Origin of the sequence: Paenibacillus sp. FSL R5-0473 (assembly GCF_038004565.1) — a bacterium.
Classification (GTDB): Bacteria; Bacillota; Bacilli; order Paenibacillales; family Paenibacillaceae; genus Paenibacillus; species Paenibacillus amylolyticus.
In genome coordinates, this window is record NZ_JBBORL010000001.1 from 4,959,741 (window position 1) to 5,017,411 (window position 57,671).

Here is a 57,671-nt window from a genome sequence, read left to right on the forward strand (position 1 = left end):
ATACGCCGTTTTCATTAGCTTCCCTCCCTCTGATTCCAATTCAAGTTTGCCCTTAACGCAAAAAGCCGCCATCCAGTTTTAATGTCTGTCCGGTATGATAACGTGCCGCAGGTCCTGCGAGGTATATTACCGCCTCAGCTACCTCTTCCGCAGACCCTTGCCTTCCGGTGAGGGTGTGGCGCAGAAAATCATTCAGCTTCTCTTGCGACACCTCCCCCGTCATCTCGGTATCAATCATACCTGGTGCGACGGCACTGACCTGAATGTTGTGTGATGCATACAGGCGGGCATATAACTTCGTCAGCCCCATCAAAGCCCCTTTGGAAGCTGCATAATTACACTGCCCTTCCCGGCCGTATATACCGCTCACCGACACCAGGTTGATAATGCTTCCACTGTCCTGAAGAACCATGTAGCTGACCGCTTCCTGTGAGCAATAACAGGCACCAACATAATTGGTGTCCAGCACCTCATTCCACTGGTGCTCTTCCATCCGCAGTGCCATCTGGTCGCTCGATCTTCCGGCATTATTGATCAGGACATCCACACGACCAAATGTATCAAATACCTCTTTCATCACATCCGCTACAAAAGCATGGTCCGCAACAGAGCCCTTGAACAACTGCATCCGTCCGCCTGCTGCACTCACCTCTTCTGTTAGCCGGTCCGCTGCAGCGTCATCCCTGACATAAATGCCTGCCACAATGGCTCCCTCTGCAATGAATCTTAGCGCTATGGCCCGCCCTATGCCCCGTGTTACCCCTGTAACCACAACGACGTGATCACGAAAGGTCATTGGCCTCGCATTCCTTTGGTCTTTCTGGCCATAATCAGTTCGGCAATAGATTGCACATTTTTCAGATGAATCTGCAACTCTGTCGCGGGAAGGTCCTCGACCATCACGCCGTATACTTCTTCCATACCAACCATAACCTCAAACGCCTCCACAGAGTCCAGTCCCAGTTCTTCACCGAACAAAATCATGTCATCCGTAATTTCCTCTGCGGTGATGTCCTCCAGTTTGAGCCGATCAATTAACAACGTTTGTTTGATTGTCTGTTTGATCTCATCCATCTCTACCTCGTAATTCACTGTCATATGTGTAAGCCTCCTATAATTTTTTTCAATTAACACGGTTCACTCAGCGACGCTACTGACGATTGCCACAGAATAACTGCCATTCACTGTAGAGCTGATGGTCAAAATATGCTGATATGCAGATGTTCGCTCAGGCAGGCCCAGATGGGCGTAGGTACCTTTGGCAAGTTCGTGCATGACTCCCGGGCTTACAAGCTCTGCAGCCGCCGCGAGATGTAACATCGAACTGTACGATTCTCCATAGCCAGCCCATGCATTAAGGTTAATGATCGGCACAGATGGTACGGCCACAGCTTCCCCGATCGAAGATATGGCGCTCTGCTCTAACTCCAATTCACCGGGACGTCCCACTGAATTGAGCAAAATCAGATCCATTTGCCCCATGCTGGTTTCAGCTTCATGGAGTGCATCGGTAACTGCCCGGATCAACGCCTCGCTCTGTCTCGAAGCGTCATGTGCTGCGCCAGAAGCAACACCGAGTCCACTCAATTCCGCATAGATCCCGGATCGCGTCTGATCAGCTTCTTCCAGGTCACTGAGGACCATACAGACACTGCCTTCCGTCATCTCGTAACGGCTGTCCTGCAATCCCTTGGCCCGGTCGATATCCTCCGCAAGCTGGGATCGTTCATCTCCAGCACCAATCAGACAAGACGTCAGGGCTCCCTCTCGGATCTTGCCCGTTGCATACAATGCGGCAGTCAATCCCTCAGTGCCTCCTGTGCTGAAGGAGCTATTGAATCCCTTAAATTGCAATTTCTCAGCCGTCTGACCAGCAATGGAATTAATGACCGTATGCGGGAAATAGATCGTACTTGCATACTCCGGGCCTTTGACAAATACAGATTCCAGAAAGTTCGAAATACTGCTCGTGCTTCCTCGTGCTGTACCGTAGATAAAGCCCGTATGTTCCCGCTGAGACTCGCCCAGCGCTGCATCCTCCAGCGCTGCAAGGACTGCACCAATCGTATTCTGTGTGAGCTGGTTCATTCTGCGCTCATATTTGCTCTTATCGTAATCTTTTAAGGAGAAGAAGGACGTTTCCGTTACCTGTTTGGTATCCTTACCGAAAGCCCCGAGTACATTCCCCTTACGGATATCCCCTTTGCTGACGGCACCCACTCCAGTAATGACAACACGTCGTCGGGGGACTGCCTCGCCCGGATGCCCTGCAAGTGAATTCTCACGTTCAGGATTCTGCACGCTTGAATACCGCTCTTCTTCAATTCCATTTGTACGCAGCACAAGCGAAACATTGTGTCCTCCGAAGCCAGAATTGTTGCAGATCATATATGCCGGACGCATCGGACGCATCGAATGTTGAATGATATCAACATCCTCGCAGCCTTCGCGAGCTTCTTCAAAATGAAGCGTAGCGGGAACGTATCCTTGCCTGATAGCGTAGAGCGAGGTAACCAGCTCCAATGCAGCCGAAGTACCTAATGTATGACCAAAATAGGCTTTGCTTGAGCTGATAGGAATCGTCATATCGGGCCCGAAACTCCCCTGCAGACCGCTAATTTCAGCGCGATCATTCGCCTGAGTTCCAGTCCCATGTGCGTTGATATATCCCATATCCGTTTTGGATACTCCGGCAAGGTTGATCGCCATCTCCACTGCTCGTTGTATGCCTGCACCTTCCGGCTGAGAAGCCGTCATATGATGGGCATCGTTGCTTAATCCATAGGCACATAATTCAGCATAGATCGTAGCACCACGTTCAAGTGCGGCGTCCAGTCTCTCCAGAACCACAAAAGCAGCACCTTCTCCCAGATTCAATCCGTATTGGGTGCTGAAGGGTGAAGAGGGACGGGAATTAAGTGCACGGAGTACATTAAATCCGGCATATACACTATGCGACAATGGATCAGATCCACCAGCGAGCATCACATCGGCATACCCCCAGCGAATGAGATCACTTGCATAGCCTATGGCATTACCACTCGCAGCACATGCCGTATTTAACGTTGCGACCGGACCTGCCACACCCAGAACTCGCGCTGCATCATCGCCCTGCTGATAAAATGGGTACCGGGACGTATGATCAACGTCCAACTCAGACAGGTTCCACTGTTCTTCCAAAGATAGAACTCCACCGTTACACGTACCCAGCGTAAGTCCGATCCGCGCAGGAAGAACGGATGGCTTTCCACCTGTTCCTTTTGCCCTGTCGTGATGCTTCATGTTATCCCCATGTGCTATTGAAAGGCCACTATCGATTAACGCTTTCCTCGCAGCAGCGATGGCATACCGTGCACATAAGTCCATGGATAGCTCCGCTGTGCCTGCAAGTGCTCCTTCACGGATGGAATCCTCCAACTGACCTGCAAGTGAACTCTGTAACTTATCCGTGTCGAAGCGGGTTACTTCCCGAATTCCGGTCTCAGCAGCAAGCATACGCTCATATACCATCTGCGGGTGATCGCCAAGTGCGCATAATACGCCCATGCCTGTAATCACGATACGATCCTTCGTGTTGGTATTCTCTCTGTCGCTCATATTCGTCCTCCTCTCCTTATCCCAATCGGATATGACTGCTTCGCTTCTCACTCGTCTTCCAGGAATACGGTGCAAGCCACTGCCGGGAAAGCTTCATCATGATTGGTGTACTTTGGTTAACTGTGAACATCGCGTGGGGGATGCCTGCCTCCGTTTGAACCCGGATGGATCTGCCCAGCATCTGAAAAGCCAGACCGAACTTTTGATATTCCGGCGCAATATACAGTGCATCATACAGGATCGTGTCCTCGTCCAGTCGATACGTCATCGACCACCCCTGAACTCCCTGTGTAGATTGAATACCGAAGCTGTTGCTTGGTTCCAGGGGAGCAAAGGTTTTGAACGGAGACAAAAATGAAGGGAAATCAAGCTCTCCTGTTTCAATGGATTGTCTAAGTTGTCCCTCTTCCTGATCTGCCCATAGAAATAACTCCAGCCCATTGGGGATAGTTCGTTCCCTTAACCAGGTCGCCTCAGCAATTCCGCTTCCAAGATGGATATGGAAAACGACTGATTCACATTGCGGCTGTATCCAGCCTTCCTTATGCAATAAAGCTTCGATCGTATCCGACGAAGACTTGTCAGAGTAATAGCTCAGAGAGAGCGTAGCCATTTCTTTCTCCATACCTAAAATTCGTGCTTCCTGGAGCAACGATGTAGCGATTTTTTGCCTGCGCCATGGCTTCGATACGAAGATACACTGTAAGACTGCATGCCCGTATCCACCCCGCTGCTCAAGCACAAGCAGGCCCACGGGGACACCTTGCGATTCTGCTCCGATTAACATGAACCGTTCAGATTCCATTGGATCATTCAAGCTCTGTTCCACTTGTTTGTATAACCACTGAAACATGAACGATTTATACTTCAACCTGTCCTGGAGTGTTAGCCGTTTGATAGTGATCATAGTTATCCTTTCTGGCTGACAATAGTGAAGTGGTTAGACATTGTATGGATACATTCGCAGCCGTAATGATAGGATCAATAATTGGATTCATAGCCAAAAGCAGAATGATGGTGACCTCGGAAGGCAGACCCAGCATCTCCGCAATAACCGCTATCATGCCAATAGAGACAACACCCGGGGAGCCTGCACCAGCAATCGATATCACCACAGCCCCTGCAAGCACCACGATCCACTGCGACAACGTAAAGTCAAAATCATACAATTGAACGGTAAAGGTGATGCCAAGCGTATACACAAGCACCATACTGTAACGGCACATGATCATGCCCAGGGGTACGACCAATTGAACAATACGCGGATCTTGCTGAAGCTTCATACTCAGTGCCTCCATACAGGTTGGAACGGTGGCGATACTATTCCGTGTACCGAATGCCAGAATTAACGCATCCTTCAATGCAGACAGGACGACCCGGACAGGCTTCCGCAATGTTACAGCCATGATCACAATAGATAGCACAATCAGAATCACGCTGGAAATGTAAAACATCATGATCAACTTCATCATGGCAGGTAGAATATCCAAATTTAGTGTCGCGAACTGCCCTGCCATCATACAGAAGAGTGCAAAAGGCAATGCGTACATGGACCAGGAGATCACCTTTTGAAACGCTCCAAACAATACATCAGCAATCTTCAGCACATCATCTCCCTGCGGTGTCCGCATCATGCCGACTGCCACCCCAACGATCACGGAAAAAAACAAGATTTGCAGCGTATTGTTTTCCGTCAGCGCTGTGAATATATTGGATGGAATCATGTTAAGCAAAAACGAAAATACCCCCTGCGGCTTCTCTTCGATGGACAGGGTACTGTTATCGGAGCTCAGATCGTATACAATCGCCCCAAGTACATGTTTGGATTCTTCTGGCAGCCCTGCACCCGGACGACCTATTCCACCAAGACCGAGACCCAACAGACCACAGAATATCAACGCTATGGTATATACCATGCACATGCGAACGATCATCTTCATCGCTCCGCTCTGGATAAACAGACTGCCGATGCTAGAGATGATGGCGGTCATCATAATGGGAATGACACACATCTTCAAAAAGGACAGATACAGATCGCCAAAACGTGATACGGCATGAGCCAACTCAGGAACGTATAATCCTGCCGCAATTCCAGATACCATACAGAGCACAATCATCCAGAATGATTTGATCCATTTCAATGAGAAAGCTGTCTTCCTTGACACGCAGGCACCTCTTGTTCGTCATTGTAGCCATGGTGACTGCTGCACTGAATTCCTGTTCAGACAGCGGACTTTTCGGCTCGTGTTAAGCAATTTGGAGTGCGATCCTACCTGGGTAGGGGATCACACTCCAATTCATTCCATGCTTTTTAATATAAGTATGAAGTATATAAGGAAGACTACTTGGCTTGTGCGTTACCGTAATTCTCTCCAACACGGATGGCTGCTCTTGCTGCATCCTCGGCAATACTACCCACGCCATTGAAGAAATCAGTTGCTCCGTCTTTGCTACCACCAGCCACAGATTCCAGCTCGGTTTCTGTCAACTCATCCGCCTCGCCGCGTGCTTCTGGCAATACAATCGTTGCGTGGTAACCTGTTCCATCCACTACATTGATTTTGAACTCACGTGGTACTTCTTGACCCGTTTCTTGCTGAATTGCTGCGTAGATGTCGCTTACAGCCAATGCGCGGAATGCTGCATCCGAACTTGCCTTAGCCATAACTGCGTTAACCGTTTCTTGAATCTGCTCTTCTGTCCAACTCATGTAATGATTCCTCCAATAGATCGATTTGGTTTCTTACCTTATTCAGCATAACAGCCCAGTTTCAAGCAACGCTCAAGGTTACTTCAAGTTTAGTTCAAATCTACGCCAGCTGACGGCTGGCCAGTTCCGCGAAGAGCCCGTTCTGTTCCATCAGCTCCTGATAGGTGCCAGACTGAATGATTCTGCCTTTATCAAATACATAGATATGATCCGCCTGCGTAATCGTACTGAGCCGGTGTGCAATCACAATCCTTGTCACCTGAAGCTTGCTGAGGCTTTGGCTGACAATACGCTGTGTCCGGTTGTCCAATGCACTTGTTGCCTCGTCAAAAAAGAGAATCTTCGGCCGTTTGGCAATGGCTCTGGCAATCATTAAACGCTGCCGTTGTCCACCAGACAGTGTACCTCCACCTTCGGAAATTACGGTATGCATGCCCATCGGCATGCTGCGGATGTCATCATCGAATCCAGCCATGGCTGCGGCCTCCCAAGCATCCTGAATCGTCAGATCCGACGTTCCTGTGATATTTGTGAAGATATCACCGGACATCAGTTTGCTATTTTGTAACACCACCCCGAACTGACTCCGAAGCAAGCTGATATCAAGCGAACGCAGATCCTGACCATCGAAATAAATAGAACCGCTCTGAGGTTGTTCGAAACCAAGTAACAGTCGCATTAACGTAGACTTTCCACAGCCTGATGCCCCGACAAAGGCTACATATTGTCCTGATTTGATATCCATCGACAGGTCGTTCAACACAAGTGCCTGATCCTCTTCATACCGGAACTGGATATGGCGAATCTCGATCGCTCCACTCACCTCACCCGGATCTTCCAACTGATCATGGATTTCAGGTAACGTTTTGAGAATGGGTTTGGCCCGTTCATATAATGGAACAATATTCACCACGGATAACAGTGCTGTAGCCATACCGAGCATGGCCATAAGGAAGCTGGTAAATGCAGCGAAAAAGGCGATAAACTGTCCTGCCGACATTTCTGAACGGGTAGATACCACCAGGTAGAACAACACCATTGATGTCAGCAATGGGAAAAAGGCTTGAAATACACTGGAGAAGCTATCCAGCATCCGAACTTTATAGGACCACTTTTTCTGCTCCGCAAATGCCCTGGCCCACAAGAAGAAAGCCCGGTTCTCGGCTGCTGCCATCCGAAATTTGCTCATTCCGTTCAATAGCTGAAGTACTGTTCCGGCAATCTGTCCCTGAAGCTCCAACAATCGGCGCTGGTAACGTACCTGTAGCAGGCCAATCGCAAAGGTAAATGACATGGAGATGAGGACAAGACCACCCGCCACCAAGGCAAGAACAGGACTATACCGGAACAATAATGCAAATTGAAAAATGGAGAACACACCTGTTAGCAGCGAACTGATTACTGCACCGGATAACAGCTGCCGAATCGCATTGATGCTTCCCGCTCTGGAAGCCAAATCCCCGGCTGAATAGTTTCTGAAGAACGAGACCGGCAGATTCAGCAATCGATCCCAGATGGCAGCCTGAACCGCATTCTCCACGCGTCCTTCCATACGCAGCGCGGCAAGTGAACCTGCGAGTCGGAACAAGGCAATCGATAATACGACCGCGATGAGGATAAAGGCCATCTGTACCAACGGCCCTCGATAAGACTCCGGTATAATGGTATCCACCAGAATACCGCTGGCGAGCGGGACCATAATGCCCAGTAATCCAGCCAGTGCCCCCATCAGAATCACCATCACGAGATCCCGACGAACCGAGTGGTGCGCACCATACTGAAGCAGGTCTTTGATGCCAAGCTCACGCGCAGGAAAAGGCCGGTAAAACATGTACGCCATCGGTTGTATGGTAGCCGCCATTTCATCATTAACGAACCCATTTTCCCCGTGCAATGGATTCTCCCAGCGATAAGAATTGGCCCCTGCCGGGATCAATGCAATTGGCTCGCCTGATGTCTCCAGGTATCCAACAAGCGGTCCATTGTCGGCTTCCCACCATTCCCCTTTAAGTGCGACCTGGCGGGAACGCACACCGGAAGCTTCCGCCATCTCCTGGACAGGCGAACGCTTCGATTGACTTTTTAATTTTCGTGTAACAGGCTTCATCACGATACCAGCATAGTCCCCAACGATCTTGCCTACCGGGTAAAGCGGATCAGTAGAATAAAAGGAGACAACTTGCTGCTCATCCGGCCCGGTAACGGCAATCAGTTTTTTGAGCGCATGGTCCATTAAGGAATCATCATGCTCCGTACGCTGTTGCAAGCGTTCCTGTTCCTGCAAGCGTTCCTTGGCAACCACGACCGCAAGCCTATTGGCGACTAATCGATGGAAGGCATATAACCCGTGAAGTGACGGATCTGTGGGTAACCAGGACTGCGTTACTTTTACATCGACCACAGCCGCTTGTTGCGTTTCCAGCCAGCCCGAGGACGTTACGGGTATGTACCAAGCATCTTCTGTAGTAACGGGATGTTCTTTCCCCCAGAGTACCATGCCATCCTGTACTTTAATCCATACCGTACGCATCGGCCTCCAGGTCTGATCAGGTATCAGATTCTGATCTTCCCCAGGTTCCAACAGTGTAAATTCAAGTGGTGAATTCCGTACATTCAGGGCTGCCGACCAGCTACCAACCCACTGATCTACCCTGGATGCCAGCCACTCGTTATCCCACTGGTCGTTTACTCTTCGGTTCAGGAGCAACTCCTTATCTATCCGGAATACTTTGGTACCGACAGACGCTGTTAACAACAAGCCCATTCGCTCCACCATCTGACCATTGTCAAAGCCGAACAAGAGCGCTCCCTCATCCAGACTGAACATATAACGGCGTTTATGTCTTGTTCCGGCGTTCTCTCCTTCCATGACTACAGCGAATACATCCACGTAACCGGAAGCCACGTACCATACACTGTTCTCATCCGTAATCAGAATAGGGTTATTTCCTTCCACATCATGAACCGTTCCAACCTTTGTAAAAAATGACTCCATTTTCGGCCTGATCGGCTCTGCCACGCTTTCACCCCCTTCTGCACCCCTGTTACTGACTCTGAATAAGACGGGTGTAATATCCGTTTTGCTCCATCAAAAACGTATGCGTTCCCCGTTCAATTATCTTCCCGCGTTCCAGTACAATGATCTCATCTGCATCCCGGATGGTGCTCAAACGATGAGCCACCGTAATACAGGTCAGACCTCTGCGCCGAAGACTGTCATCGACCAATTTCTCTGTTGCCGGATCAAGTGCGCTCGTCGCCTCATCCAGGATCAGAATCGACGGGTTGCCTGAAAGGGCTCTGGCTATTTCCAGCCGCTGTCTCTGTCCTCCGCTGAAGTTACCGCCATTCTCCGAAATCATGTGGTCATACCCACCGCTACGTTCTGCGATATGGTCATGAATGACGGCGTCTTTGGCTGCACGAACGACATCCGTCTCTGGAATCGTTGCATCCCAGAATGTAATATTTTCCTTGATCGTGCCTTCAAGCAGCACAATCTCCTGATCCACAACGGCCAGGGAATTGCCCATCCGATGCCTGGAGATCTCATCCCGACGCAGATCATCAAATCGAATCTCACCTTCCCACGGTTCATATATTCCGGCAATCAGTTTTGCAATCGTGGATTTTCCGCTGCCCGAACCGCCCACCAGAGCCACCTTCATACCTGGCTGAATAGACAGATTAAACTGGTCAATTAACGGTGCCTCCAGCTTGCTGTATCCGTATGTCAGATTACTGATCTGTACCTGACCGGATAACTTGGCACTGTCCTTCTGTTCGTCTGTTTCATCCAGATCCGATTGAATCTGACGATCCACCGGATATTGCAACACGTCATCCAAACGTTTCATGCTTCCTCCTGCTTCCTGAATCGTTCCTGCCAGCATGACCATCTCATTCACAGGCTGACTGAAGCTTGCCGCAAGACTTTGAAAAGCAACCAACGAACCGATGGTCAACGCCCCGTCCATGACTTGAAAACCGCCAAAAAATAACACGGCAACAGCCCCCAGACTGGTCAACAGTGTGGGAACAGACATCAGAAACTGATTGGATACGCCAAATTGCTGATTGGATTGCAACAGTTTTGCCTGATAACCTGACCATTTGACGAAAAAATCAGACTCAGAGCTATTGGACTTCAACGTCTCAATAACCTGAAGTCCATTCATGGAGACACCCTGCATCTTGCCGCTTTCCTGCAACAGGCGCAGATTCTGATCGTTGCGCTTACGCGTGATGAATTGCATGAATATAACATTAAGCAGGGATACCCCTACCGTAACTACAGCTAGCAATACACTGTACTGCAACATCAGGAGCAGATAAAACAGGATCATGACACAATTCAGTGCAGCGACTGCCAGCTGTCCAGACAACAGCTGCGCGACCCGATCATTGATGGCCACCCTTGATGCGATGTCTCCGCTATGCCGTTGGGAAAAAAATTCAATCGGCAACCGGAGTACATGCCAGAAAAAACGACTAGATGAGCTTAAAGCCAATTTCATCTCCAGTCTGAGCAAGTAGTAGCGCTGCAGCCAAATCAGCAATGCACGCAGCAGCGCCGTTATTCCCATACCAACCAGAAGCGGGAATAACCAATTGTTCAGATGTCCAAGTAAGACCTGATCAATAAAAATTTTGCTGAACACCGGAATGACCAGACCGGGCAGAACCAGAAACAATCCTGCTATAATCGCATAGACCAGTGCCTTCTCCGAACCTTTGATTCGACTGGAGAGAGAGCTAAGCAGACTTGACGTTTTGCCTTGTGGGACATAACCCTCCGCAGGCTTCATCGTCAGTACAACGCCTGTGAACGACTGATCCAATTCCTCAAAGGTAATCTCCCGCGGGCCCGTAACCGGATCATTGAGGAACACCCGATCCTTCTGAATGCCCTCCAATACTAGAAAGTGATTGAAGTTCCAGTGGATGATGACCGGCCATGGCATGTTTCTCAGATCCTCGGGATTTTTACGGTACCCTTTGGCTTCCATTCCATATTGCCTTGCTGCCTTGAGAATATTGTTCGCTTTACTGCCATCACGGGACACGCCACAGGATATCCGAAGCTCCTCCAGCGGAATGAAACTTTTGTAATAGGAAAGTACGATCGACAGTGAGGCAGCTCCGCATTCTACAGCTTCCATCTGTAATACCGTCGGCGTTTTCACTCTTCTTGGGGCCACTACTCCATCATCCTCCCTATGCCTGTTCGACTATATTGACTCCTCATTTGAAATAGGGAATGACGGTTGCAATCGGTCGCTGCGAATGAACCGTAATGGTTCCATCCATCGTCATTCCGCTATTCAGACGCACAGGCGGACCTTGTTTCGTTGTCCAATTATATCCACTCGACAACTCCGAGTTAGGTGAGAGATTCACGCGTACTTCCAGCGAGAGACCTTGTGAGGCCATCTGCTCTACAAGACCCTCGTTACCTAATGTAGACTGTAACTCTTGTACCGTTACGGGGAATTCAGATACCGAAACGACCTGCCCGATCATGGAGCCATATTCTTCACGATTAACGGTACTTGGCGAGACACGGACTTCCATGCCCGGAAGTAACTGCTTGCCTTGATTTACGGGCACATATATAACCCCTATTAATTCATCCGTCTGAGACCCGTAGGTCTCCATCCGGAACATCTCCGTTCCTTCACCCACATACATTCCATTCTTAACTAACACCTCGGTGACCTTTCCTGTGTAAGGACTGACCACTTGAGTCTGGTACTCATAGTTCAGTAACTGCTGCTCCTGCTGCTGTTTTAACTTGCCCAGCTCCGCAACACGTCCTGACTTGCCTTGAGATGAGGCACTTTGCAGATTGGTGATAACAAGCTTCGTTTGCCTGATCTGGTCAAGCAATGCCGGTTGCTCGATCCGACCAATCACCTCTCCTTGCTGAACCGTATCATTCTCCACCACTGCAATATCGGAGATTGCGCCTTCTGAAGAGGTGTGTACCGTTTTTAGGCCGCCCGGCCGAATCAATACACCCTGTCCTTCTGCCCTCGTGGTCATGGTGCCAAATACTCCCCAATACAGCGCAGCTGCCAGAATTAAACCTGCTCCGATGAGCATCAACCAGCCGCGGGGAGAGGTGACACGTACCAGATTATCCAGCTGTTCAGGAGAAGACAGCCGCTCAAGGGCTACTTTTCGAAAAACCTGTTTATTCATCCTGACCTCCCCCTTTCGCTGAATCTCGTGATGAATCTGAAACGGGCGTCTCATTCAGGGTCTGAAATTTGCCCTGCTGTAACTTCTTCATTACAATGCTCATTCCCTGAACATCACCCTGGGTATCAAAAAAGTGTTCACCCGTAACCCCCTCCCAAGATGTAAGGTCGGACAAAGCTTCTGCTATCGCTTTCGGACTTCGTGAACCTGCTTCTTCTATACCCGCAGCGAGTAATTTCAGTGAATCATATGCCTGTGCTGCCCATTTGTCCGGTGCCTTACCATAGTGTTTAATATAGGTTGATCGAAAATCTTGATTGACGGTCGATTGTCCCTGATCATCGTATACGGAAGCGACGATTGTGCCTTCTACGGACCCGCCGCCTTGTGCAAACTCAGCCGAATCAAGCGCATCTCCCCCAATGATAGGGGTATCCATACCCGCCGCACGGATTGCTTTGACAAACGTAATGCCTTCGTTAGCCCTAGTCGCTACCATGATCAGATCCGTGTCCAGTGTTTCCCATTTATTCGCAATCCGCATCATGTCGGCTCCGTCCTTATAACCGGATACGCGGTCAACCACATTCTGTCCGGATAGGGTAGCCTGACGTTCAAATGCATTCGCGAGCCCTCTACCATACTCGTCATCGGTATAGTAGATTGCGATATTCTCATGTTTCGTGCCCGCAGCATACAGGGCAAGAGATTGCCCGATCTGATTATCATTCGGTATATTTCTAAAAATATAAGGACTGCTCACATCGGTCAGTTTGGGCGAGGTCGATGCCGGAGACAACAGTACAATGCCCGCATTGGCATATATACGTGAAGCCGGTACGGTTACGGAAGAACCCCGATGTCCAATGACCGCGCTGACGGAGGGATTATCGGCAAATTGCTGCGCAATGGCCATGCCCTTTGTCGTGGAAGCGCCATCGTCCATCTCCAGCAATTTAATTTTTTTCCCTCCCAGAACACCCTCTTTGTTAATCTGCTCCAGCGCCAACTGAAGTCCTTCACGGAATTGTTCATTCTGCTTTTCAAAAGGCCATACAGCTCCCACGATGACTTCATTTGATGAGCTTCCAAGCGTCTTTTCTCTGATCTGGTCTGGCGCAGTGTCAGATGAACACCCACTGATTACCAGTGCACCAAGCAGTACCACACTCCACAACACCCATTTCAGGCGATTCCCCCCACTTCCATTCACTAGACCTATCTCCCTCCAGAGCTCAAACCTGGAACGCCCAAGTTTTAATATCATTAATTATAGAAGGAGCCTAATCATCAAGACCATAAATTGAAATTCAAGTTAACCTCAATTTCATATCAAATTTTGTGTATCCAATCGACTTATCCCGGTCCACATGCGATACTTGAAACAGAATACATCAAGGACTTTCAACGAACGATTGGAAGGATACGGACTTTGACCAAAGCGATATACATAAGGAGAATGAACGCCGTATGTCTTTGAAAAACACGATTTTGATTGTCGATGATGATCATGAAATCAATGAATTGTTAACGATGTCTTTGAAACGGGAAGGTTTTCAGACTATATCTGCATACACTGGCGTGGAGGCACTTCGAGCTGCACAGGAGCATTCACCTGATCTTGTACTCCTGGATGTGCTGTTGCCTGGGATGGATGGTTTTCAAATCTGTAGCGAGATTCGTAAAACGAGTAATGTGCCTATTTTGTTCGTAAGTTGTAAGGATGAAGCCACAGACAAAGTCATCGGACTTGGGCTGGGAGGGGACGACTTTATCTCCAAACCATTTAGTCCAATTGAGCTGATTGCACGAGTCAAGGCTCATATTCGGAGAAACAACATGCCACAGAAACAAGAGGAACAGGTGGATGAAACGCTGGTATTTGACCAACTACTCATCGACCCAGCCACCCATCGTGTACTCGTCGGTGACAAACCCATTGCTTTGTCGGCCAAGGAATTCAAATTATTGTTTCATCTTGCGAAGAACCCTAACCGCGTATACAAAAATGAACAGCTTTTCTCGTTGCTCTGGGATGATGTGCATATGGGCGATACGCATACAGTTATGGTACATATCTATAATCTGCGGAAGAAGCTGGAACAAAATCCGGCCAAGCCACACTATATCCGTACAATTCGGGGTGTCGGGTACAAATTCAATGACAAGCCTGTTGAATTCGCAGAGTAAACGTATTACAGCACAAAGGCATGTACGTTCATTCCAACTAAAAAAGCCGCCAGAATGGCGGCATGATGATGGTGACTATATTCTCTTTTTCATTGAATGATTAACTAACGATATCTGCTTCTCGGAACTCTTCCACGAAACTATCCAGCCAATCCGAACCATAGTCCAGCGCACCCGTATCACTCTCAATAAAAGCAACATCTAGTCCCATCACCCAAAATCGGCGAGCAACAATAAAGAGATCAACCGTCTGCTCATCTTCGGCAGAGAAACTTCTGACTGAACGATATCCTGCCATGAGCGCATCCCATAATGCTGCTTTTCGCTCATCAGACTGTCTTTTTCGAACTTTTACTTGAGCTAAATCATAGGCACGCCAGCCTTTGGCTGCCCACTCGAAGTCATAATGGATGAACTGATGTTCCTGTTGAAATACATTGTTATTCCCATGCATATCGCCATGGCACAGACCAAAGTCCAGGTCTTGCCTGGAAGTGGCAACGATGCGTTCTTTTAATGTTGTGGCAAACGTATGGAGAAATGCTGCTGCTTCATTGTTCTCACCGATATAGTGAATAATTCGCTCAAGAGGTTCGTCAATAAGTAACTTCAGATCCAGCTCATATCGTGGCAGCTCCATGTTCACCTGATCCATAGCCTCATGCAATTCAGCGGCAGATTGGCCAAAGGCGTAACAAGACTCCTCATCCTCCAGGTTGTTCTCCGTACCCTCAATATACCGAAACATCACAGCAACCCGCTTGCCTTCCGCAGCCTCCAACACCGTATATCCCGTATGATCTTTCTTCTCGATGTATTCTCCAATGTCGGTATGTTCCGCAGAACCTAGAACGTTCTTGAGTTGAGACAATAATGAAAGCTCATACTGAACATCTGCCTCCGTGATTTCAGTGCGGTAGATACGGAGAATGTACATCCCACTGGACGTGCGAACCCGGTAAGTATCATTTAATCCTCTAAGCCAAAACAAACATTCTTCCCATGTTCCAATGTCATATTGATTACTCAATGTAGACTCCAGGTACCTGGGGTTAAGCACTGAACGTAAAGCAGTCTGTTGAATGGACATATGGTTGCTCCTTCGGTTTAATATGATTATTTCTCATCTGATGAACGATGTAATCCTTTCACCTATCAACCTATAACATAGTATATTTTTCGTTTATTTTCCAGAATATATATTTTGATAAACAAATACTCTTTAGACTCCTATAGCTCCATCTCTCTCATCAGCAGGTTAGATAGGGCTATTTACATTGACTCGCTTTCCAGGTTTCAGCAGGTTATTACACGCTGGATCGATGCCAGCACTCGACAATGCAGCACATTCACGAAAGGCAAAATGTTTGCACCCCCTGCATTTCTGAACATCCAGATGCAATAATGCATAATTGATGGCTTCACCCGTGTGCTCAAACATATGATCCGGACCAATCCGTTCAATCAAACCTGTTCTCTTCAACATCTCCAACGGTTGCGCCTGAATGCCTGAAAGTAAAATCCTGCCCCCGGATCTCTCCATATGTTTGACAACACGGGCCAGATTGGATTCACCTGTTGTATCCATAAAAGGCACCTTACCCATTCGCAACAGCAGAGTGCCTGGTCGCCGATGAATCGAATCCATGACCGACTTCTCGAACATATCCGCTGCGCCGAAAAAAAGTGGCCCTTCAATTGTGTATAGGCTTATTTGCGGGCAGTCATGTCCTTCCCGAACCATGTGGGCCATGACTTTCTCATGTTTATGATCGGGATCGGGTAGTACTTTGGCAACCTTCAACATCTCACTCATCCGTTTAACAAATAAAAGGACCGCCAGAATCAACCCAACCTCTACAGCCGTTGTTAAACTTGTAAATACGGTCAGCAAAAAGGTAATCAGCAGAACGAGTGAATCACTCGTTTTGGTTTTCATGACATGTATGAAGGATCTCCGTTCACTCATATTCCAGGCAACCAGCATGAGAACAGGAGCCATACTGGCAAGAGGAATGTGGGATGCATATGGCGCAAAGAGAACAAGTACCAGCAAAACCACTACACCGTGAATCACGCCAGACCATGGCGATAATGCGCCGGATTTGATATTGGTTGCTGTACGTGCAATCGCTCCTGTTGCAGGAATACCACCAAACAACGGCGTCACCATATTAGCAATCCCCTGCCCAATCAACTCTCGATTGCTGTTATGCCGACTTCCGGTCATGCCATCGGCAACAACTGCGGATAACAGCGATTCAATTCCACCCAGCATGGCGATGACAAAAGCGGGTTGCAGCAAGTTCACAATACGCTCCCAAGTGATCTCTGGCACATGAAACTGAGGCAAAGAGTTAGGTATGGCGCCAAAGGACGAACCAATTGTAGCCACCTGCCCTTCAAAAAAGAACGCCGCGACTACCGTCGAAAGAACCAGCCCCACCAGTGATGCAGGCACCTTTGGTGCAAACTTGGGCACAAGCAGAAGAACAGCCAGACAGATTCCAGCTGTAAGCACACTGTATATATTAATCGTCGAGATATGCATCCCGATTTCTTTCATATTGGACCAGAAATCCTCGTGTTTCTCGATGCCTCGAAGTCCCAGAAAGTTCGTAATTTGTCCGCTAAAAATAATGACGGCGATCCCTGCCGTAAAACCGATAGTCACCGGCTTTGGAATAAACTTAATTAATGCCCCGAGCTTGAATACGCCCATTAGTACAAGCATCAAACCGGCCATCATTCCGGCGATCAGCAGATTCTCATATCCATACTGCATCACAATGGCAAAGAGGATCGGAATGAATGCCCCCGTTGGCCCTCCAATCTGGAACTTGGACCCACCCAGCAAGGAAATGAGAATCCCTGCGATTACTGTGGTATACAATCCATACTCCGGTTTGACCCCGGAAGCGATGGCAAAGGCCATACCGAGTGGAATCGCAATGATACCTACAATCAGTCCTGATAACAGATCCTTGCGAAAAGCGGCAGCATTGTACCCTGCATATCTCCCCATCCATTTCATGTACAAAAACCTTCTTTTCTTCATATATTTGAATATTTGAATATATTTAAAAGACTACTCCCCTGCATACGTCCTGTCAATCGGATTACGCACAATCTCAGCAGGAACTTAACACAAAAAAACAAGAACCTCCGGTGATTACACCCAGTTGCTCTTGTTTATTGTGTCAGGACTCTTTACGAATATCTTCCAGCATGGAAATGGCATCAACCAGATGATTGTCAAAAATCTGTTTGGTGACTGCCAGCAGGTCCTTAATCAGCGGATCACGCAGCGAATAGGTGACGGTTGTCCCTTCTTTGATTCCGTGGACAACGTTTTTGCTGCGCAATACAGCCAGTTGCTGTGAAACGGCAGAGCCTTCCGATCCCAGAATGCTTTGCAGTTCATTCACGTTTTTGGCTCCTTCACTCAGCAGCTCCAGAATCTGAATCCGCATCGGGTGTGCCAACGCTTTGAAAAAATCCGCTTTAAACTGTTGTATGCTCTGATTCATACGCTATGCCCCTTCAATCGAACTTTTGAAGATGCAAATATCATAACATAGAACGGGTACCATGCTTTACTCTAACCATAACGGTTTGATGGAAAAATTAAGATTGACCTTGAAGTACACTTCAACCTTTATACTTCACTTATAGTCTCCACAGACCGTATATCTGAACTCCATCAGGAAGGGTGATTCCTCAATGAACATGTATATCCATAATCACAAACGCTCGTTGACGAGCTTTCTATTCGAGAAATATATCGGAACGTTAGATACCAAGAAAATTTTTTCAACACGCGAGCTTACCCGCAAACACCTGGATCATATGGGCTTGGAAAACATTAAACCTTATATCTTGGGTAAAACAAAACTGTCATCTTCCACTAAAGAGCGCTCCCATGAAGACATGCAGGTGTTCACCTTAAACGATCAGCATTCCCGTGAACAGAGGGTCATTCTCTACATTCATGGCGGGGCGCATACACACCAGCCGCTGTCTTTACACTGGAAATTCATGGACCGCATGGCTCAGGCTCTGAATGCCAAAGTTGTTGCTCCCATCTATCCAAAGGTTCCGCATTTTAATTATCAGCATACGTATCCGAAACTGCTCAATCTATACCGGGATCTGCTTGCCTCCCTGGACGACCCGGCGCAACTCACCATTATGGGGGATTCCGCAGGTGGGAACATATCCCTAGCCTTGGCCCATTATCTGAAGATGCATGATCTCCCGCAGCCCAAAGATATCATCTTGTTATCACCTTGTGTGGATATGATGCTGGACAATCCGGTCATATTTGATTACGAGACCCGCGACCCTATGCTCGCTGTGGAAGGGTATGATGTCATCCGGCGGATCTGGGCAGCTGACAAACCGTTGAACGATCCGTTAATCAGTCCAATCTACGGAGATTTCGCCGGTCTGGGCAAAATCAGCATCTTTATCGGAACCCACGAGGGTTTGTTTCCTGATAATATGAAGCTCGACAAACTGCTGACGGATCAAAGAATCGATCATCAAACGTACGTTTACCCCAAAATGAACCATGTCTTTGTCCTCTATCCGATTCCGGAGGCCAGGGATGCTCAGCGTAAAATGGTTAACATCATAAAAAGCTCAGCACATGAAGCTGGACAATAAACTGTAACGCCTCCCCCCACTCCTTTCGCAAAAGGAACGAAAAAAGCTCAATCCCTGGACTACCGCCGCCGGATTGAGCTTTCTTGCTGTTATTCTGTCATCTAAATATGATATGAACCATATTCAAACCAATCAAAGTCCGCTACCTGATCGGAAGAAGTACCATTGCTGCTGCTAAACATTCCGATACAACAGCCAACAAAGCCGCCGGCTACTTCGGTGCTCAGGCTACTTGTATCCACCTGTTCCGCCACCAGATGATACTGACTTCCATCTGTGCTGTAATAGAAGTTGAGTTGCTGACCTGTCGCAGCCAGTTTGATATACACTCGCGATACTTCATCATCCAGCGCGATTTGCGCAATGTGGCTATCCTGACCATCTATAACGGTCACCACACGCAGCACCTGCTGTTTCTCGACCAGAGCACGCTCAATCCGTACGTGATACAGATCGTTCTGAATGACGACAAGACCAGCCGTTTCGTTGGCATTCCCGGGCACAAATTCCATCGCTGTAGCTGCGACATAATCCATATGCCTTTGACGCAGACATACAAAGCTGGAATTTTCTTTTTCCTTCAATGTTTGCGGTTTCAGCTTCAGTCGCAGATATCCTTTTCGCTCGGTTAATGAATAGAGATCCTCCTGAAGATTGCGCAGGAACATCCATTGCAAGCCCAGTTTATCGCTGTCAAAATGGTCAAAACGCAGTTGCGGCTCTACCGGAACAGGCTTCAAATCCAACGTGCCTTGCTCCTCCAGGATTCCGCGGCCCTCATTGACAACAGGCCATCCGTCCTCCCAAACAACAGAAGCAAGGAACGTCTCCCGCCCCAGATTGCTATAGCTCCCTCCATATGGACGCGAAGCAAGCATGACCATGAACCATTGACCATTCGCAGCCTGCACCAAGTCGGCATGTCCTACATTAACAACAGGGTAACGTTTACCCAAATGGCGATGTGTAATGATTGGATTATTCGGATTCCCGACGTATCCTTCGGTCAAACTTTTGCTACGAGCAATGGTCACGGCATGGTTTGGCCCTGTGCCTCCCTCTGCAATCAATAAATAGTAATATTCATCGATCTTATACAGATGCGGGCCTTCCGGCCAGATGACATCCACCATCGCCCCGCGCCACAGAACGTAACTGTCTCCCACCAGCTTCATACTGCCCAGATCCAACTCCCGCAGCCAAACTTCCCAGTTCCCATTGTAACGAACTCCCTCAGAGCAAGGACGTGTACCAAGGTAATACGCTTTGCCGTCATCGAAGAAAATTGTAGGGTCTATGCCTTCTGCGCCTTCAATGAAGTAAGGATCAGACCATGGCCCAGCCGGGTCGGTAGCGGTTACAACAAAATTGCCGCCATGTGATACATTAGTTGTAATCATATAGAAGGTACCTTCATGATACCGAAGCGTTGGAGCGAATATCCCCTGTGAATGGCCTGCTCCCTGAAGATTTAATTGCGAAGGGCGGTCCAGCACATTGCCAATCTGTTTCCAATTCACTAGATCACGGCTCTGAAAGATCGGAACGCCAGGAAAATAGGCAAATGTTGATGTCACCAGATAAAAATCTTCACCCACCCGGCATACGGATGGATCTGGATAAAACCCGGGCATAATCGGATTGTTATACGTGCATTTTTCGCCTTGATTTGCATTCTTCATTCTTTTACCCCTCCAATGGTTAGTCCAGTCACAAAGTATTTTTGCAAGAACGGATACAGTAAAACAATCGGCATTGCCGTCACAACCGTGATGGCTGCCCGAATGGATACAGGCGTCACCATGTTGGTTACATTTTTGAATGAATCCACGTTGACCGTTCCCCCCTGTGAGGTCGCAGAGGACAACAATTTCATCAGTTCATACTGCAAGGTGGTCAAATTCCGATTTCCCGCCGTGTACAACATGGAGTCAAACCAGGAGTTCCACTGACCTACAGCAATAAACAGTGCAACCGTAGCCAGAACCGGTTTGGATAGGGGAAGCACGATACGCATGAAAATCCGAAAATCTCCGGCTCCATCCATCTTCGCGGATTCAATCAATCCCTCCGACAGTCCCTGAATGTAGGTACGAATGACGATCATGTTGAACACCCCGATCAACCCGGGAATAATGTATACCCAGAAGCTGTTCAGCAGCCCCACTTGTTTGATCAGCATGTATCCCGGAATTAAGCCGCCGCTGAAATACATCGTCATGACAAACAGCGTTGTGACCAATTTGTTAAACATATACTCCTTGCGGCTCAGTACATAGGCCAGCATGGCTGTACAGAACAGCTGTACAACCGTTCCCACCACGGTTCTGGCGACCGAAACAAATGCGGCTTGTGTCAGATTCGGGTTTTGGAATACGGAAACGTAATTTTGCAGCGTCCATTCCCTCGGCCAGAGATAGATCCCCCCGCGGATCGTATCCAGCCCGTTATTGAAAGATACGGCAATGGTGTTTAAAAAAGGATATAACGTAACAACCATGACAAGCAACATAAATATGCCATTGGTGATAGAAAAAATAGAGTCTCCCAAGCTTCGGTTTCTACTAAATCGTTTCACAGCTCTGCCCCCTTATCATATCAATCGCTCTTCACCAAGAGACTTGGCAATCCCGTTGGCGATAAATATGAGCACCAGACTGACCACACTTTTGAAAATGCCTGCTGCGGTGGCAAGTGAGTAGTTGCCGAGATTAATCCCGTATTTCAAAACAAAAATGTCGATCGTCTCGGATACATCCTGCACAAGTCCGTTCCCCAGCAAGTATTGAATCTCAAAACCCGCGTTCAGTACGTTACCAACGTTGATGATAAGCAGGATAATAATCGTTGGTTTGATGCTTGGAAGTGTGACGTTGAACATTTTACGAAACCGTCCGGCTCCGTCGATGGAAGCTGCCTCGTACAAGCTCGGATTAATCGACGCCATGGCCGCCAGATAAATAATCGTGCCCCAGCCAATTTCCTTCCACATGCTGGACAGACCTACAATCCCCCAGAAGTACTTTGGTTCGGCAAAAAAATTGATCGGTGCATCAATCAGGCCCAATTTCGTCAACAGCACATTCACTATTCCTGTTTCCGTTGATAATACATTCGCAACAATACCTGTTACGATGATCCATGACAGGAAATGCGGAAGGTAGGAAACCGTCTGTACCACACGTTTGAACAATACCATTCGCAGTTCATTCAATAAGAGCGCCAGACCAATCGAGCCGACAAATCCCAGAAACAGACTGATCAGGCTCATCGCCAGCGTATTGCGAATGACACGTAAAAATGTAGGGTCCGTGAATAACGTTCGAAAATGATCCACCCCAACCCAATCCTGCTCCATAAAACCAATGCCCGGTCTATAATTCTGAAACGCCATCAACCAGCCCCATAATGGTCCATACGCAAAAATAGCGATAAACGCAATAAACGGAAATGACATCCACATTAATTGTCGCTGACTTTTCATTCTGGACAGGTTGTACCCGATCCAGCTTGTTCCCGCTGGGATATGGCTGGTTTTTAACGAAGGCTGCAACTCCTTTTTGGCCATGTTTTTTCTCTCCTTGCTTACGAGTTTATCTATATCACCCAGTCTGGGTGAATCGATTCCATTCCTATCCAACCTCTGAATCTAGCGTGTAAGAAAGGCTACGGGGTTCCCCATAGCCTTTCTGTGTGACAGGCCTTTATCCCCACAGTTCCATACGTCTGCGGACTTCTTCCGTCAGCGCATCTTCATACGCTTTAATATCTGCACTTTCCTTGAGCGTGGCTTGATATTCTTCCCATGCCTTATCAAATTCGGCTGGTGAAGTCATAATCACTTTTGGCAGCCATTTGCGTTTTACATCGTCCATTTTTTGTCTGGCGATGGTCTCCGGTTTATTCGGTTCAAAATTATAGGTATAGATTGGGAACCACGGTTCATTTTCCTCCGCAGGCTCCAGGAAGTCGGTAAACTTCGTATATCCATAAGCCTTCAGCACTTTTTTGTCGATGTCATTCAATGTGGCAAGGTACTCCTCCGGCTGCTCCTTAGGGTCAAGGGCATTCTTCCCGTCAGCGGTCATGCCTTCATGATGCGGGAAATAGACCAACGGGCTTCCCGTGTTTGCCAGCACCCAGTCCGGATCTTTGGAATTCGCACGTTGCTCTTCATTTCTGGAGAACACGCCTTTATCATCGACTTGATAATCCACGCCTTCCTGTCCCCAGGTTCTCAATACCTCCATCTCAGGGTCCAACAAATCATTAATATATTGAAGTGCTCCCTCGATATCCTCGCAACTCTTTGTAATGGCCAGGCCACCATTCACATTAAGGATTGGATTGTTCTGATAGCGCCCTTTAACATCCTCGGAGAGTGTAATGGACAACGGTACATAGGTTTTGTCATACAATTTTTGCTTCACGAGTGATGCCTCGGCGTCAAGGAACTGCCATCCTTGATCCACCATGCCCAGCACACGTCCGGTTGAAATTTTGGAGATATATTGATCATAGTTTGCTGTAAAGGTTTCGTTATCCACGAGGCCCTGATGATATACCTCATTAATTTTCTTGAAATATGCCTTCGCTTCCGGAATGGTATTATAGTTTTTGGCTGTCAGCGTTTCTTTATCAACGATGGCTGCGCCTTCGTTAGGATAACCAGCCATGAAGAGCGGAGGGTTCTCCAGTGCGAAATAACGCCAGTCATAAGAGATAATTTCAAATCCAATTGTTGGCTGACCATCAACGGTCGGGTGAGCTGCTTTATACCGTTCAATCAAGTCGAAGTATTGGTCAAGCGTTTTGATTGTCGGATAATTATCCCACTCCAGTACGGCCTTCTGAATCCAGAACGCTTCTCCGTCATGGGATACTTTCATCGACTTCTCTTGTATATTGCCGAATTGAGGAATGAAGTAGATATGTCCATCCGTCGTATTTTTCATCTTCTTCCAGTCTTCGCCCAGGTAATTTTTGATGTTTGGATATTTATCGATGTAATCCTCAAGTGGTACTAACGCCCCTGCTGCTACCAGTTGCTGAGTACCATCACTCCCATCGATAAAATCGGGATATTCGCCGCCTGCAATGAGTACACCAATCCGCTCTTTGGCTGTTTGGCCCGTAAGCCAGTCCATCGTGACTCTGACACCTGTTTTCTCCTCAATAGCCTTTAACACCCGATTATCGTCAGGCGCAATTTTTCCCGGTACGGCAAAAAATGCGGAAAATTGTTTCAATTCCCTTCCATCTGCTGTCTTTTCCCCTTTCGAGGACGATCCCGGTGTACATCCAGTGAGTGCGATGACCAGTATTAAAGCGAGCAGAGCACTATACTTGATTCTTTTTCTAACATCCTTTTTCATCATGACCCCTCCATCGATTATATTGACAGAAGCTTTTTGGAAAGCGCTTTCCAAAGGCTGACTTAAAATTATCATGCTTCCATGCCCCTCTCAACGGGATAAACTATAGATGGAATCCCACTAATTCCAGCATCTGCGAAAAAAAATATCCCGCCGCTCCGTCAAGGAGTGCAGGATGTTAATCAAGAGAGTACGCAGCATGGGCACTTTTACGATATTGTGCAGGAGTCTCCCCCATGAGTTTCTCGAACCGGCTAATAAAGTAATCGGAATCCCGATATCCCACCATTGTTGCGATTTCGTATACTCTTTGATCTGTTCTGCGCAACAGCCGGGCGGCTTCCTCAATACGTAATTGATTCAAATAATCACTGAAGCTGATCGAGAAATGCTTTTTGAAAATCTGACCCAGATATGCACTATTCATGTAAAACTGCTCCCCGAGCAATTTCAGGCTGATATTTTCTCTGTAATGCTCGTGAATGAAGGCCTCAATTTTGGCTAATACGCCCATCGCATTTGACTTTTGCTGCTCCTTCAGTTTCTCTGCGCACATGAGCGAGAATTCGCATAAATGTTCAATGTTTTCCTCCATGGATAACATCGCGTAGTTCACCTTCAGAAAAGTCGATTCCATCAACCCCGAATCTGGAGTAACCGTATCGTTATTCACGAGATCCAGCAATGTGTATGCCAAATAATGCAAGTGGATGCGGACAATACCAGGCTCGATTCGCTCATCCAGAAAAAATTGAAAAATGGCCTTTGCATGACTGTATAACTCATCCGTCTGCTGTTCCTCAATAGACTTGACTAGCCCATCAAACAATTGTTTTTCGAACTGTCCCGGCCGATTAACAAATAAGGTTGTATCCATAAGTTCGAAGTAATAAATGGGCCTGCAAGTGGTGAAGAAACGTAAGCTTTTCATTATGCCGCAGGATTGATAAGACTCGTGCAGCGCCTCCAACTCATGTACTTCCTTCCCGACATAACAAGCAATAGCCGCCTCTTGACCATGGCTCAGATCGGCATGTAATCGGGTCAAATATTGCTCCAAGGTCACTGCCTCACGGTTCACCATCAGGTCCGTAACCATAAGCAGAACCGCATTTTTATCACCTGTGAAGGGCTTCAAAATTTGTCCCGGCAAGGGCTTGCCCACCCATGCCTCGACCCGAGCGCACCAATCCGTTCCCTGTTCTGGACCGGCTTCCGCCTCAATCAGGATGCAACGCATTATGCCGACATCTTGATAGTGGGGCTGCAGACTCGTAACAGCATCCTCCTCAGCCACCCCAAGCAAGATTGACTGCATATGCTGAGCCATAATAATTCGATCTTTTTTTTGCTGATATCGCTTCTCTTCCGTCCGCGCATTAAATGCGACCCTGAACTCCTCAAGCACCTGAACCAGTTCGGTCTTCACAATAGGCTTGAGAATGTAGTCATCCACCTGGTATTTAATCGCCTGCTTGGCATATCCGAACTCATAGAATCCACTTAGAAGAATCAGCTTGATGTCACCGTTATATTGCTCGTACAAGGTTTTGGCAAGCTGCATTCCGTCCATTTCCGGCATCTTAATGTCGGAAATCACCAGATCGGGCTGCATAGCGCGTATGCACTCCAATGCCTGCATACCATTGGAGGCCTGACCGCAAATCTGAAATCCGTAAGACTCCCAATCAATTAACAATAGAAGTCCTTGGCGAATAAATGGCTCATCGTCCACAATCAGCACGTTGATCATATCCTCGCTCCTTATTCTTGAGATGCCTGCATAAGAGGAATTTGAATGCCAATCGTTGTTCCCTTCCCCTTTTCACTGAATATGTGCACCTGAACGAAATCATTAAAATACATCCGCAGCCGAATATATGCATTCATCATACCAATGCTGCTAAGCTCGCTCATCCGATCCATACTCGGGTCTTGCATCATTTTGCGGAGCGAGGCCAGCTTGTCCTGATCCATACCGACTCCGGTATCTCGAATGGAAATGTACAGTTCATTACTTCGAATTTCGAATAATACCTCCACGACCCCATCATTCGAAGTCCCCTCAATGCCATGGATACAAGCATTCTCCACAAAGGTGAGAACGGTTAGCTTGGGTATCATCATGGCAGCAATGGATTCGTCTGTGATCCGGATTGCAAATTGCAACTTTTCACCAAAGCGATACTGCTGGATACTCAGATAACTCTCTACAAAATTGATTTCCTCTGCGATTGTAATCAGATCATCGCCCCAATTGATCGTCTGACGTAACAGCAGTGCCAGTTTATGAATGACATCGGAGGTTTCAAGCTCGTCCTTGATCAAACTCCGCATACGGATCGTTTCAAGCGTGTTGAACATGAAATGGGGATTCACCTGACTCTGAAGGGCTTTCAGCTCCGCCTGTTTCTTGGAGAGCTCAAGGGCTTGCCGCTCCACCTGGCCCTTAAACACAATCTCAATCAGGTTCTTGATCTTGATGACCATCATGTTATAACTATGGGTCAGGCTGCCGATCTCGTCTTTGCCCACAGGTCCCGATATCACCTCAAATTTCTCATGCTTCACTTGATCCAGGTGCTTCGCTATCCGATCAACTCTGATGACCAGTGATCTGGATATCAACCAGATTAGCAGTGTCGGCACCAACAGATTAAGAATGATTAGTAAAGTCAAATTAAGCTTGGAATTAACAATCTCCGACAGAACGTCCAATTTCTCCGTGCTGACGACAATCTGCCAATCCTCGGATACGACGGGAATCGATTGCATGGATTGAACAGGATCAATTGGACTGTTTGCAATCAGATTAAATGGCTTGCGCATCTGATTCATTTTTGAATCGTTCGAGAAAATGACCCTGCCATCCGAAACGACATACACCTTCCCATTTGCTCCCTCATTTTTAAGCGATTTGTTGATGAAAGCGTAGTCCAGATCAACCTTTAACACCTTTTCAACCTGCTGCTCCCCAAAGTAATCCAGCTTACGAATAATGCTTACTTTGCGTCCTCCCTGACTTTGCGACATCTCCGCCTGCTGTTTGTCAAAATACGAATAGATCATGATATGGTCGCTCGTGTTCATCAGCGCTTGATACCAATCACTTTTCTTCACCTCATCATCCAGCTTAATGAAGTTTCCTCCATTGACGAAGGTATCATTGCCAACATAAAACGTAATTTGATTCACCTGCTGGTAGCTGTAGTAGTACCTGACCAGATTGTTGTTGCTAAGCATATCATAGTAGGCAGAGTAATAGTCTTCCTGATCGCGATACTTGAACTCCATGAACCGGTTCAGCGTTCCATCGGTATAGAGAAAATTGGACACATACAAGCTATTGTCTATACTGTTCCGCAGGTTGAACTTGATCCTTTGCTGCATTTCATTGAATCGGCTATGCTCCTTCTCTTCAATGTTACCTTTGATACTTTGGTAAAACACGGTATTTGTGACCAGGACCGGGACCAGCACACAAAAAATGAACAATATGTACAACTTGGTTTTGAGACTCCAATCATCCAGAAACTGAATACGCTTACAGTATTTCTTTCGGCTCATGTTATGTCTTTGTCTCCTCTAACCATGTCATATATCAACATTATTATAACGAGTACAGGATGGGTTGGATACTGCAATCCAGGATTTCCGGGAAGCCTTTAATCAACCTCCCGTTCAACTGGCCCAACAAGACAGACACTAACACCCCACATATTTTCGTATGAACCCGATCTGATCTTAAGTCGAAACGGGTATCTCGTTATAATTTCAAGAGCATTTCGTACTGGCCCACATGATATGCAAAACCTGATTTGACCAGGAGGAAATCTTGCATCGGTTTCAGATGAGACTCCACATTGAGGACACTGATTCTAGGCGATTCTGTGCGTTGGACCATCTCTGTCAGGATGCTGCTTGCAATACCTTTGCCCCGGTAATTTTGGTTCACTGCAAGCTGTGGAACATCACCTGTTTTTTGATCTATAATGCCATAACCAACAATGCTGTGATCCTGACGTGCAACCACATAGATAAAAGCTTCCGGTAAAGCGTAGATGGAATCAATTGAATTTTGCCAGGAGGGCTCCACATCCCAAAATTCCTTGAACTGCTCCACATCGATTCTCTCCACACATTCCACCATGCAGGTCGTTTGCGGTATGAATTGATCTTTTTGCAACTGGAAACATGAAAATTCCCTTTGAATTTTGAAGTTTTGTTTACTGTACAGCTGAACTGCAGATTCATTGGATTGGATAACTTCCAGCAAATATTGCTCTACATTTTTTTCTTTTAACAGCTTTTGAATATTCAAGAGCAGATCGCTTGTAATGCCTTGCCGCCTGCAATCTTTTACAACGCCTGTACCAAGGTCATATGCAGTTGCCTTTCCATTCCAGCTTCGAAGTCCATTGATAACAAATCCGACCATTCTCTCATCTTTAAAGGCTCCCATAGATATTTCGGGGTGATAACCCCTTCGTTGGAGCATTTGTTGAAACTTCCAAAAAGGCAAATCCATTTTAACCTGATAGTCGGAGAACGCATCCACAAACGCCTCGTGAAGTGTCTCCATGCTTATTTTGTCCAACAATTTATAACTGTACATTAGGGCACTCTCTCCTTTAAAAAGATGAAAACAATAATATATTAGGGCTCATGATCCCTATCCTTATTTAAATATTCTACTAAATAGTGTTAAAACTATAAAGTAATATCCGTACGATAAAATCTGCTTTCTTCAGAGTTTTCAGACACGTCCTAATAACTAAAATAGACCGCTCCCTGGTTAAGGAATACGGTCTATCGAGTCATTATTCTATGGGGATACCGATTTTGTTAAACCAATTTTGGTGATCACCGTATCATACGGCTCCAATTCCACGGTCTGTTTTCCATGCTCTGTATTGATCGTCGTGGACTGAACCTGATTGCTATTATTGATCACAACCAATATGTTGCTCTCGGGGTAATAGGCGCACTCAGTATACAAGTTATCCGTGATGTACTTTGTTTCATGGAATTCATTGCCCGCAAATCGAATCAAATTCAGAAGTAGTCTTGTATTTTCCCAGCTGAATTCGAAGGAAGGCAGGTAGATCCCTTTTCCTTTTCCAAAAGCATGTGTGGACAGTGTGATCTGACCATCCGTTTCATTCACTACAGCTGCTGATCCATCAGTAAGATAAATGTTATCTTTCGGAAGTATGCTGGCCCCCTCAGGCACCAAACCATACTCATCATTAACTTCATACGACCATTTTCCATGAACAACCCTTGCACCTGTATCCTCATCTACCCCAAGCACATGGGCCATTCTAAAATAGCTGTCGTACCCGTCCATTGCCGAAGGCTGGTTAATGCCAATAAAGGTACCACCCTCATACACCCATTGTGTCAATAAGTCCACAGACTTGTGGTCACTCCAATGCGCTCCACCGCTCCATGCTGAACCTGCAGAGCCGGCATTGATGACGACATCTACATCCTTCAATGCCCCCTGTCGAATATCATCAAAATCAATAAACTGCACGTCAACAGGCAACCCGGCTAATGCCTCATTCACATGAATCAGATCATGCATATGCGTTTCATGAAAATGACCGGACAAGGTCCACGATCTTAACTTGCCCCAGCTATGCAGCACGGCTACCTTTGTTTTGATCTGATATGGTTTTCCAGCCTGATGCAGCTCTTTCATTTCCCTGAATTCATGGGCAATCTTCTCGATATAATCCACAAAATCCGGGTAAGGCTCAACAAGATGCAAATATCCACCCAGTCCAATCCGGTCAATCGACTCACGCAGCAGCGCACGCCGGATATTAATCCAGTATTTCTTCGCATCCAGGGTAGGGTCTCCTCCCTCTTTGAAGGTAGGAAGCCCGCCTAAGCCAACTGGGAACAAGTAGGGATGCAAGCGAATCTCATGGGTATCAGCCTTAACGCCGGAGCACATTCTTGCCTCATAACCGGAGAACACACATTTGATCATGCCGTCGAATCCAAATTCCTCAAAGCGATCATTGTACGGCTCCATGCCTACCCAGCTGTCATCATAGAAGACATACGCCAGCTTGTCATGATTGTGTACAATATCAATTAACTTTTTACCGAATTCAATCACAAAATCATTGATAAATGCCATCCAGTCCAGTTTGCGCTGATCCGCAGGCGTATGAGTGACCTGATATTTACCGCCATTTACAAAGTCCTCGGCGGAGAGTGAGTACCCATATTTTTGAGCAAACAGATCCAGCGCTCTCGAACTTACCGTGAAATCGTATGAACCCCAATCCGAGAACAGATGGCGATTCCGCTCATCACTGCCCCAGATCCAGGCGAAGTTATAAAATAGGGACGTAAAACGTACAACCGTTGTTTCCGGGTGGCCTTGGCACCACTTTTCCATCCAATCCAGCAGATAGGTTTGGGTGTCCGTATAGATCGGGTCAATCTGCATCAGATGCTCTTTGTCCCAATTATTCGTTGTATGATTGTACATGGAAATCTCTTCCCAGATCCGATAAACCATGAAACTCACCGTGTATTTATGCCAAGGAGCAACACCGGTAATGACAACATTGCCAGATTCCCTTTCATAATTCCACTGTCCTCTAGGAACTTCTTCCCCAGTCGTTCGGTCGTACACCTGCCAATACTTAAACGCTTCTTTCGAATCATTCACCCTGAATTGTTCAGCGAAGAAGTCCTCCATCAGATAGATGGATACATAATCTTGCACAGCAACCTTCGGATTCGTAATGAGAAAACATTGCTGCAACTTATCCAGATTACGGGATGCCCACTCATTATGATCCCGAATAATGCAAATGGTTGAATAGATGCCGTATCCGGCATTGATAATCTCATCGGACAACTTTGTACCGTCACTGTCACGGATCACATCGGCACCCCAGCGGTTGGCAAGTTCAAGCGTCAGTGCTTCATAACCGGATTCTCCCGGTAGTGTAAAGGAGCCTTTGGTTAATTTGGACATTTGGGTTCCCTCCCTATCTCAACATATCGGACAGAAAAGCGAGTGCCAGGCCCTGACCCCAGCCCTGAATCCAGTCTTTTGGAATATTGCGATAGCCATCCCGATCCTTCATTACCGCCGTACCGCCAGATACACCAAGCACGCGCCCATCTTCGCTAATGTTGTTCAGGATGCCTTCCAGTGCCTTTTGCACGTATTTGGTATGCAGTGGATTGCCGTTGTTGATCATGGCTGCTGCAATACCCGCGGAAGCTGACACCTCTTCATACGATTCTTCGTCATCCAGAACCGTACGCCACAAGCCATTCTCGGTCTGCACCAGCTTGAGAGCCGCCAATTGATCGCGAAGTGCACACTCTACGTCCATACATTGGGGATACAAGTACCAGTCGTTGAGCTGAGATTTCACCTGAGACATGGTATAGGCTCCCCAAGCGTTCGCTCTTCCCCAGTAAAATCCGGACATATGGTCCTTGTTGATATTGTTATAACCGTGATACCACAGACTGCTGCTCGGATCTTGCAGGTATTTGATATGCCAGTAATACTGATTCAACGCATCCTGAATCATGGCTTCGTCTTTTAATTTGCTACCTACGCGAAGCAGGAAAAATGCCGCCATAAACAAGGTATCCGCCCAAGCCTGTTCCGGAAAATCATTGGAAACGGATACCGTATGCTGAAGCACATTGTCTCCAAAGCGAAGCGCATGATTCTGGAGATAATCAACCTTGCTGAGGACAATGTCCCAATATTTCTGATCTCCGGTTTCTTCATATAAAGTGATGAGCACATGACCCATGGCACATGTATTTACCGTCCAACTTGGCAGGCCTAGCTCTATATATTCGTCTGCCCATTTCACCAGCCTGTCCAAAATCTCTTGGTTGCCTGTCGTTTGATAGGCTCTGGATACACCATAATAAGCCACTCCACCGGGCCAATCCCATGTCAGATCCATATCCAGTGTTTTCTTGGTAACGTTCTCGATTACGTGTAGAATCTGATCCCTGTCATATTTCACTTGAAGCATTGTTATTCCCCTCTCCCTGCGCACACGCCCCCAAGTGCGCCCTGAGAGGTGTCCGTCCATTTTTGTAAACGCTTTACTTATTCCATTGTACGCAGTAAAATAGTCTCAATCTAAGCATATTCGCAACAAAACTGTGCAATTTCAATCATTTATACATAGGAGTCCTCGAAAATGCCCAAACCGAAGAAACCTGTAATTGAATATCGCCACTACAGCCTGCCCATTGATTTTCCTGTCCTGTTACTCAGTGGAGACCGCTGGAGAATATCCGATATCAAGAGTGAGCATCTTCATTTCCATAACCACATGGAGATTGGCATCTGTTATTCAGATGGAGGCATCATGGAGATTAAGGGGGAATCTGTACCTTTTCGGGCAGGCGACGTCACCTTCATTCCCCGCTATCTTCCGCATACCACATACAGTTCACCTAATAACGCCAGCCTGTGGGCTTATATCTTTTTTTCACCGGAAGAACTCTTCCGTCACTCGCTCAAAACAGCACAAACTCACATTGAACCGAATCTATGGGCGATTCAGGGAACCAATTGCATTCTGAATAAGGAACAGCATCCCAAAATTCATATGCTCGCAACTTCAATCGTTGAAGAAATGAAGCAGCAGTCCCCCTACTATCGGGAGAGCGCGTACGGCTTGTTGATGTCTCTATATATCGAACTGCTTCGAATTCATGCGAGCAGCGAACGCTTGTCATCTCAGGATCAGGAACGGGAACGAGACCTCCAAGGTGACTTGGTCATCTCACCTGTGCTGCAGTTTATCACCAAAAACTATATGATGCCTGTGACCATCGATTACCTCGCTGATCTGTGTCATCTGAGTACAACGCATTTTCGCCGCAAGTTCCATGAAATTATGGGAACCACACCGCTTGATTTTCTGAATAGTACCCGGATTGAAGAGGCATGCAAACGATTAAAAAGCACCGAGGCCTCCATTCTGTCCATCTCTGAGCAGGTCGGCTTCCGATCCATTTCCAGCTTTAACCGCTGCTTCGCCAAACTGATGGGCGAATCGCCTAAAGCCTGGCGCAAAGGCGCTCATACAGAAGCACAGTCTGCAAAAGCCTCAATATTGGAATTCACGGGGTGGGTATGAAGGAATTTGTCGAAATATGATTGCGCCCCCCAGAGATATTCGCTACAATGCCGATAGAATACAAGAGATTTTGTCCGAAGCTACCAAAGGATTGAACAATCTCTAAAGGAGCAGCATTTCGTGTTATTAAAAATTTCAGGCGTTGTCCTGACTGTTGCACTTGCCATTACCGTACTGCTGCTATCAACGATCAGAGAACCACAATCTGCTGCGCTTCATGCCCGTCAAGGTGTTCTGGACCTCTCGGCCTGGAACCCTGAACAAGACGAGCGGATCAAGCTGGACGGGGAGTGGGAATTTTACTGGGAGCGATTGCTTCCTGACGAATCTGCAACATCGAATCAGGCTGGTCCAACGAAAGCACCCGACACCTATGCAACCGTTCCCGGCTCCTGGAATCGACTTAAAGTGGATGGCGAACGACTGCCAACCCACGGCTTCGCCACGTATCGACTGGTGCTGCGTAATGCACCTGTTGAAGGAACGCTAGCGATCAAAAAAATGAACATTCGTTTTGCCAGCGAAATCTACATCAATGGCAACAAGCTGCTGGAAGACGGGCATGCCGTGGCAAAATCCGCAGGTTACCGACCAGGCAACTCCCCCCAGATTGGCTTTTTCCCCTATCATGGCGGTGACATTGAGATTTTGATCCGGGTGGCTAATTACGATTACACGGACTCTGGCATTCCGGGTCCACTCTTTTTTGGCGAACAAGCAGCCATGCTGAAAAAACATCAATTCAACACAGCTATCGAATTTGGCACGCTTGCTGTACTGGGTACCATTTCGATCATATTCCTCATCAGTTACCTAGGGTCTGCACTCTACCGAAACAGAGACGATTCCCTGCTGCTGATTGGTCTAATCTGTCTCCTGTATGCACTCTATAACGGCATGATCAGCGAACGTGTGTTATCGATGGCGGGCACGGAAATCTCCTTTAGCACGCTCTATAAATTAAAAGATTTCTGCTCTGTGGCATGTCTGGGTCTGTTAACCTTTTACTTCTACCGATTCAAAACAGGCATCCTGTCCGGTATGCTCACGGCGTTGATCCTGATCATCTTCGGAGCTTACTTATGTATGGTCACGCTCCTGCCTATTTCCATCTACGGGCTGGCTGCGCCTTACGTCGTCGTTATGTACACGTTGATGTTGCTCTGGTTGCTGTATCAATGTGCAAAACAGTTCCTAACCAGTGAGAAAGGCGAACGGCTGTCTACTTTTCTGTGGTACGCAGCTCTCTTAAGCATCATGCTGTATTGTCTGGACATTAATCTCTTCTCGATCTCGCTCAAGGAAAATATGAATATCGGGCAGGCTTCCATTGTCCTGTTCAGCATCCTGATGCTGTTTCTAGCGGTGCTTCGGTTCTTCGAGGCCTATCGTACGGTCCGCACCCTCAAAGATCAGTTGCTCTTGCTGGACAAGGTGAAGGACGACTTCCTGTCCAATACTTCGCATGAGCTCAAAACACCGCTGAACGCGATTGTTAACATCAGTGAAAGCCTGCTTAAAGGCGCAGAAGGTCCCCTTACCGATGAGCAAGCGCACAATCTGGCGATCGTGACGGGAAGTGGCAGACGATTAACCTATCTGGTCGATGAATTACTGGATTATTCGAAAATGAAACATGGCGACATCCCGCTCCACCGGTCTTCGACCGATCTGTACTCGTTTGTCGAATCGGTCATGCGTATGCACTCCTTCCTGCTTGGCGCGAAAAAGGTGGAGCTTATCAACCGCATCCCGGCGCATTTCCCGCCGATCTATGCAGACGGCAACCGACTGATTCAGATTTTGCATAATCTGATCGGCAATGCCGTTAAGTTCACGGAACGTGGCACGGTAAGCATCAAAGCTACGGTCGTGCAAGGCAAAGCGGAAATACGCATTGTGGATACCGGCCGTGGTATCGGTACGGACAAGCTGGAACATATCTTCCTGCCGTTCGAGCAGGAAGCGGATACGGGGCCAGTCGTTGCTGGAGGCACCGGTCTAGGACTAAGCATTACACGCAAGCTGGTCGAGCTGCATGGCGGAACCATTCATGCGGAATCAGCACCCGGCATGGGTGCTACGTTCATCCTGACCTTTCCGCTGGCAGAGAATAAAGGAGAGAAACGTTCCAACGTCATGCCACTTACCATCGCTCCTACAGGTCCTGGTAATCGGCTACTCCGGTTCGAAGAACCAACGATTGTACAAGGGAATAAAGACGAATGGATCATCGTTGTGGATGACGACTCGGCTAATTTGCAGACAATAGTGAATCTCTTGAAGCTGGAAGGATATAGTTATGCGGTCACTTCACGCTCACCTTCCGTACTGGAGCTGCTGGACAAACTACCTGCCGTGCATCTCGTCATTGCTGATATCATGATGCCTGACATGTCGGGTTACGAATTGCTGGAACGGATCAGGGAGCGCTTCCCTCCTTCCGAGTTACCTGTACTCATGCTGACGGCGAGTAATAAAGCCCATCAATTGAAGCTGGCCTTGGAGAAAGGCGCCAATGATTTTGTATCCAAGCCGTTCGAATCGGAGGAACTGCTGGCACGGATCGGCGGTTTGACTCGGATGAAAACATCCGTCCAAGCTGCGCGAGATGCGGAAATATCTTTTTTGCGGTCACAGATGAACCCGCACTTTCTGTATAACGCCCTGAACGCCATTGCCGAATTGTGCGTGGATGCGCCGAATCGGGCAGAACAATTGATTTTGCAATTATCGAGTTACTTACGACGGAGTGTGCACTTTAAACATCTGGACTCAAAAACTAGCCTGATGAACGAACTGGAGATGATCGAGGCATACGTAGCGATTGAGCAAGCCCGCTTTGGCTCAAGGTTGGAGGTCATTATTGATGTGGATGCGGATGTGAACCGGAACATGGACATTCCACCGCTCACGTTACAGCCCCTGATCGAAAACGCAATTCGGCATGGGCTGATGTCCAGCATTCGCGGTGGTCGGGTCATGTTGTCTATCCGCAATCTGAATGATACGGAAACACGTTTCACCATCGAGGACAACGGAATCGGCATAACCAAGCAACGGATGGACGAAATTCGGCAATCCACGGACGGCAGTAACGGCGTTGGACTATGGAATATTTCCAGCCGGTTGAACCTGCTGTATGGCAGACACCTTCAGATGGAAAGTCTGGACGGCGAGGGAACGCGGATTACATTTGATCTTCCAAATCAACGTCTAAGCACAGATGGGAACGGGGGTTATGAAACATGAAGATGAAAGTCATCATCGTGGACGATGAGGATTTGTCGCTGAAGCGACTGAATCGCATTTTGACAGAAAGCGGAGAAGTCAAGGTATCTCGTGCGTTTCATGACCCGGAGGAAGCCTGTGAATATGCGGCAGAGAATAGCTTCGATGCGGCATTTCTGGACATTACGATGCCTCGCATCTCGGGTATGCAACTCATTGGTGAACTGCGTAAACATCATCCTTCGCTTCCAATCGTGCTGGTGACCGGTTATGAGGAATATGCGGTGCAGGCCTTCGACAAAGAGGTCATCGATTACGTCATCAAGCCGGTCACGGCTGAGCGACTGAACCGCAGCATCAAACGGTTGCAGGAAAAGTTTCACAAGTCCGTGACAACACCTGAACCAGCGGTGCCTGGACCCAAACTGAACGTTCGTCTGTTCGGTGAATTCACCGTGTTCGGCGGAGCCGGAGCAGACAGTCCCATCAAGCTTAGAACGCCCAAGACGGAAGAATTGCTGGCATTCTTGCTGTATACCAAATCAACCACCCGCGATGCCTTGGCCGATACGTTGTGGAAGGACCTCAGTCCGCAGAAGGCCTGGACGAACATCAATTCCACACTGTACTACGTGCGGCGTGCCATCGGTGATAACAGTGACGTGCCGATCATTCTCAAGGACAGAAACGGTATCCGTATCGACCGGGAAGCGATTAACTGTGATCTGTACGAGTTCGAGACTTTGTTCCGGCAGATGCGTCAGGCCTCGGCACATCGCCCCGAGCTCTTCGAGCGGATGGATACGTTGTATACGGGTGAACTTCTGAAAGGAAGGCATTATGAGTGGGCTTTTGCGTGGTCCAGACAGCTGGAGCTGGATTTCATCATGACGATGGAAACTGCGGCCCACTATCACGCGAAGGCAGGCGAGCCGTTACGGGCGCTGTATTATTTTGAACGTATCCTCCAGATTGATTCGATTCGGGAAGATATTCATCGCGAGATCATCCTGTTGTATCTGTCGCTTGGACGAAGAACCGAAGCGCAGCGACAGTATCTGGTGCTGGAGGAATTGCTCAAAGAGGAGCTTGGCTCCAGTCCGGCAGCGGATATCAAACAACTGCTGCGACAGTCATGAAACAGCAAAAAAGCCCATGCCTTGGCGATAATGAACTGCTCCCATCGTAGTCTTCTACGGTCTACTATGACAGGAGCAGTTCAGTGTTGCTTTTGGCTTGGGCTTTTTTTTCAACATAGATGGACGTTCATTCGTCCTTGCAGGATGATTTTACATCACCATTGTCTAGAATCAATTACTCATTTATGAGTTTTTCTGTATTAAGGGTAAAGCCTTCAATCACTACATCTTCGTCCACTTCAATCATGATGCAACGTCTGCCTTGATAATTCACCTGCTTCACATATCTCAGGTCTTGCGGGCTAACCGAAATCGTAGCAACCTTGGTCTCAATCTTAATGGACTTGGACGTAAACTTTGGCATAACACTGGTTGCCTTCATCTCATAGTTCTTGTTATCAACGATCGTTTCGAAGGCACGTTCTACTTTCTCCGTTGTCAGATCCTCTATACCACTTGCGGTCAGTACACGTTCCAGATCTTTATAGTCCAGCTTCGGAGGTTCTTCCTCATGGGACTCTTCGTTAATCTCGATGACCCGGTTGATCTCCTCATATACATGTGCAATGGTGGCTGAATCTAGCTGTTCACCGGCCACTTCCTTGACGATATCTTCGAAGATCGCCCGTTCTTCCAGTGCGGTAACGGATCTTTCTCCATTCAATACATTTTCAACAAAATGCGGATCCGGGAAATTAGATTTCCCTGTACAATACAGTACACGGTTCACATCGGAGTAGTTGTCCGTCACGCTAGGGTACAGGAACCCTTGCTCTGGCGTGCTTAATTTGATAATCGGATCGACAATAATGTTGTATTTGAATTCTCTCTCCACGTAATCAAACAAGAGTGTCTTCCGCTGTTTCTCCGTGGAATTCACGCTGCACAGAATGAACGGATGGGCGAACACCTCATTCTTCTCACTCTCTTCCGTGGCTTCGTTTCTAGCCTTGGTTGGCAGATAATACTGTCCACGCACGAACGTAGCTACCATATCCCGCTCAAACTTCGTATCCACCAACATTCGATCCACGAGCAGTAACATCAGATCCTGCCATTCATCCGGATCACCTGTTACCAGAGCCTGGTGAAGCAATACCTGTGCCGGGTCCTCCGCCGCTTCCTGGAACTTCAATTCAAACAACTTCTGATCCAAATCACCTGTCAGCAATTTTTTGAAATTGCCCATGTACAGCTCCTGCTTCTCTCTGTCCACCAGTTCGAACGGGTGACGCTCCCAGTGATAGACCTCATTCGTTTCCTTCGTAATATACACGTTGAGAATATCGTAAATATTCAGTAGATCGTGATCGAGTTTAAACTGCTTGCGTATATGCGCGACTTCTTTTTTGTTCATGATTCGTTAGACAACTCCCATAATAAATAATTTTATCTGCGTGCAACTCTATATCCTAAAAATCAGTGCTCCCTTGGAAGTTTTCATCTGAGCAGTAGGTCACAAATAGGGGCAGCTATGGAGTAGCTGGATCAAGCCGTTCTTGCTCTCCATTTCTGTACTCTCAGTGAGAAATTATATCATATAATGATGACGATTAATGAGAAACAATCTATGGTATTTCCCTCTTTATCACGATCCATTTTTGAATATGGAAAATAGCTCACCGTATGGGAGGCACGAATGAGATTAAAAGAAAACAGAAAGACGCAACAGGAATGACTCCCGTGCGTCTTTTTTCGTTGTTTAACGATTCTTAAAAAATTAATTACTGCTCGGTAATATATCCGTATTCAACAGTGGTTCCCTGTCAGGAGAAAGTTTCCTTGCTTCCCGCAGAAACAGTAATCCCATAAACAAGGACACTCCGCCAATAATAATCAGCAATGCCCCCAACTCCTGACTGTAGGCTGTCAGCGCCCCGTCCCTAAACGCCATTCCACGAATCAGACGGTTAAGCCAGTTCATGGGTAATGCCCCTGCGAACATTTGGAACGGTTCTGGGAACGCCAGTGGCGTTAGTTGAATTCCCGTAGCCAGAAAGGACGGATATAATACCAAGCTGGTCCGCAGATTGACTTTGGATAAGTCTTTGGCAGTGTATCCAATCAGCATACCCATGAGTGACAAAGCAAAAGCATAAACAACTAACGGAATGATAAAAAGATAAGCCTCTGCTTCAAACCGCATTCCCCCCACCTGCTTTAATAATCCATAGGATAGAAGCAGCGAAAGTGAACTCAACACAACGTAAGGTACAATCCGAACCCATAGTTGAAAGGGTGACTTTCCGTTTGCAAACAGTTTCCCTTCCTGACGAAGCCGGGGTACAATTGAGCCCGCTGCACTTGTTGTAATCATCAATACTACGATATTCACAAATCCAAGCACCATAAAACCGACATAACTGGAGGTTGGATTAAACAGCATCCGCTGCTGAAGGGATAACGGTGACACGATTCCTTTAGCTGTCTCGGCATCCATCCCTTTTTGGATCAGACGTGTCATGGAAAGGGTCATATTCTCTGTCAGTATGATTTCCTGAATCGCAGTGCGAATACCTGTTAACCCCGAGGGCATCGTGTTATCCATCAAGATGCCGATATTTGTCGATTTCCCTTGTTGTTGACGCAAACCCAACTGATTGGGAAGCATAATGACCGCTACAGCCTGCTCGTTGGCAAGCAATGTTTCAGGACTCATTCGGCTCGCATATACGCTTTTGACGCTCATGTATTGTGACGCATTTATTTTGGAGATCAATTGCCGTGAATATTCGCTATGATCCTCATCAATGACCACAACTGGTGATTTATTAAGTTGATTATGCGAAAACATTAATCCGAAAAATAAGGCTGCAATCATTGGCCCAATAAAAATTAGCCGTATATACTTACTGCCCGCGACGTACTTCCACTCGTCAATCAGTGATTTCATCAAGTTTCACCTCTGCCGTCATCCCCGGAAGCAAATCGGTATTCGAATCCATCGATATTCGGACCAGAAACATACTTAAATCGGCTTGCCCTTTTTCCCGCGACATACGCAAGTTCGCAAACTGAGGAGCAGTTGAGATAGAAATAACGCTCCCCTTCACCTGCGTTGGCTGATCCAAATAAGGGAAATGAACATCAATGCTTTGATTCACTTCAAGCTGTTGAATTTCACTTTCCTGTATGTAAAGGTCGGTGTAATACGTATTCTTTTGCACAACTGCTAGCGGGACTCCTGCTTGGACTTGATCCCCCTTCTCTACATTAACTCGGTCAACCAATCCGTCATACGGTGCGAGTACCTCCTTATCTCCCTCCCCAGCTGATTTCACTTTGAAAAGTACCTCTCCCTCTTTCACAGAGTCACCTTCAGACGCACCCGCCTCTGCAATCGTCCCGGGACTATTCTGATAAAATAATGTCGTTTGCTCTGCCTCAAGTATGCCTTGTTTCCGGCTCTCGGCCTGACTTACAGCATCCTTTCCTTTAACAGCCAAAAGTGAACCTCCAACAATGAGCACCATCGCAATTCCGATATACAAACCTGCTTTTAACTTCATCTTTTTATCTCTCCCATTCCCAATCCTCGTGTATGGTTAAATTTGCTGACTATTTCTGCTTTTTCATTTTGGTGACCGCGTTCTCGGCTGCCTCCATGATCACTTCTCCCAAAGTGGGATGAGGGTGAATCGTCATGGCCAGATCTTCCACGGTTGCTCCCATCTCGATCGCAAGTGCGAGCTCCGATATCAGTGTAGATGCCTCCACGCCGACGATTTGCGCGCCAATGACAATTCCTGAAGTCGGGTCAGCCACTATTTTCACAAAACCTTCGGTTTCCCTTAACGCCAATGCTCTTCCGTTGATTCCAAAAGAAGATTTTCCAATAACCACCGGAATGGCCTGCGCTTTGGCTTCCGTCTCACTTACCCCAACACTGGATAGCTCCGGATCAGAAAAGACAACAAGCGGAATCACCTTGTAATCCACTTTGGAGGTGAGACCCGCAATGGCCTCTGCAGCTACTTTAGCTTCATAGGATGCTTTGTGGGCAAGTGCCGGACCGGCTGTAATATCTCCAATGGCATAAATGTGCGGGATAACCGTTCTGCACTGTTCATCCGTCTCAACCAGTCCTTTGTTCGTTACGGGCACACCTATGCGTTCCAGTCCTAACTGGCCGTCTGTATTGGGTTTCCTGCCGATTGTAACCAGTACATATTCTGCTGTAACTTGTTGTTGCTCCTGATTTTTTGAATAATGAAGTGTAATGGAATCCGCCTTGTGCTCCACCTTTTCGGCAATCGCTCCGGTTACGATCTGGATGCCGTCCGCCTTTAATTGTTTGACTACAGGGGCTGCAAGTTCCGCCTCGAATCCAGGCAATACTTGTGCGCCTCCCTCCAGAATCGTTACCTTGGTTCCGAATTTGGCATACATCTGTCCAAGCTCCACCCCAATATAACCTCCGCCGATCACAATCAGACTACTCGGAACCTCCTGTAGAGATAATGCTTCAGTGGAAGATAAGATGCGACCTCCAACTGGAAATGCTGGCAGCTCAATTGGACGAGACCCCGTTGCCAATATGAGATTTTTAAAAGAAATGCTTTGCTCCTGTCCAGTTTGCTGGATCATGGCTGTGTGCTCATCCACCAGACTGGCCTCTCCTTCCAGAATGTTCACACCCGCAGTCTTTAACAAATAGTGGACGCCACCTGCCTGTTTATTCACAACCCCCTGCTTAAAATGCTGAGCATTCTTAAATGTCGCTGCCGCGTCAGCTTGATTAAACTGTCTGAACCAATCATAACGATGCGATTCCGCAATTAAGGCTTTGGATGGTATGCAACCCACATGTGTACAGACCCCGCCAAGCTGTTTACGTTCAACAATTGCCGTCTTCATCCCCAACTGCGAAGAACGAAGCGCCGCCACATATCCCCCTGGACCGGATCCAATAACTAACGTATCCACAGATTCAAGCTTGCCCATATTCTGATACCTCCCGATTTAAAGCCAATTTAAAATATGATGACCGTAATATATTATAACCATCATATTTTAAGACCGTCAACAATCGTATTGTCCCTTTTGAAAATGAACAGATATCCAGTCGCCAAATTGACAGGCTTTATTATGATGACTATAATATTTTATAAAAGCAGAACGATGAAAGCTATGGAGTGAGTGATCATGCCCTATCCCAAAGGACATAAGATAAAAGTACGAGGTAAGATTGTTGAGAGTGCTGCTCGAGCTTTTCGCACCAATGGTATCCAGGAGGTGAGTGTCCCGTTTATTATGAAGGGAGCTGGATTAACTCATGGAGGGTTCTATTCACACTTTGACAACAAGGAACAATTGGTTGCCGAAGCCTGCGAATATGCCATTAGTGATACCATTACACTTCTAAAGAACGTGGCTGATCAGGAAGAGCAGAATTCCAAAATTAATAAAGTAATCGATTATTATTTGAGTTCGTATCACCGCGACCAAACAGAAATGAGCTGTATTTTCCCCGCTCTTTCCAGCGAAATATCCCGTTCGTCCGAAGAGGTTCGGCAGGTGTTCACCCATGAATTGGAGCGGATGATTACTTTTATCTCCAATCTGGCTGAGATCGATATGTCCAGCGGTCGTGCACTGTTCAGTACAATGGTTGGTTCGCTTGTACTTGCACGCTCTGTTAGTGATCCTGAGCTTAGCGACAGCTTTCTCTCGGCGGGCAGGCAGCAAGCCAAAGAAATGGTTAAAAGGAAAGATATGTAGAGGTTTCGGTTTTTTATATTATACGTAGATTTGATGCTGCTATATCGAGTTGAAACACAAATAGACCGCCCACCCTTGCAAAGGTTGCGGTCTACTTAATTGTGTATCCTCTTGTTAAGCCCACCGCCCTTAAAAGCGGCTATTGCATCAGAGAGTCGTGTTAGCGCACGGCTCTCTTTGCATTATAAGCTGTTTCTGTCCTCATTATAACATGGAGATTGTGGATTTCAATCCCACGATCTCCATATGTTCCGTATGTTAAAACTGACGATACGGCGAAAATTTCAGCATCTTACATATTTACGCTTGAACCCCGTCCGACCTTTATCCACTGCCTTTTGGATATTCTCAGAGGCATTCAGCAGCTTGCTCTTGGGCTTGTCCTTGTTCACTTCGACAGGTCCCACAGCCTTGGCTATCTCCACTGCCTGATCGTGCAACGGTTGATAGGATGTTGCAACGGTATACAGGAAATTGTTCATCGAATATTTCGTTCGTTCCGGAGATTCGTGAATCGTCTTTTTCACCTGTTCCAGCATCTCCATCAGTTTATTCTCCGAAAACTCAGCATCCTTTCGACTGCCGAGCAACCAACAGTAACAGCTCCATCCCGCTGACATTCTCAGTTCATCCCCACTAGCAATCCACGCATTGGAAACCTCTTGCGCAATGTCTGTCTCGGCTAACGTCACAGCAACGATAAAGTCAGAGATCATGTAAAAATAAGCAGCATCGATCCAACGATCAAAATCTGCTTCCGTCATCGCTTGAGGATCGGCAATCACGCCAGCAAAGTACATCGCATCATAATTCCCCGTTGCATATAGTTCCTCCGCCAAAGGCTGATCCTTTTTGATCCGCTTCGCCATTGGTTTCATCGCTCCGGTTGCCACGCCAAATAGCGGTTCATGCGCACCGTTGGAGATATAGATTTTTTTCGTTCGTTCTTTGCCCAGCGCTTCAAGCTCCTGCATTACTTCATCTCGATTCATTTCACAACACTCCCAATCCTATAAATTATATATCTAATCAAATCAAACAGACACTTATGTTTAACGAAAAACCGATGGAAAATCGCACATTATCCAATTGGAACCCTTCTGGCATATGCATAATTGTTACGGCGGGATTACTACCTTACGTATGAGGGGTTCCCCACTGGAGTATTTTTCCTAAAAAAACTGAATACTATTCAAATTTTCCTGTTGCTCTGACAACCTGTTCGAGCATTATAACCGATCATAACTTCTATACCATTGTTTTGCACAGATCCCTGAAAAGATAGATATAACTTCTTCGCAGACAGACATTTTTCCTTTCTTATGCTTCTACCGACAACTTCTGAATACCTGCCCAGAGCCTGATTGGAAGAGGGAATTCCCCCAGCACAAGCAGAGCAACATATGTCCATGTCCAAGCAACGTTAAGCTATGGCAGGATACGTCACTCATCGTTTATGTTCAGTTTAGTGTTGTTAACAAAACCGAGATGAGGAAGGATGCGAGAGCATGAGCAACAATCAAGTATTAGGCTTTGCCCCTGCCCTGGGCTGGAATTCGTGGAACACCTTTACGTGGGATATTAACGAACAATTAATTCGGGATGTCGCTGATGTGTTTGTATCGGAAGGTTATCTGGCCGCTGGTTACGAGTATATTGTCATTGATGATTGCTGGAGCCTGAAGGAACGGGATGCGAGTGGCAATCTGGTGGCTGACCCGGATAAATTCCCGAGTGGAATGAGAGCGCTTTCTGATTATATCCATAGCAAAGGACTAAAATTCGGCATGTATTCATGCGTAGGTACGCATACATGTGCCGGGTATCCAGGTAGCTTCGAGCATGAATTCCAGGATGCTGCCCTTTTTGCCGAATGGGGCGTTGATTATTTGAAGTATGATTACTGCTTCAAGCCGCGCCATATCTCAGGAGAGCTGCTGTACAAACGGATGAGTCTTGCGCTCAAAAACTGCGGACGCGATATCCTGTTCTCCGCCTGCAACTGGGGAGCCGACGACGTATACGATTGGATTCGGGAATCGGGCGCTCATATGTACCGCTCCACCGGCGATATCCGTGACAATTGGGATTCAGTGAAGGAACTTGCCCTGTCTCAATTGGGCAAACAAAGCTACACCGGCTCCTTCTGCCATAACGACATGGATATGCTGATTGTAGGTATGTACGGTGGAAGCAACAATGATTATATTGGCAGCATCGGCGGATGCAACGACATCGAATATAAAACCCACTTCTCTCTCTGGTCCATGATGGGTTCCCCATTAATGATCGGATGTGACGTGCGCAAGGCTAACCAGATTACAAAGGATATTCTCCTGAATCCTGACCTGATCGCTATCAATCAGGATGTAGAAGCGCGCGGAGCTTACCGCATTAAACCAGAACCGCAATGGTTTCACACAGACGATGTATTTATGCTGGTGAAGGTACTCACAGATGGTGATCTAGCTATTGGTTTCTTCAACCTGAGCGACAGCCAGCGGGAATTGTCTTTGCAATTTTGGGATATGGGTCTGCCTTATGCTGCCGGTTATGCCCTGTCCCTGTATGACTGCTGGGAACATCAAGAGCTTGGCGTATTCCGTGAACGCTTCGCTCCCGTTGTCGCAGCACATGATTGCCTCGTCGTCCGGGCCAAACTGGTGAAATAGATGGCTCAACATCGCCTGTGCACCTCCTGTCAGGTCCCGCTCTCTTCAGACGATGTGGGCATCTACCTCAAATTGATCTCGCGCTCTGCTCAGCAATTTCTGTGCATTGATTGTATAGGAGTGAAGCTGAACTGTGGACGTGACCCTATTGAGAAGCTGATCCGTTATTTCCGAGAGTCCGGGAACTGCGCCCTGTTCCGTTAACTTTATACCTTCGTCCGGTAGAGCGTCATGTACGCTGTTGGCGTGTGTGAAGTTGCTTTCTTGAATACTTTGGAAAAATATAACGGATCATTGTAGCCGACAGAATAAGCTACCGATTGAATCGGCAGGCCCGACGTTTTCAACAGTTCACAGGCGCGCTCGATTCGGCAGGATGTAATATACTCCAAAACAGACTTGCCGGTTGCTGCCTTAAACAGACGAAACAAATAACTGCGCTCCAGATTAACTGCCTTTACGATCTCGGTGACGGTCAATGTTGGCTTCCAGTAGTTCTGCTCGATGTACTTTCTCGCCAGCCAGACATAATCCTTGGCGTCCACCTGCGGCTCTTTCGGATAATGCTCCATATAGTAGGAGAGCAGCAGACGCAAACGTGCATCCGCCCGCAGTAATTCATAAGATGATGCACCCGCGTTCCAGGCAAGGTGGAAAAAAGGCTGCAATGTCTCCGGCGAGACCGTCACCACGGGTTGTACCTTTGAGAGCTGTGTCAGCCCCAGCAACCGCCCGGCATCCTCACCGCTAAACTCCACCCAGACGTACTCCCATGGATCTTGCGGGTCTGGATAATAGTAAATCTCCTTTTGCGGAAATATGATAAAGCTTTCCCCCGTAACGAGCCGAAAAACGCGGCCGCCCGTCTCCAGCGTCCCTTGGCCGCGGATAATATAGTGCAGCGCATAAACGTCACGCACGCCTGGCCCCCATTGGTGAGGGTTAGCTGGCTTGTGACCACCGCTGATAAAATACAAATTACTGGCTCTACTGCTCTCATGCCAAATCGGATTCAACCTTGATTCCCCCTTTCTAATGCCACGTTGATAAGATGCTCGGTAACGCTTACATGCTAAATCCAGAGAGGAGAATGTTGTATGCTTAGAATGGTTACGGTAGAACATGGACAGGTGCAAGGACTGCCCGCGGCGGACCCGCGGATTACCAGCTTCAAGGGAATTCCTTTTGCCGCACCTCCTGTAGGTGAGAACCGCTGGCGCGCTCCGCAACCGCAGTCGAACTGGGAAGGTGTACTGCAAGCTTTTGATTTTGCCCCCATCTCCATGCAAGCCCCAACAGTCATCGATGATAACAATATCTATACCCGCGAATGGGCCGTTGATCCCGACCTGCCCATGAACGAGGATTGTCTGTATCTGAATGTCTGGACACCCGCCAAGCGTACGGACGAGAAGTTGCCTGTTTTTGTCTGGTATTTTGGCGGGGGCCTGCAAGTCGGCCATACGGCCGAAATGGAATTTGATGGCGAGCGAATCGCTCGTAGAGGTATTGTCGTTGTGACGATTAATTATCGGCTGAATGCCTTTGGCTTCCTGTGCCATCCTGAGATTAGTGCCGAATCCCCACATGCACCCGCCAACTTTGGTCATCTTGATCAGCAAGCAGGTACACAGTGGGTCAAACGTAACATTGCCGCCTTTGGCGGTGATCCAGAACAGATCACCATCGGCGGACAGTCGGCAGGCGGAGGAAGTGTACTCAGCCAGATGACCTCTCCTCAAAATAAAGGCTTGTTCCAGCGAGCCGTCATCATGAGCGGTATAGCTACCGAGTTGTACCCGAAGGTCCGCGTGCCTTCTGTCCGCTCCACACTAAGGGATGCAGAGCAAGCAGGGGTTGAATTTTTCGGCTTCCTGGGCGTATCTTCCCTGGCTGAGGCGAGACAACTGGATGCTGAATATCTCCGTGACAAAGCACTCGAATACAAAAGCTTCTGGGGAACCGTCATCGACGAACAATTCTGCGCAGGCGATCCGTTTACTCGTTTTGTTCAGCAGGAGCGCGAGGCGATCCCCGTAATGCTGGGGCATACGTCTTCCGAATTTTGGACTCGTCCCGCCGCAGCCAATCTGGAAGAACTGAAGCAGATGGCTGTGGAGCTATTTGGCGAGGATGCTCCTGCCTTTTTGCAACTATGTGAGGCTGATTCCGGCCAAATCGAACATGCTCTGCAACAAGCATCGGTCCGCATGATCCAACATGCCATTCTGCTCGCCATCTGCGCGAACAGCGGTCATCCGTCTGAAACGCCTCTCTACTATTATAACTTCGACGCCGAGATTCCGGGCTGGGATCAGCCAGGTACTTTTCACTCCGTTGATCTGTGGTTTTTCTTCGAAACACTTGCCAAATGCTGGCGGCCTTTCACAGGCAAGCATTATGATCTGGCTCGCCAGATGTGTAATTACTTATCCAACTTTATTGCTACAGGTGACCCAAACGGTTCGGACTCCACCGGAAAGCTGATGCCTCATTGGACTCCTTGTACTACAGAACAGCCGTATCTCATGGAATTTGGCGATCAGGCTCAATTACAGCAGGCTGAGCCCGGACCGATGCTCGCGTTTCTAATTGAACAATATTTCAAGAAACAGAATGCACCTGTTGTTTAAAACATAAGGCTTGCCCTCTCGCGATATATGTAAGAGCCATGCTGTCGCATGGCTCTTTTTGTATAGTGTGAATGGTAGAGCGATGTTCTTTCGCATATGCTTATTTAGCAAGCTCCTCCACTACAGCACCCTAAGGTAACAAAATTAGACAGCAAGATGGATTCCACGAACACTCAGCATCATTTCAAGAGATCCGTTATATATGAGTCTGTGTTGGTTTATTGATGATGACAGGTAGCATAATCTGTAGTGAAAAGATATCCTTTTCCTGCGACACCGTCAACGTCCCGTTGTGCTGCTGGATCATTTTCTGACAACTAACGAGTCCAATTTCGTTGCTATCTTTCTTTTTGCCAACACGTTTAATCTTATTCTCCACCTCAAGAATAACCAATTGTTGCCTCAAAGAAATCTGGATATGAACGGGATGCCCTGGATCGGCGTATTTTCGAATATTTGAAAATATATTATCCATTACGCGACGCATGGCGACAAGATTGATTTCCAGCAAAAACTCCTCATGATGTGCATCTGTCTGAACCTGCACGTCTATATCGTCCAAAACCACTAATTGCTCATCTATGAGTTGATCGATAAGCGCTCTGCCCTCATACATTTCAAATTCTACTTCCTCTTCTTCAGCGGCCGAGGATACCGTAAAATATTCAAATAGTTTGTCCGACAACACTTTGATCTGATAAGCCTTCTCCCGGCTATTATGAATATACTGCAATAGATCCTCATGTGTCTTATATTTGTTGAGCTCTATGATATCCATATATCCTAATAGAATCGTGAGTGGTGTTCGCAAATCATGGGAAATCGCCGTGATCAATTCACGGTTGGCCATCCTGACCCTCTCCTCGCTGCCCAGCCGCTCCACAAATGATTTCCTCATCTCATCAATACTCTGGGCCAGAGATGACAGTTCATCCTTTCCCGATATCGTAATCGAATAATCCAAATTTCCACCTTCGAGTATTTTGATCTCTTGTTCGAGCACCCCAATATAAGATGTTTTCTTATTAATCATCAGTAGAAAGGAAACAATGAACACAATGGCCGCTATGAAAACACCAATAATCAGAATGAGGTTGTAATATTGATACTCATAAAAGCTAACCAAGTATATCTGGGCATCCTGATCTGCAAAATGGATGGTGGTGATGGGTATTTTCGATGGCACGAATTGAGTTAACAACTCTTCATTAATGGCAGGATCAATCTCCGTGTTGGAGGAAAATATCAATTTGTCTTTTGCAAAAATATACAGATTTAAGTAGCGCTCATGTCTTATCCAAGCAGACAATTGCTCATGATCACGGGTTGACACGTTCTGGTTATCCACAAATGCTTCGAATCGATCAAGCGCATCTTGCTGCCTGTTCTCTACAAAAGTGGATTTGCTTAAATAACTATCCAATACAGTCTCGCCAACAACTTGTAAAATAACGAGTGCACTTATGGAAATGACCAAAGAAATGACAACCGCCAGAACCAGTTTAATCTTCAGCTTTTTTCCGATTAATAATCTATTCAATTTTGTACCCCTTCCCCCAAACGGTCTTCACATATTTAGGGTTCTGCGGGTCATCCTCCAGTTTGCCTCTCAAGTTACGAATATGAACCATCACTGTGTTATTACACGTATAAAAGTAGGGTTGCCCCCAAACACTCTCATATATATTTTCTGCCGAGAATACCTTTCGTCGCTTCTTAGCCAACAGCAGCAAAATCTGGTATTCAATTTCAGTTAGAGCAATCTCCTTCTCTCCAACAAACACGGCTTTTGAATCCTGATGGACGGTAAGATCCTTAACGATAATTTGGTCCTGTTCTTCGGTCTTCTCCTTGCCCCGATAAACATAATACCTCCGCAGTAAGGCCTTCACCCTCGAAACGAGTTCTGTATAGGAAAAGGGTTTGGACAAAAAGTCATCACTGCCTGAGGAAAATGCCAATTGTTTGTCAGAATCCTGCGTTTTCGCCGTGAGAAACAGGATCGGTGCGCTTGTTTTTTCACGAATCTCCAGACACGCCTTCAGCCCCGATTTATTGGGCATCATCATATCCAAAATAATGAGATCCGTCTCTTCGTTCACTTTATCAATCGCATCTTGACCATCTATCGCTTCAATCACTTCATAATTCTCACTCTCTAACAAAATCCTTACAATTTCACGAATTTCACTGTTATCATCAGCAATTAGAATTTTCTTGCTCATCTGATCCCTCCGTCTAATTTCAGTATAATATGCGCTATTAGCGACTACCAGCAAATACAATCGACTTAAGAATTCTTCAGAAGTTATGTAGGTATCTCTTAATAATTTCGTCTTATACTGTAAATATGTAGAAGTTATTAGACAAAGGGGTCGTCAGGTATGCCACAACCTTCGAAAAAAGTAATGATTAACATATTGTTGGGTCTGTTTATCATGTTGTCCATTGGTCTACTGGTGTATTATTCTCCTGCCATTATTAAAATCATGTCTTCCATGGACAACTTCAGAGCGTATATTCATTCAACAGGCCATTGGGGTCCGGTCATGTTTATTTTATTCCAGATTCTTCAGATCGTGGTTGCACCCATTCCAGGAGAAGTGGTACAGATTGCAGGCGGTTATATCTATGGGGTTACACTTGGGTCCTTGTATACTACAATAGGTTTGATTATAGGCTCAGCGATTGCTTTTTATTTCACTCGTTTTATCGGTCGCGCTTATATTTCACGGCTAATGCAAAAGAAAAATAATAAGTGGATGTCGTTAATTCATGATGAGAAGAAGTTCTCCGCTTTTTTATTCATCTTTTTCGTAATTCCCGGCTTGCCCAAAGACATGCTTGTATTTGTCGCCGCACTTACATCGATTAGTTCGTTTAGATTCTTCACGATCCTTATCGTCGGTCGTCTGCCGTGGATCATCGCATCTACCGTTGTAGGGTCCACAATTCATATGCAACAATACACAATCGCCATTATTATTTCTGTTATCGCTGTAATCGGGTTCGTATTCGGTTATATCTATAGGGAGAAATTGGTGGGATTGTTCTCCCGGTCAGACAGTACCAAAGCCAAAGCCAAACCCAAGGCTATACCCAGTTATAGTACGAATAGGGAGTCTCGTAAAATAAAAAGAGATACAACATGAACAAAGCCAATCTATTGATATGAAAACCGGAGGTATATCATCTTATGCAAATACTTAAAACCAATCGATTAATCCTGAGAAATTTCACCTTAACGGACGCAGCCGGACTGTTGGAATACACAGCAAATCCCAGAGTGAATTGTTTTATGGATCAACAAATTTCAACATTGGAAGATGCGGCGGCAGAGGTCGCAAAAAGAAGCAGTGACGATTCCCACATCGCGGTTTGCCTGAAAGACAGTAACGAGTTGATCGGTGAGCTGTTTGGTATGAGGGAAGATCGGGATTCCGATACGGATAAAGATTCGAATTCAGATACGTATAGTATAGGTTGGAATTTTAATGGCAGATTTGAAGGGAAAGGGTACGCCAGTGAGAGCGCCAATGCTTTCATCGAAAATCTCTTTATGGAACAGGGAATCAGAAGACTGTACGCCTATGTCGAGGATGATAACTTCCGTTCTCAGAAACTGTGTGAGAAGCTGGGCATGCGCCGGGAAGGTCTTTTTTTGAAGTTCATTTCATTTGTCAAAAATGAGGACGGCACACCGAAATACGAGAATACGTATCAATATGCTTTGTTGAAAAAGGAATGGCTGGCACAGCGTGAATCGCAGAAATAAAAAATGACAAGCCCCATCATTAGTTAAAAAAAGTTATAGAAATGAGAACGTACCTATACGTATACGTACGTTCCACAACAAATACGGCGGCTTCTCACTGGATAGATTCCAGAGGAAAAGTCGCCGTTTCATTATCGTGCATAACACTATTGATCGAGCAATGTATTTATAAGGTCACAATACATTCAGCTTGAATTCTAGACGGTGCTGCCCCAATATTGCTTTGCAATCTTCTGCCCTTGATCAATCTTCGCCCATTGCTGAGCCTCGCTTAATTCGTTACCTCCATCACAAGATGCAAAGCCGCATTGGTGAGACAACAGCAGCCGATCCTTATCGATGATTTTGGAAGCTTCGTCCAGCAAACGGACAACACGTGCTTCATCATCGAGTGTACTCGTTTTGGATGACAACAGACCCAGTACAATTTCCGTTTCAGGTCTGTCCTTGAACACTTCCAGAGCTTCAATTGAACCCGCACGATCATCATCCCACTCCAGGAAGAAACGGTCATACTTCAATTGCTTCAGGAACAGATTCGCAATTTTGGCATACGATCCACCACCCATGTTGCGGGAATCATAATTGCCGCGGCAGTTATGTGTCCACATTTTCAAGCCAAGGCTATGACCAAAGTCAATCACGGTATTATTAATATCAATGAATTCGGTAGCAAGTCCCTTTACTTCATCTTGATTAATATTTTCCCCTGTAAAAGGAGAGTTCGGGTTGTCGTCTGCAAACAATTCCCACAAACAATCATCGAATTGCAGAATTTTACCGCCCACTGCAGCGAATTCCTCCACGAATTCCTTATACGCGATCACAAGACCCTCTTTGAGTTCCTGTATGTTTTGATATACAGCATCCGTTCCACCAATGTTATCTGACCAGGAAAGCTCACCGAAAATATGGGAAGGAGACGGTACGCAAAGTTTCGTTTGTTGCTCGCCAGCCGTGTCTTGCAGTTGTTGGAACAGTTGAATGAAATGATGGTTCTTTCCACTCAATTTATCAGTGATGCGCAATCCAATATCTTTGCGTGTTTCATATTTCGAAGTTCCGTCCACATCTCTGAAAAAATAGCCGTGATCCGCGATGTAACGCTTCACTCCGCCAAATCCCCATACAAAGTCCAGATGCCACATCGATTTGGAGAATTCGCCATCGGTAACCACGGACAAGTTATGTTCGATTTCCTTTGCGACAACTTGTTTGATTGCCTCTGTCTCACACTTCTCATATCCTTCGTAGTTTTCATAGAACGGATATTGGATATCATCATTATGTTCAATTTGTGTTTTATATTTCAGCAGCTCATCCGGCCGCAATAAACTTCCTACGATCTGGAACTTATCAGTCATGTAAAAAACCCCCTCGTTGTATACAATGATCATATCACGCCGAGAGTAGTTAGAAGGGATACTTAAAAACCATAACTGGTTATAGTTAAAAGCTATATCCACTTATTAGACAGATTTCAGTGAAACCGTCACCGACACAGTGTACCTCTATCCATGAACGTTATTCAATTTCACACCGTACGACGACGCAGTTCATAAAAATATTGTACCGCTGGATGCTTTAATTTGACCTGCTCCGACATGTTCAGAATTCTCTTTTTGCCAACTCGTCTGTCCATTAAAGCCAGAATATTAAATAAGATATCCTTGCTCTCCAGATTATCCTCTATAGAAGTTGATAAATACGTCGTAGCTGCAACGGTAAAATTCGATTTACTAAGTGCGGTCTGAGCCAACAAAAGCTCTTTGGCATGTACGGAGATTTTTCTACTTCTTGCCATGACTTGAAGACGATCCTCGGGAATGGGTCCTTTGGAATCTTTTCTGATAGCTTCAATCTCTTCATCGCTCACAGGAATCATGATTTCGGGGTCGCTCTTGATCTCCTGCTCTGACTGATACCATCGAATTGGGGTTGTAGTATCACTCATGTTGAGTACATTCTTTTTATCTACAGTAATATAACAATTGCCTGATTTATCAGGTGAATAGCTATAGCTGGTGGCACGGTACTCCACCCTTCCAACTAACGCAGGACTAAGAAAACTCTCCAGTTGTTGCTTCAATTTACTCCAGGACATAGATCCTCCTATTATCAAAAGCCTACCGCATGAATTGCGGCGATCATTTCAAATATTTTTCAATCCGTCTCCAGTATCAACATTCATCTAAATTATAACATAGCAAACCAAATTGATGATGGAAGAAACCCAGTTATTGGTTTTAAAATCCCCTATGTGATAAAATTGCAGAAAATTATCTACTTACTATTAAATCGTCATAGCCTACCATTGGAACATACGTTGTTATTCACAAAGGAGAGGAAGAGTGTAATGGCTACGAAGGAAGCAACCTTACCTGCTCATATGGAAAAACTCGTTAAAGATAATGATATCGCTACCGTAAAAGAAATTTTCGAGCAATGCGAATGGGATGCACGTGGGGGTTATAGCAAAGGTACGGCCCTCAGCTTTCGGCATATTTCGGATGAATTGGTCCGCTGGCTGGTAGCGCAAGGAGCAGACATTAATGCACGCGACAAATATCAACGCACGCCTTTACATGCCCATGCCTCACACTGGTCAGGAAATGTACCCCTGTTCCTTGAATTAGGTGCGGATCTGGACGCTGTGGATTACCAAAATGAAACACCGTTACATGCAGCGGTCAATGGGTATCGAACCAAAGTGGTTCAAGAGTTGGTAAACCAAGGCGCTACGATTAGCGTAGAAAATAAACAGGGAAATACGCCATTAGCTAAGGGGTTAGCCAATTGCAGGAATAGCGATATAGTCAGTATGTCGAAAATTTCAGCAATTCTGCTGGATGCTGGTGCAGCAGTCACCTCGGAAATGAAAGAGTCTGTGAAGCGGATCGGTAAGGATTTTGAATTCGTCCGTGAGAAGTTCAATAAGGACAAGGTCGATGAAGTTTCAGATGCACTGATCAAACTGTACCAGTTATTTGATGTCGAACCGGTAGCGAATCGGATCATGCACGATGGGACTTCCCCCATTCAGGTAAAGGCAACCACTTGGACCAAACAGCACCAAGAGCTGTGGGAATATCTCATTCCGGCCCAAGGCCACGCTCAAACGGTGCAGGGAGAGGTCATCCGCATAACAGGACGTGTATCCCATGAAGTATTGGATAATGGCGGTGGAAACTGGGATGCGGAGTATCGCAAGATGCTGGATGCACTGATTCGTCACCTGGGCTCTGGTGCGCCACTCGCCCCCGCACTTCTCCAAGAGGCAGCAGACTTGGTCAGCAGACTTCACAATGGATACGATTTTGATGCGCCTGCCAGATTATCCGAGTTGGCTGTGTTATGGGTACTTGCCAATCCTCAGCCGGTCGCTATGGAGAAACCTGCGTATACGCGTTAAACAGCAAAGCAAAAAAGAAGCGGAAAAGTTACCGCTTCTTTTTTCTATTAAATCTATCTAAATTATACTCCGTATCCATGATTACGTCTTACTCTACTCTACCTGTTCATTGCTTTCAAACTCATTGAGCAATTCGCGTACTTTAGAAGTGGTTTTGGCGTTCATCAAGCTGTTTCTCAGCTCACTAGCACCGCGGAAGCCACGAACATAGATTTTGAAAAAACGGGCCAGCGGGCTGAACGAACGTGGTTCAAGCTCGGAATATTGATCATGGAGATCCAAATGCAGCCGTAGCAAATCAAGCAATTCCGTGCTGCTGTGTTCCTTTGGCTCCTTCTCAAAAGCAAACGGATTCTGGAAAATACCGCGTCCAATCATAATACCATCCACGCCATATTGCTCCACGAGTCTCAGGCCTGTCTCACGGTCAGGAATATCCCCGTTAATCGTCAGCAGTGTATTGGGCGCTATCTCATCACGAAGTTTCTTAATCTCCGGAATGAGCTCCCAGTGAGCGTCTACTTTACTCATTTCTTCTCTCGTCCGCAGGTGAATGGACAGATTCACAATGTCCTGTTGCAAGATATGGGTTAACCAGTCACGCCATTCGTCTACCTCAGTAAATCCGAGACGCGTTTTTACACTGACCGGCAGCCCCCCGGCTTTCGCCGCCTGAATAATCTCCGCCGCAAGGGCTGGCCGGCAGATCAATCCACTTCCTTTTCCATTCTCGGCTACATTCGCTACCGGACAACCCATATTGATATCGATGCCTTTAAAGCCTTCCTTTGCCATACCGATACTCATCTCACGAAAGAATTCCGGTTTATCTCCCCAGATATGAGCCACAATCGGCTGTTCATCCGCTGTAAACGTCAAACGCCCGCGCACACTATGGTGCCCCTCCGGGTGACAATAACTCTCTGTATTCGCAAACTCCGTAAAAAACACGTCTGGTCTTCCCGCTTCACCTACGACATGCCGAAACACCACATCCGTCACATCTTCCATGGGTGCCAGTATAAAAAATGGTCGTGGCAATTCACGCCAAAAGTTTTCCTTTGTCATCTCAAAAGCTCCTCTATACCTTCCAGGACAGTCTTTGTCCTCATTTAATAGTTAAAATAGTAAAACTCGTAACTCATACATCTGCTTGCTATCATTTACATGATCATTCGCAGTTTCG

General features: G+C 46.8%; 46 protein-coding genes (1 of these 46 only partly in view). 12 read left to right on the forward strand and 34 right to left on the reverse strand.

The genetic code is table 11. From position 1 onward, the window contains the following. The 11 genes from MKY28_RS21730 to MKY28_RS21780 all read right to left on the reverse strand — a co-directional run. On the reverse strand, nucleotides 1-15 hold the 5' portion of the coding sequence (locus MKY28_RS21730) for an SDR family oxidoreductase (protein ID WP_340389059.1). It extends 717 nt beyond the left edge of the window; the window shows 15 of its 732 coding nt (coding positions 1-15); it begins with the start codon at nucleotides 13-15; its stop codon lies beyond the left edge, outside the window. A 37-nt stretch (nucleotides 16-52) separates the two neighbouring features. Further along, nucleotides 53-796, reverse strand: a complete 744-nt coding sequence (locus MKY28_RS21735) for an SDR family oxidoreductase (RefSeq protein WP_340936983.1) — start codon at nucleotides 794-796, stop codon at nucleotides 53-55. Beyond that, nucleotides 793-1,098, reverse strand: a complete 306-nt coding sequence (locus tag MKY28_RS21740; protein ID WP_340936984.1) for a phosphopantetheine-binding protein — start codon at nucleotides 1,096-1,098, stop codon at nucleotides 793-795. The genes MKY28_RS21735 and MKY28_RS21740 overlap by 4 nt, the downstream gene beginning before the upstream one ends. Nucleotides 1,099-1,137: 39 nt before the next feature. Beyond that, nucleotides 1,138-3,597: a beta-ketoacyl-[acyl-carrier-protein] synthase family protein gene (locus MKY28_RS21745; RefSeq protein ID WP_340936985.1), complete on the reverse strand. Its 2,460-nt coding sequence runs from the start codon at nucleotides 3,595-3,597 to the stop codon at nucleotides 1,138-1,140. 16 nt (nucleotides 3,598-3,613) lie between these two features. After that, a complete protein-coding gene (locus tag MKY28_RS21750; RefSeq protein WP_340936986.1) occupies nucleotides 3,614-4,450 on the reverse strand; it encodes a GNAT family N-acetyltransferase in 837 nt (278 codons plus the stop codon). Nucleotides 4,451-4,457: 7 nt separating this feature from the next. Then, a complete protein-coding gene (locus tag MKY28_RS21755; protein ID WP_340936987.1) occupies nucleotides 4,458-5,762 on the reverse strand; it encodes a dicarboxylate/amino acid:cation symporter in 1,305 nt (434 codons plus the stop codon). Between the two features lie 176 nt (nucleotides 5,763-5,938). Next, nucleotides 5,939-6,307, reverse strand: coding sequence for a hypothetical protein (locus MKY28_RS21760; protein WP_017690595.1), 369 nt, complete (start codon nucleotides 6,305-6,307; stop codon nucleotides 5,939-5,941). Nucleotides 6,308-6,407: 100 nt separating this feature from the next. Then, complete coding sequence (locus MKY28_RS21765; RefSeq protein WP_340936988.1) at nucleotides 6,408-9,326, reverse strand: NHLP bacteriocin export ABC transporter permease/ATPase subunit; 2,919 nt, start codon at nucleotides 9,324-9,326, stop codon at nucleotides 6,408-6,410. Between the two features lie 25 nt (nucleotides 9,327-9,351). Further along, nucleotides 9,352-11,508 (reverse strand): NHLP family bacteriocin export ABC transporter peptidase/permease/ATPase subunit, encoded by a 2,157-nt coding sequence (locus MKY28_RS21770; protein ID WP_340936989.1) that lies wholly within the window; start codon nucleotides 11,506-11,508, stop codon nucleotides 9,352-9,354. Nucleotides 11,509-11,551: 43 nt separating this feature from the next. Next, entirely contained in the window at nucleotides 11,552-12,511 is a 960-nt protein-coding gene (locus MKY28_RS21775; RefSeq protein ID WP_340936990.1) for an NHLP bacteriocin system secretion protein, read from the reverse strand. Further along, nucleotides 12,504-13,724, reverse strand: a complete 1,221-nt coding sequence (locus tag MKY28_RS21780) for an ABC transporter substrate-binding protein (protein WP_340389041.1) — start codon at nucleotides 13,722-13,724, stop codon at nucleotides 12,504-12,506. Before MKY28_RS21780 ends, MKY28_RS21775 begins: the two co-directional genes overlap by 8 nt. A gap of 257 nt (nucleotides 13,725-13,981) precedes the next feature. Here MKY28_RS21780 and MKY28_RS21785 point away from each other — a divergent pair, with 257 nt between their 5' ends. Beyond that, nucleotides 13,982-14,701: a response regulator transcription factor gene (locus MKY28_RS21785; RefSeq protein WP_076253775.1), complete on the forward strand. Its 720-nt coding sequence runs from the start codon at nucleotides 13,982-13,984 to the stop codon at nucleotides 14,699-14,701. A gap of 100 nt (nucleotides 14,702-14,801) precedes the next feature. Here MKY28_RS21785 and MKY28_RS21790 read toward each other — a convergent pair whose 3' ends face one another. From MKY28_RS21790 to MKY28_RS21800, 3 genes are all read right to left on the reverse strand, one after another. Next, complete coding sequence (locus MKY28_RS21790) at nucleotides 14,802-15,791, reverse strand: phosphotransferase (protein ID WP_340936991.1); 990 nt, start codon at nucleotides 15,789-15,791, stop codon at nucleotides 14,802-14,804. A 168-nt stretch (nucleotides 15,792-15,959) separates the two neighbouring features. After that, entirely contained in the window at nucleotides 15,960-17,735 is a 1,776-nt protein-coding gene (locus tag MKY28_RS21795) for a SulP family inorganic anion transporter (protein ID WP_340936992.1), read from the reverse strand. Between the two features lie 166 nt (nucleotides 17,736-17,901). Beyond that, nucleotides 17,902-18,231, reverse strand: a complete 330-nt coding sequence (locus tag MKY28_RS21800; protein ID WP_017690603.1) for an ArsR/SmtB family transcription factor — start codon at nucleotides 18,229-18,231, stop codon at nucleotides 17,902-17,904. 193 nt (nucleotides 18,232-18,424) lie between these two features. On the opposite strand from MKY28_RS21800, the gene MKY28_RS21805 reads away from it, so the two are divergent. Further along, nucleotides 18,425-19,369, forward strand: a complete 945-nt coding sequence (locus MKY28_RS21805; RefSeq protein ID WP_340936993.1) for an alpha/beta hydrolase — start codon at nucleotides 18,425-18,427, stop codon at nucleotides 19,367-19,369. Nucleotides 19,370-19,470: 101 nt separating this feature from the next. Here the strand turns inward: MKY28_RS21805 and MKY28_RS21810 are convergent, their stop codons facing one another. The 9 genes from MKY28_RS21810 to MKY28_RS21850 all read right to left on the reverse strand — a co-directional run bounded on the left by MKY28_RS21810 (nucleotide 19,471) and on the right by MKY28_RS21850 (nucleotide 32,783). Next, on the reverse strand, nucleotides 19,471-21,051 hold the full coding sequence (locus tag MKY28_RS21810) for a glycoside hydrolase family 43 protein (protein WP_340936994.1): 1,581 nt from the start codon (nucleotides 21,049-21,051) through the stop codon (nucleotides 19,471-19,473). Then, a complete protein-coding gene (locus MKY28_RS21815) occupies nucleotides 21,048-21,947 on the reverse strand; it encodes a carbohydrate ABC transporter permease (RefSeq protein ID WP_036668326.1) in 900 nt (299 codons plus the stop codon). The genes MKY28_RS21810 and MKY28_RS21815 overlap by 4 nt, the downstream gene beginning before the upstream one ends. A 15-nt stretch (nucleotides 21,948-21,962) precedes the next feature. Next, a complete protein-coding gene (locus tag MKY28_RS21820) occupies nucleotides 21,963-22,937 on the reverse strand; it encodes an ABC transporter permease (protein WP_036606005.1) in 975 nt (324 codons plus the stop codon). A gap of 136 nt (nucleotides 22,938-23,073) precedes the next feature. Then, nucleotides 23,074-24,744, reverse strand: coding sequence for an extracellular solute-binding protein (locus MKY28_RS21825; RefSeq protein WP_017690608.1), 1,671 nt, complete (start codon nucleotides 24,742-24,744; stop codon nucleotides 23,074-23,076). Nucleotides 24,745-24,922: 178 nt separating this feature from the next. Then, a complete protein-coding gene (locus tag MKY28_RS21830; RefSeq protein ID WP_340936995.1) occupies nucleotides 24,923-26,497 on the reverse strand; it encodes a response regulator in 1,575 nt (524 codons plus the stop codon). A gap of 11 nt (nucleotides 26,498-26,508) precedes the next feature. Continuing rightward, a complete protein-coding gene (locus MKY28_RS21835; RefSeq protein WP_340936996.1) occupies nucleotides 26,509-28,311 on the reverse strand; it encodes a cache domain-containing sensor histidine kinase in 1,803 nt (600 codons plus the stop codon). A gap of 199 nt (nucleotides 28,312-28,510) precedes the next feature. Then, complete coding sequence (locus tag MKY28_RS21840; protein WP_340936997.1) at nucleotides 28,511-29,359, reverse strand: GNAT family N-acetyltransferase; 849 nt, start codon at nucleotides 29,357-29,359, stop codon at nucleotides 28,511-28,513. 210 nt (nucleotides 29,360-29,569) lie between these two features. Beyond that, nucleotides 29,570-31,750, reverse strand: coding sequence for a 1,3-beta-galactosyl-N-acetylhexosamine phosphorylase (gnpA, locus tag MKY28_RS21845; protein WP_340936999.1), 2,181 nt, complete (start codon nucleotides 31,748-31,750; stop codon nucleotides 29,570-29,572). 13 nt (nucleotides 31,751-31,763) lie between these two features. Next, entirely contained in the window at nucleotides 31,764-32,783 is a 1,020-nt protein-coding gene (locus MKY28_RS21850) for a glycoside hydrolase family 88/105 protein (protein WP_340937000.1), read from the reverse strand. Nucleotides 32,784-32,954: 171 nt separating this feature from the next. On the opposite strand from MKY28_RS21850, the gene MKY28_RS21855 reads away from it, so the two are divergent. The 3 genes from MKY28_RS21855 (at nucleotide 32,955) to MKY28_RS21865 (ending at nucleotide 38,272) form a co-directional block, all read left to right on the forward strand. After that, nucleotides 32,955-33,902: an AraC family transcriptional regulator gene (locus MKY28_RS21855; protein WP_340937001.1), complete on the forward strand. Its 948-nt coding sequence runs from the start codon at nucleotides 32,955-32,957 to the stop codon at nucleotides 33,900-33,902. A 120-nt stretch (nucleotides 33,903-34,022) separates the two neighbouring features. Continuing rightward, entirely contained in the window at nucleotides 34,023-37,154 is a 3,132-nt protein-coding gene (locus tag MKY28_RS21860) for an ATP-binding protein (protein WP_340937002.1), read from the forward strand. After that, complete coding sequence (locus MKY28_RS21865) at nucleotides 37,151-38,272, forward strand: response regulator (protein ID WP_340937003.1); 1,122 nt, start codon at nucleotides 37,151-37,153, stop codon at nucleotides 38,270-38,272. The genes MKY28_RS21860 and MKY28_RS21865 overlap by 4 nt, the downstream gene beginning before the upstream one ends. 175 nt (nucleotides 38,273-38,447) lie before the next feature. On the opposite strand, the gene MKY28_RS21870 is transcribed toward MKY28_RS21865, so the two are convergent. The 4 genes from MKY28_RS21870 to lpdA form a co-directional block, all read right to left on the reverse strand. Beyond that, nucleotides 38,448-39,629 carry a DUF4317 domain-containing protein gene (locus MKY28_RS21870; protein WP_036668338.1) on the reverse strand — a complete coding sequence of 394 codons (1,182 nt, stop codon included), beginning with the start codon at nucleotides 39,627-39,629 and terminating at the stop codon, nucleotides 38,448-38,450. Nucleotides 39,630-39,992: 363 nt separating this feature from the next. Next, on the reverse strand, nucleotides 39,993-41,165 hold the full coding sequence (locus MKY28_RS21875) for an ABC transporter permease (protein WP_101314767.1): 1,173 nt from the start codon (nucleotides 41,163-41,165) through the stop codon (nucleotides 39,993-39,995). Beyond that, nucleotides 41,149-41,781, reverse strand: coding sequence for an HlyD family efflux transporter periplasmic adaptor subunit (locus MKY28_RS21880; protein WP_101314766.1), 633 nt, complete (start codon nucleotides 41,779-41,781; stop codon nucleotides 41,149-41,151). Before MKY28_RS21880 ends, MKY28_RS21875 begins: the two co-directional genes overlap by 17 nt. A 49-nt stretch (nucleotides 41,782-41,830) precedes the next feature. Continuing rightward, nucleotides 41,831-43,216, reverse strand: a complete 1,386-nt coding sequence (gene lpdA, locus MKY28_RS21885; protein WP_340937004.1) for a dihydrolipoyl dehydrogenase — start codon at nucleotides 43,214-43,216, stop codon at nucleotides 41,831-41,833. Between the two features lie 201 nt (nucleotides 43,217-43,417). On the opposite strand from lpdA, the gene MKY28_RS21890 reads away from it, so the two are divergent. Further along, the gene (locus tag MKY28_RS21890) at nucleotides 43,418-43,993 is read left to right on the forward strand and encodes a TetR/AcrR family transcriptional regulator (RefSeq protein WP_340937005.1); all 576 of its coding nucleotides are present in this window, start codon (nucleotides 43,418-43,420) and stop codon (nucleotides 43,991-43,993) included. 284 nt (nucleotides 43,994-44,277) lie between these two features. Here the strand turns inward: MKY28_RS21890 and MKY28_RS21895 are convergent, their stop codons facing one another. Beyond that, nucleotides 44,278-44,985 (reverse strand): DNA alkylation repair protein, encoded by a 708-nt coding sequence (locus tag MKY28_RS21895; RefSeq protein ID WP_340937006.1) that lies wholly within the window; start codon nucleotides 44,983-44,985, stop codon nucleotides 44,278-44,280. Between the two features lie 516 nt (nucleotides 44,986-45,501). On the opposite strand from MKY28_RS21895, the gene MKY28_RS21900 reads away from it, so the two are divergent. Together MKY28_RS21900 and MKY28_RS21905 are read left to right on the forward strand one after the other, a co-directional pair. Then, nucleotides 45,502-46,665 (forward strand): glycoside hydrolase family 27 protein, encoded by a 1,164-nt coding sequence (locus MKY28_RS21900; RefSeq protein WP_036606020.1) that lies wholly within the window; start codon nucleotides 45,502-45,504, stop codon nucleotides 46,663-46,665. Beyond that, the gene (locus MKY28_RS21905) at nucleotides 46,666-46,869 is read left to right on the forward strand and encodes a hypothetical protein (protein WP_339285510.1); all 204 of its coding nucleotides are present in this window, start codon (nucleotides 46,666-46,668) and stop codon (nucleotides 46,867-46,869) included. A gap of 2 nt (nucleotides 46,870-46,871) precedes the next feature. Here MKY28_RS21905 and MKY28_RS21910 read toward each other — a convergent pair whose 3' ends face one another. Then, a complete protein-coding gene (locus MKY28_RS21910; RefSeq protein ID WP_340937007.1) occupies nucleotides 46,872-47,681 on the reverse strand; it encodes a helix-turn-helix domain-containing protein in 810 nt (269 codons plus the stop codon). A gap of 81 nt (nucleotides 47,682-47,762) precedes the next feature. Here MKY28_RS21910 and MKY28_RS21915 point away from each other — a divergent pair, with 81 nt between their 5' ends. After that, nucleotides 47,763-49,298, forward strand: coding sequence for a carboxylesterase/lipase family protein (locus MKY28_RS21915; protein WP_340937008.1), 1,536 nt, complete (start codon nucleotides 47,763-47,765; stop codon nucleotides 49,296-49,298). 196 nt (nucleotides 49,299-49,494) lie between these two features. Here the strand turns inward: MKY28_RS21915 and MKY28_RS21920 are convergent, their stop codons facing one another. Together MKY28_RS21920 and MKY28_RS21925 are read right to left on the reverse strand one after the other, a co-directional pair. After that, nucleotides 49,495-50,838, reverse strand: coding sequence for a sensor histidine kinase (locus MKY28_RS21920; RefSeq protein WP_340937009.1), 1,344 nt, complete (start codon nucleotides 50,836-50,838; stop codon nucleotides 49,495-49,497). Next, nucleotides 50,831-51,523 (reverse strand): response regulator transcription factor, encoded by a 693-nt coding sequence (locus tag MKY28_RS21925; protein ID WP_017690627.1) that lies wholly within the window; start codon nucleotides 51,521-51,523, stop codon nucleotides 50,831-50,833. The genes MKY28_RS21920 and MKY28_RS21925 overlap by 8 nt, the downstream gene beginning before the upstream one ends. Nucleotides 51,524-51,682: 159 nt before the next feature. Here MKY28_RS21925 and MKY28_RS21930 point away from each other — a divergent pair, with 159 nt between their 5' ends. Next, nucleotides 51,683-52,450: a TVP38/TMEM64 family protein gene (locus tag MKY28_RS21930; protein WP_340937010.1), complete on the forward strand. Its 768-nt coding sequence runs from the start codon at nucleotides 51,683-51,685 to the stop codon at nucleotides 52,448-52,450. A gap of 44 nt (nucleotides 52,451-52,494) precedes the next feature. Beyond that, entirely contained in the window at nucleotides 52,495-53,073 is a 579-nt protein-coding gene (locus MKY28_RS21935; protein WP_340937011.1) for a GNAT family N-acetyltransferase, read from the forward strand. A gap of 197 nt (nucleotides 53,074-53,270) precedes the next feature. Here the strand turns inward: MKY28_RS21935 and MKY28_RS21940 are convergent, their stop codons facing one another. Together MKY28_RS21940 and MKY28_RS21945 are read right to left on the reverse strand one after the other, a co-directional pair. Then, the gene (locus MKY28_RS21940) at nucleotides 53,271-54,437 is read right to left on the reverse strand and encodes a cobalamin-independent methionine synthase II family protein (protein ID WP_076253801.1); all 1,167 of its coding nucleotides are present in this window, start codon (nucleotides 54,435-54,437) and stop codon (nucleotides 53,271-53,273) included. Nucleotides 54,438-54,607: 170 nt separating this feature from the next. Continuing rightward, the gene (locus MKY28_RS21945) at nucleotides 54,608-55,177 is read right to left on the reverse strand and encodes an SF0329 family protein (RefSeq protein ID WP_036668348.1); all 570 of its coding nucleotides are present in this window, start codon (nucleotides 55,175-55,177) and stop codon (nucleotides 54,608-54,610) included. Between the two features lie 252 nt (nucleotides 55,178-55,429). Between MKY28_RS21945 and MKY28_RS21950 the strand changes: the two genes are divergently transcribed. Continuing rightward, nucleotides 55,430-56,485, forward strand: a complete 1,056-nt coding sequence (locus MKY28_RS21950) for an ankyrin repeat domain-containing protein (RefSeq protein WP_340937012.1) — start codon at nucleotides 55,430-55,432, stop codon at nucleotides 56,483-56,485. Nucleotides 56,486-56,578: 93 nt separating this feature from the next. Here the strand turns inward: MKY28_RS21950 and MKY28_RS21955 are convergent, their stop codons facing one another. Further along, nucleotides 56,579-57,553 carry a tRNA dihydrouridine synthase gene (locus MKY28_RS21955; RefSeq protein WP_340937013.1) on the reverse strand — a complete coding sequence of 325 codons (975 nt, stop codon included), beginning with the start codon at nucleotides 57,551-57,553 and terminating at the stop codon, nucleotides 56,579-56,581. Nucleotides 57,554-57,671 lie beyond the last annotated feature (118 nt).

Coding starts and splice junctions, on each gene's coding strand:
- MKY28_RS21895 (WP_340937006.1), bottom strand. CDS start 44,985: ATGAATCGAGATGAAGTAATGCAGGAGCTTGAAGCGCTGGGCAAAGAA.
- MKY28_RS21940 (WP_076253801.1), bottom strand. CDS start 54,437: ATGACTGATAAGTTCCAGATCGTAGGAAGTTTATTGCGGCCGGATGAG.
- MKY28_RS21955 (WP_340937013.1), bottom strand. CDS start 57,553: ATGACAAAGGAAAACTTTTGGCGTGAATTGCCACGACCATTTTTTATA.
- MKY28_RS21855 (WP_340937001.1), top strand. CDS start 32,955: ATGCCCAAACCGAAGAAACCTGTAATTGAATATCGCCACTACAGCCTG.
- MKY28_RS21870 (WP_036668338.1), bottom strand. CDS start 39,629: ATGAACAAAAAAGAAGTCGCGCATATACGCAAGCAGTTTAAACTCGAT.
- MKY28_RS21825 (WP_017690608.1), bottom strand. CDS start 24,744: ATGAAAAAGGATGTTAGAAAAAGAATCAAGTATAGTGCTCTGCTCGCT.
- MKY28_RS21800 (WP_017690603.1), bottom strand. CDS start 18,231: ATGAATCAGAGCATACAACAGTTTAAAGCGGATTTTTTCAAAGCGTTG.
- MKY28_RS21850 (WP_340937000.1), bottom strand. CDS start 32,783: ATGCTTCAAGTGAAATATGACAGGGATCAGATTCTACACGTAATCGAG.
- MKY28_RS21810 (WP_340936994.1), bottom strand. CDS start 21,051: ATGAAGAATGCAAATCAAGGCGAAAAATGCACGTATAACAATCCGATT.
- MKY28_RS21875 (WP_101314767.1), bottom strand. CDS start 41,165: ATGAAATCACTGATTGACGAGTGGAAGTACGTCGCGGGCAGTAAGTAT.
- MKY28_RS21750 (WP_340936986.1), bottom strand. CDS start 4,450: ATGTTTCAGTGGTTATACAAACAAGTGGAACAGAGCTTGAATGATCCA.
- MKY28_RS21880 (WP_101314766.1), bottom strand. CDS start 41,781: ATGAAGTTAAAAGCAGGTTTGTATATCGGAATTGCGATGGTGCTCATT.
- MKY28_RS21915 (WP_340937008.1), top strand. CDS start 47,763: ATGCTTAGAATGGTTACGGTAGAACATGGACAGGTGCAAGGACTGCCC.
- MKY28_RS21905 (WP_339285510.1), top strand. CDS start 46,666: ATGGCTCAACATCGCCTGTGCACCTCCTGTCAGGTCCCGCTCTCTTCA.
- MKY28_RS21930 (WP_340937010.1), top strand. CDS start 51,683: ATGCCACAACCTTCGAAAAAAGTAATGATTAACATATTGTTGGGTCTG.
- MKY28_RS21820 (WP_036606005.1), bottom strand. CDS start 22,937: ATGGCCAAAAAGGAGTTGCAGCCTTCGTTAAAAACCAGCCATATCCCA.
- MKY28_RS21890 (WP_340937005.1), top strand. CDS start 43,418: ATGCCCTATCCCAAAGGACATAAGATAAAAGTACGAGGTAAGATTGTT.
- MKY28_RS21840 (WP_340936997.1), bottom strand. CDS start 29,359: ATGTACAGTTATAAATTGTTGGACAAAATAAGCATGGAGACACTTCAC.
- MKY28_RS21950 (WP_340937012.1), top strand. CDS start 55,430: ATGGCTACGAAGGAAGCAACCTTACCTGCTCATATGGAAAAACTCGTT.
- MKY28_RS21900 (WP_036606020.1), top strand. CDS start 45,502: ATGAGCAACAATCAAGTATTAGGCTTTGCCCCTGCCCTGGGCTGGAAT.
- MKY28_RS21795 (WP_340936992.1), bottom strand. CDS start 17,735: ATGAAATGGATGGGGAGATATGCAGGGTACAATGCTGCCGCTTTTCGC.
- MKY28_RS21740 (WP_340936984.1), bottom strand. CDS start 1,098: ATGACAGTGAATTACGAGGTAGAGATGGATGAGATCAAACAGACAATC.
- MKY28_RS21830 (WP_340936995.1), bottom strand. CDS start 26,497: ATGATCAACGTGCTGATTGTGGACGATGAGCCATTTATTCGCCAAGGA.
- MKY28_RS21790 (WP_340936991.1), bottom strand. CDS start 15,791: ATGTCCATTCAACAGACTGCTTTACGTTCAGTGCTTAACCCCAGGTAC.
- MKY28_RS21945 (WP_036668348.1), bottom strand. CDS start 55,177: ATGTCCTGGAGTAAATTGAAGCAACAACTGGAGAGTTTTCTTAGTCCT.
- gnpA (WP_340936999.1), bottom strand. CDS start 31,750: ATGTCCAAATTAACCAAAGGCTCCTTTACACTACCGGGAGAATCCGGT.
- MKY28_RS21760 (WP_017690595.1), bottom strand. CDS start 6,307: ATGAGTTGGACAGAAGAGCAGATTCAAGAAACGGTTAACGCAGTTATG.
- MKY28_RS21935 (WP_340937011.1), top strand. CDS start 52,495: ATGCAAATACTTAAAACCAATCGATTAATCCTGAGAAATTTCACCTTA.
- MKY28_RS21785 (WP_076253775.1), top strand. CDS start 13,982: ATGTCTTTGAAAAACACGATTTTGATTGTCGATGATGATCATGAAATC.
- MKY28_RS21745 (WP_340936985.1), bottom strand. CDS start 3,597: ATGAGCGACAGAGAGAATACCAACACGAAGGATCGTATCGTGATTACA.
- MKY28_RS21805 (WP_340936993.1), top strand. CDS start 18,425: ATGAACATGTATATCCATAATCACAAACGCTCGTTGACGAGCTTTCTA.
- MKY28_RS21835 (WP_340936996.1), bottom strand. CDS start 28,311: ATGAGCCGAAAGAAATACTGTAAGCGTATTCAGTTTCTGGATGATTGG.
- MKY28_RS21925 (WP_017690627.1), bottom strand. CDS start 51,523: ATGAGCAAGAAAATTCTAATTGCTGATGATAACAGTGAAATTCGTGAA.
- MKY28_RS21735 (WP_340936983.1), bottom strand. CDS start 796: ATGACCTTTCGTGATCACGTCGTTGTGGTTACAGGGGTAACACGGGGC.
- MKY28_RS21775 (WP_340936990.1), bottom strand. CDS start 12,511: ATGAATAAACAGGTTTTTCGAAAAGTAGCCCTTGAGCGGCTGTCTTCT.
- lpdA (WP_340937004.1), bottom strand. CDS start 43,216: ATGGGCAAGCTTGAATCTGTGGATACGTTAGTTATTGGATCCGGTCCA.
- MKY28_RS21865 (WP_340937003.1), top strand. CDS start 37,151: ATGAAGATGAAAGTCATCATCGTGGACGATGAGGATTTGTCGCTGAAG.